The sequence below is a fragment of the Sphingopyxis sp. Geo48 genome (genome assembly GCF_949769155.1).
Taxonomy (GTDB): domain Bacteria; phylum Pseudomonadota; class Alphaproteobacteria; order Sphingomonadales; family Sphingomonadaceae; genus Sphingopyxis.
The window spans coordinates 1-56753 of the sequence record NZ_CATKPA010000002.1; the positions used below are offsets into that span (position 1 = coordinate 1).

General features: G+C 64.3%; 51 protein-coding genes and 1 pseudogene (1 of these 52 running past the window's edge). 28 read left to right on the top strand and 24 right to left on the bottom strand.

Translation table 11 applies throughout. The features are described from left to right. Positions 1-67 precede the first annotated feature (67 nt). On the bottom strand, positions 68-2653 hold the full coding sequence (locus QOL79_RS06605) for an AAA family ATPase (protein WP_283419043.1): 2586 nt from the start codon (positions 2651-2653) through the stop codon (positions 68-70). A gap of 133 nt (positions 2654-2786) precedes the next feature. Here QOL79_RS06605 and QOL79_RS06610 point away from each other — a divergent pair, with 133 nt between their 5' ends. The 4 genes from QOL79_RS06610 (at position 2787) to QOL79_RS06625 (ending at position 5953) form a co-directional block, all read left to right on the top strand. Beyond that, positions 2787-3059: a DUF4242 domain-containing protein gene (locus QOL79_RS06610; RefSeq protein WP_283419044.1), complete on the top strand. Its 273-nt coding sequence runs from the start codon at positions 2787-2789 to the stop codon at positions 3057-3059. A 220-nt stretch (positions 3060-3279) separates the two neighbouring features. Beyond that, a complete protein-coding gene (mddA, locus tag QOL79_RS06615; protein ID WP_283419045.1) occupies positions 3280-4023 on the top strand; it encodes a methanethiol S-methyltransferase in 744 nt (247 codons plus the stop codon). Between the two features lie 221 nt (positions 4024-4244). Then, a complete protein-coding gene (locus tag QOL79_RS06620; RefSeq protein WP_058454856.1) occupies positions 4245-4682 on the top strand; it encodes a YciI family protein in 438 nt (145 codons plus the stop codon). Between the two features lie 38 nt (positions 4683-4720). After that, the gene (locus QOL79_RS06625) at positions 4721-5953 is read left to right on the top strand and encodes an RNA polymerase sigma factor (RefSeq protein ID WP_283419046.1); all 1233 of its coding nucleotides are present in this window, start codon (positions 4721-4723) and stop codon (positions 5951-5953) included. A 309-nt stretch (positions 5954-6262) separates the two neighbouring features. Here the strand turns inward: QOL79_RS06625 and QOL79_RS06630 are convergent, their stop codons facing one another. Next, complete coding sequence (locus QOL79_RS06630; protein ID WP_283419047.1) at positions 6263-6709, bottom strand: carboxymuconolactone decarboxylase family protein; 447 nt, start codon at positions 6707-6709, stop codon at positions 6263-6265. A gap of 301 nt (positions 6710-7010) precedes the next feature. Then, on the bottom strand, positions 7011-7274 hold the full coding sequence (locus QOL79_RS06635) for a hypothetical protein (RefSeq protein ID WP_283419048.1): 264 nt from the start codon (positions 7272-7274) through the stop codon (positions 7011-7013). Here QOL79_RS06635 and QOL79_RS06640 point away from each other — a divergent pair. Continuing rightward, complete coding sequence (locus QOL79_RS06640) at positions 7164-7418, top strand: hypothetical protein (RefSeq protein WP_283419687.1); 255 nt, start codon at positions 7164-7166, stop codon at positions 7416-7418. The two genes, QOL79_RS06635 and QOL79_RS06640, sit on opposite strands and share 111 nt — an antisense overlap. A gap of 384 nt (positions 7419-7802) precedes the next feature. Here QOL79_RS06640 and QOL79_RS06645 read toward each other — a convergent pair whose 3' ends face one another. Both QOL79_RS06645 and QOL79_RS06650 read right to left on the bottom strand, forming a co-directional pair. After that, the gene (locus QOL79_RS06645) at positions 7803-8357 is read right to left on the bottom strand and encodes a type 1 glutamine amidotransferase domain-containing protein (RefSeq protein ID WP_283419049.1); all 555 of its coding nucleotides are present in this window, start codon (positions 8355-8357) and stop codon (positions 7803-7805) included. Positions 8358-8826: 469 nt separating this feature from the next. Then, a pseudogene (locus QOL79_RS06650) lies at positions 8827-9037 on the bottom strand (IS5/IS1182 family transposase); the annotation flags it as partial. A gap of 95 nt (positions 9038-9132) precedes the next feature. On the opposite strand from QOL79_RS06650, the gene QOL79_RS06655 reads away from it, so the two are divergent. Genes QOL79_RS06655 through QOL79_RS06690 form a run of 8 tightly spaced genes read left to right on the top strand, consistent with a single transcriptional unit; the run spans position 9133 to position 15694 of the window. Continuing rightward, complete coding sequence (locus tag QOL79_RS06655) at positions 9133-9897, top strand: SDR family NAD(P)-dependent oxidoreductase (RefSeq protein ID WP_283419050.1); 765 nt, start codon at positions 9133-9135, stop codon at positions 9895-9897. A gap of 10 nt (positions 9898-9907) precedes the next feature. After that, positions 9908-10555, top strand: coding sequence for a glutathione S-transferase family protein (locus QOL79_RS06660; protein ID WP_283419051.1), 648 nt, complete (start codon positions 9908-9910; stop codon positions 10553-10555). Further along, positions 10552-11532 carry a thiamine pyrophosphate-dependent dehydrogenase E1 component subunit alpha gene (locus tag QOL79_RS06665; protein ID WP_058454850.1) on the top strand — a complete coding sequence of 327 codons (981 nt, stop codon included), beginning with the start codon at positions 10552-10554 and terminating at the stop codon, positions 11530-11532. The genes QOL79_RS06660 and QOL79_RS06665 overlap by 4 nt, the downstream gene beginning before the upstream one ends. Then, the gene (locus QOL79_RS06670) at positions 11529-12518 is read left to right on the top strand and encodes an alpha-ketoacid dehydrogenase subunit beta (RefSeq protein WP_058454849.1); all 990 of its coding nucleotides are present in this window, start codon (positions 11529-11531) and stop codon (positions 12516-12518) included. The genes QOL79_RS06665 and QOL79_RS06670 overlap by 4 nt, the downstream gene beginning before the upstream one ends. A gap of 4 nt (positions 12519-12522) precedes the next feature. After that, positions 12523-12753 carry a biotin/lipoyl-containing protein gene (locus QOL79_RS06675; protein WP_283419052.1) on the top strand — a complete coding sequence of 77 codons (231 nt, stop codon included), beginning with the start codon at positions 12523-12525 and terminating at the stop codon, positions 12751-12753. Further along, positions 12750-13142, top strand: coding sequence for a nuclear transport factor 2 family protein (locus QOL79_RS06680; protein ID WP_058454847.1), 393 nt, complete (start codon positions 12750-12752; stop codon positions 13140-13142). The genes QOL79_RS06675 and QOL79_RS06680 overlap by 4 nt, the downstream gene beginning before the upstream one ends. Positions 13143-13145: 3 nt before the next feature. After that, positions 13146-14795, top strand: coding sequence for an FAD-dependent oxidoreductase (locus QOL79_RS06685; protein WP_283419053.1), 1650 nt, complete (start codon positions 13146-13148; stop codon positions 14793-14795). Beyond that, the gene (locus tag QOL79_RS06690; protein ID WP_282950063.1) at positions 14792-15694 is read left to right on the top strand and encodes an SDR family oxidoreductase; all 903 of its coding nucleotides are present in this window, start codon (positions 14792-14794) and stop codon (positions 15692-15694) included. The genes QOL79_RS06685 and QOL79_RS06690 overlap by 4 nt, the downstream gene beginning before the upstream one ends. On the opposite strand, the gene QOL79_RS06695 is transcribed toward QOL79_RS06690, so the two are convergent. Genes QOL79_RS06695 through QOL79_RS06705 form a run of 3 tightly spaced genes read right to left on the bottom strand, consistent with a single transcriptional unit; the run spans position 15691 to position 19158 of the window. After that, positions 15691-16488 (bottom strand): sugar phosphate isomerase/epimerase family protein, encoded by a 798-nt coding sequence (locus QOL79_RS06695; RefSeq protein ID WP_282950064.1) that lies wholly within the window; start codon positions 16486-16488, stop codon positions 15691-15693. The two genes, QOL79_RS06690 and QOL79_RS06695, sit on opposite strands and share 4 nt — an antisense overlap. After that, entirely contained in the window at positions 16488-17915 is a 1428-nt protein-coding gene (locus QOL79_RS06700) for an aromatic ring-hydroxylating oxygenase subunit alpha (protein WP_283419054.1), read from the bottom strand. The genes QOL79_RS06695 and QOL79_RS06700 overlap by 1 nt, the downstream gene beginning before the upstream one ends. Positions 17916-17928: 13 nt before the next feature. After that, a complete protein-coding gene (locus QOL79_RS06705) occupies positions 17929-19158 on the bottom strand; it encodes an aromatic ring-hydroxylating oxygenase subunit alpha (RefSeq protein WP_283419055.1) in 1230 nt (409 codons plus the stop codon). Between the two features lie 98 nt (positions 19159-19256). Between QOL79_RS06705 and QOL79_RS06710 the strand changes: the two genes are divergently transcribed. Continuing rightward, complete coding sequence (locus QOL79_RS06710) at positions 19257-19793, top strand: VOC family protein (protein WP_204994011.1); 537 nt, start codon at positions 19257-19259, stop codon at positions 19791-19793. Between the two features lie 32 nt (positions 19794-19825). On the opposite strand, the gene QOL79_RS06715 is transcribed toward QOL79_RS06710, so the two are convergent. From QOL79_RS06715 to QOL79_RS06755, 9 genes are all read right to left on the bottom strand, one after another. Beyond that, positions 19826-20644, bottom strand: coding sequence for a helix-turn-helix transcriptional regulator (locus tag QOL79_RS06715; protein ID WP_082657681.1), 819 nt, complete (start codon positions 20642-20644; stop codon positions 19826-19828). Between the two features lie 44 nt (positions 20645-20688). Further along, a complete protein-coding gene (locus QOL79_RS06720; protein WP_283419056.1) occupies positions 20689-21897 on the bottom strand; it encodes an acyl-CoA dehydrogenase family protein in 1209 nt (402 codons plus the stop codon). Positions 21898-21904: 7 nt separating this feature from the next. Next, the gene (locus QOL79_RS06725) at positions 21905-23053 is read right to left on the bottom strand and encodes a thiolase family protein (protein WP_283419057.1); all 1149 of its coding nucleotides are present in this window, start codon (positions 23051-23053) and stop codon (positions 21905-21907) included. Beyond that, the gene (locus QOL79_RS06730; RefSeq protein WP_058454837.1) at positions 23050-23442 is read right to left on the bottom strand and encodes a Zn-ribbon domain-containing OB-fold protein; all 393 of its coding nucleotides are present in this window, start codon (positions 23440-23442) and stop codon (positions 23050-23052) included. Before QOL79_RS06730 ends, QOL79_RS06725 begins: the two co-directional genes overlap by 4 nt. Next, positions 23439-24500, bottom strand: a complete 1062-nt coding sequence (locus QOL79_RS06735; protein WP_283419058.1) for an acyl-CoA dehydrogenase family protein — start codon at positions 24498-24500, stop codon at positions 23439-23441. The genes QOL79_RS06730 and QOL79_RS06735 overlap by 4 nt, the downstream gene beginning before the upstream one ends. Next, positions 24497-25744 (bottom strand): cytochrome P450, encoded by a 1248-nt coding sequence (locus QOL79_RS06740; RefSeq protein WP_283419059.1) that lies wholly within the window; start codon positions 25742-25744, stop codon positions 24497-24499. Before QOL79_RS06740 ends, QOL79_RS06735 begins: the two co-directional genes overlap by 4 nt. A 73-nt stretch (positions 25745-25817) precedes the next feature. Further along, positions 25818-26594 carry a ThuA domain-containing protein gene (locus tag QOL79_RS06745; protein ID WP_283419060.1) on the bottom strand — a complete coding sequence of 259 codons (777 nt, stop codon included), beginning with the start codon at positions 26592-26594 and terminating at the stop codon, positions 25818-25820. Continuing rightward, a complete protein-coding gene (locus QOL79_RS06750) occupies positions 26591-27607 on the bottom strand; it encodes an NADP-dependent oxidoreductase (RefSeq protein ID WP_283419061.1) in 1017 nt (338 codons plus the stop codon). Before QOL79_RS06750 ends, QOL79_RS06745 begins: the two co-directional genes overlap by 4 nt. Before the next feature lie 9 nt (positions 27608-27616). Continuing rightward, the gene (locus QOL79_RS06755; RefSeq protein WP_283419062.1) at positions 27617-29743 is read right to left on the bottom strand and encodes a molybdopterin-containing oxidoreductase family protein; all 2127 of its coding nucleotides are present in this window, start codon (positions 29741-29743) and stop codon (positions 27617-27619) included. A 115-nt stretch (positions 29744-29858) separates the two neighbouring features. On the opposite strand from QOL79_RS06755, the gene QOL79_RS06760 reads away from it, so the two are divergent. Further along, the gene (locus QOL79_RS06760; protein ID WP_058454833.1) at positions 29859-30857 is read left to right on the top strand and encodes an NADP-dependent oxidoreductase; all 999 of its coding nucleotides are present in this window, start codon (positions 29859-29861) and stop codon (positions 30855-30857) included. Between the two features lie 10 nt (positions 30858-30867). Then, positions 30868-31680: an SDR family NAD(P)-dependent oxidoreductase gene (locus tag QOL79_RS06765; protein ID WP_283419063.1), complete on the top strand. Its 813-nt coding sequence runs from the start codon at positions 30868-30870 to the stop codon at positions 31678-31680. Between the two features lie 109 nt (positions 31681-31789). Here QOL79_RS06765 and QOL79_RS06770 read toward each other — a convergent pair whose 3' ends face one another. The 5 genes from QOL79_RS06770 to QOL79_RS06790 all read right to left on the bottom strand — a co-directional run bounded on the left by QOL79_RS06770 (position 31790) and on the right by QOL79_RS06790 (position 38927). Further along, entirely contained in the window at positions 31790-33370 is a 1581-nt protein-coding gene (locus QOL79_RS06770; RefSeq protein ID WP_283419064.1) for a fatty acid--CoA ligase, read from the bottom strand. 19 nt (positions 33371-33389) lie between these two features. Further along, positions 33390-34847, bottom strand: coding sequence for a carotenoid oxygenase family protein (locus QOL79_RS06775; RefSeq protein ID WP_283419065.1), 1458 nt, complete (start codon positions 34845-34847; stop codon positions 33390-33392). A gap of 108 nt (positions 34848-34955) precedes the next feature. Further along, positions 34956-37328 carry a TonB-dependent receptor gene (locus QOL79_RS06780; RefSeq protein WP_283419066.1) on the bottom strand — a complete coding sequence of 791 codons (2373 nt, stop codon included), beginning with the start codon at positions 37326-37328 and terminating at the stop codon, positions 34956-34958. Between the two features lie 139 nt (positions 37329-37467). Beyond that, positions 37468-38181: an SDR family NAD(P)-dependent oxidoreductase gene (locus QOL79_RS06785; protein WP_283419067.1), complete on the bottom strand. Its 714-nt coding sequence runs from the start codon at positions 38179-38181 to the stop codon at positions 37468-37470. Beyond that, positions 38181-38927 (bottom strand): glucose 1-dehydrogenase, encoded by a 747-nt coding sequence (locus tag QOL79_RS06790; protein WP_204994024.1) that lies wholly within the window; start codon positions 38925-38927, stop codon positions 38181-38183. The genes QOL79_RS06785 and QOL79_RS06790 overlap by 1 nt, the downstream gene beginning before the upstream one ends. Before the next feature lie 122 nt (positions 38928-39049). Between QOL79_RS06790 and QOL79_RS06795 the strand changes: the two genes are divergently transcribed. Then, positions 39050-40687 carry a GMC family oxidoreductase gene (locus tag QOL79_RS06795; protein ID WP_283419068.1) on the top strand — a complete coding sequence of 546 codons (1638 nt, stop codon included), beginning with the start codon at positions 39050-39052 and terminating at the stop codon, positions 40685-40687. On the opposite strand, the gene QOL79_RS06800 is transcribed toward QOL79_RS06795, so the two are convergent. Next, positions 40684-41445: a ThuA domain-containing protein gene (locus tag QOL79_RS06800; RefSeq protein WP_058454826.1), complete on the bottom strand. Its 762-nt coding sequence runs from the start codon at positions 41443-41445 to the stop codon at positions 40684-40686. The two genes, QOL79_RS06795 and QOL79_RS06800, sit on opposite strands and share 4 nt — an antisense overlap. Positions 41446-41570: 125 nt before the next feature. On the opposite strand from QOL79_RS06800, the gene QOL79_RS06805 reads away from it, so the two are divergent. The 6 genes from QOL79_RS06805 to QOL79_RS06830 all read left to right on the top strand — a co-directional run bounded on the left by QOL79_RS06805 (position 41571) and on the right by QOL79_RS06830 (position 48283). Continuing rightward, positions 41571-42353 carry an SDR family NAD(P)-dependent oxidoreductase gene (locus tag QOL79_RS06805; RefSeq protein ID WP_283419069.1) on the top strand — a complete coding sequence of 261 codons (783 nt, stop codon included), beginning with the start codon at positions 41571-41573 and terminating at the stop codon, positions 42351-42353. 107 nt (positions 42354-42460) lie between these two features. Next, complete coding sequence (locus QOL79_RS06810; protein ID WP_058454824.1) at positions 42461-42874, top strand: nuclear transport factor 2 family protein; 414 nt, start codon at positions 42461-42463, stop codon at positions 42872-42874. A gap of 46 nt (positions 42875-42920) precedes the next feature. After that, positions 42921-43268, top strand: coding sequence for a putative quinol monooxygenase (locus QOL79_RS06815; protein ID WP_058454823.1), 348 nt, complete (start codon positions 42921-42923; stop codon positions 43266-43268). Positions 43269-43875: 607 nt separating this feature from the next. Next, positions 43876-46179, top strand: coding sequence for a TonB-dependent receptor (locus QOL79_RS06820; protein ID WP_283419070.1), 2304 nt, complete (start codon positions 43876-43878; stop codon positions 46177-46179). 23 nt (positions 46180-46202) lie between these two features. After that, entirely contained in the window at positions 46203-46829 is a 627-nt protein-coding gene (locus QOL79_RS06825; protein WP_283419071.1) for an aspartate dehydrogenase domain-containing protein, read from the top strand. A 137-nt stretch (positions 46830-46966) separates the two neighbouring features. Next, positions 46967-48283, top strand: coding sequence for an MFS transporter (locus QOL79_RS06830; protein WP_283419072.1), 1317 nt, complete (start codon positions 46967-46969; stop codon positions 48281-48283). A 10-nt stretch (positions 48284-48293) separates the two neighbouring features. Here QOL79_RS06830 and QOL79_RS06835 read toward each other — a convergent pair whose 3' ends face one another. Beyond that, positions 48294-50075 (bottom strand): LVIVD repeat-containing protein, encoded by a 1782-nt coding sequence (locus QOL79_RS06835; protein ID WP_283419073.1) that lies wholly within the window; start codon positions 50073-50075, stop codon positions 48294-48296. A 284-nt stretch (positions 50076-50359) separates the two neighbouring features. Here QOL79_RS06835 and QOL79_RS06840 point away from each other — a divergent pair, with 284 nt between their 5' ends. The 5 genes from QOL79_RS06840 to QOL79_RS06860 all read left to right on the top strand — a co-directional run. Beyond that, positions 50360-52741 carry a TonB-dependent receptor gene (locus tag QOL79_RS06840; RefSeq protein ID WP_283419074.1) on the top strand — a complete coding sequence of 794 codons (2382 nt, stop codon included), beginning with the start codon at positions 50360-50362 and terminating at the stop codon, positions 52739-52741. A gap of 16 nt (positions 52742-52757) precedes the next feature. Beyond that, positions 52758-54509, top strand: coding sequence for an LVIVD repeat-containing protein (locus QOL79_RS06845; protein WP_283419075.1), 1752 nt, complete (start codon positions 52758-52760; stop codon positions 54507-54509). Between the two features lie 94 nt (positions 54510-54603). Then, a complete protein-coding gene (locus QOL79_RS06850) occupies positions 54604-55449 on the top strand; it encodes a hypothetical protein (RefSeq protein ID WP_283419076.1) in 846 nt (281 codons plus the stop codon). A 16-nt stretch (positions 55450-55465) separates the two neighbouring features. After that, positions 55466-56149: a fumarylacetoacetate hydrolase family protein gene (locus tag QOL79_RS06855; protein WP_283419077.1), complete on the top strand. Its 684-nt coding sequence runs from the start codon at positions 55466-55468 to the stop codon at positions 56147-56149. 96 nt (positions 56150-56245) lie between these two features. After that, positions 56246-56753, top strand: partial view of a thiamine pyrophosphate-binding protein gene (locus QOL79_RS06860; protein WP_283419078.1) — the start only. Its footprint extends 1121 nt past the window's final position; only the first 508 of its 1629 coding nucleotides appear in the window; its start codon is at positions 56246-56248; the stop codon falls past the right edge of the window.

The following is a 56753-nucleotide window of genomic DNA, read 5'->3' on the forward strand; positions in this document are numbered from 1 at the left end:
CCGGCCAGAAACGAACCGACCGCGACGCTGTCGCTATTCTGCCCGCGCAAGACAACGGCTAAGTCGTTTAGGGCTTGCCATCCGCCTCGGGAATCAACCTCTCGCGCCGGGCCTTTGCCGCAGCCTCGCCCCTGTTTCTTGCGTCGAGCTTGCCTAGAATTGACGTTACGTGGTGATCGACGGTCTTGGCCGAAACGAACAGCGTGTCTCCGATTTGCTTGTTGGTCAGTCCCCGGTCGAGGTGCTGCAAGATTTCCATTTCGCGCCGCGTTAGTTGATAGGGATTGCTGCGTGTCGAAGCGCGCGGCCCCCGAGACCCGGTCGTGAGACCCCGCGCCGCGAGTTCGGAGCGGACCCTCGCTTCAGTGGCGGTCGCGCCCAGTTTGGCGAGTATCTCGAGGGACATCCGCGCCTGCAAATCGTCCCCTTGCGAGAGGGCCAATGCTGTTTCGAACGGCATTGCCTTGCAGTCCCAATGGTCGGCCGCGGCCTGGACCAAGGAATGCAGATCATCCGATTTTGCGATGGCAGCCGGCCTGAGAGGTCTCGGTGGTTCCGCTCGAAGCTTGCTCCGCCAATATTCGAGTTCCTGCCGCATATGGGCATTGTGGTCGGGCCCCAGCATATCGACGGCTTCGTCGATGAGCGACAAAGCGGCTTCAGATTGCCTTGCGGAAGTCCAAGCCAATTCCGCCGACAACGATGCATAGGGCGCAAAGCGCGGAACCTCCCTCCCTTGATCCATATGGCGCCGCAGTTCGTCAATGAGCACGTCTGCCCCGGGATCTCCGCGCCTGACGAGTATCTGGGCGAGGGCGCGAACCGCAGGATTGCGCATGAGGAGCGTATTGTCGTCGCGCGCCACTATTTCCCGGGAGATTTGTTCCGCCTCTTCCCAGCGACCCAATTGGACGAGTGCGAGCGCACGAGTTCCAGCCATATAGTCGCGCCACACACTGAGTTCATTGTCGATGCAGTAGGATTCACCTTGCACGAGCGTCTTTTCGGCAGCTTCCAGGTCGAGTCCTTGGAGCTTGAGCCAGCCCAGATTGGTATAGGCTCTTGCGACATGCTCCTGAGTGCCCGCCGCAAGTCCAAGTTCGATGCTGCGCTCCACCATCTCCGCCGCTCGCACCGGGTCCGCAAACTGGATTGCCGTGCCCCAATTGTTATAGATGGTCGCCAGAATGTCGGTACGGTCGAACCGCAGGGCAATCTTCTCCGCCCGCTCGCTCCATTGAACGGACTGCTGCATGTCTTCGCCAAGCATCGCGAGATGGGCCAGATTTGCATAGGCCAGCGCGAGCTCCGCGCTCTCACCGAAAGGCTCAAGACACGCGACGGCTGCACTGCCTATCGCTTCGGCGGCAGCCCGCTGGCCGTTCAGATAGTGAAGGCGCGACAGAAAGCGCTGACAATTGCCCACCTTGAGCATTGCGCCCTGGCTTGCATGGATCGAGATGGCAGACGCCTGTTGGTCGATAGCTTCGGATAGAGCGCCGAACATGTGAAGTTCGAACGCGTATCGTTCGCGCGCCTGCGCTTCTGCTTCGCCGTCGAGGCCGTCGAGGTCCAGAAGCGAACGCCATGCTTGTGCGGCCCCCCGGTGCGAACCCATCGCGGAAGCTTTTTCGGCGGCCGCAGGGGCGAGCACCCGGATCTTGGCGCTGTCCTTCGCGCCTAACGCATGGTGCAGACACCGCGCAGCACTTCCCCGGTTGACCTCCAGCTGGGCGAGCGCCGCAGCATGCAAACGCTGCCGCCGGAACGGGGGCAGCGAATGTTCTACGGCCTGACGGATCAACTCATGCCGAAAACCAAGCCCTTCGCCGGCCGGTACCAGCATGCCCGAGGCAAGGCATTCGTCGATCGCGGCTTCGACGATGTTGGCGGCAGCGATCGCTTGATAGGGTGTCCGTCGCGGGTAGATCGAGCACAGCTCCATCAGCGCGCGCGCCGCGTTCGAAAGTGCGCCCGCCTTTGAAACGACGAGATCGTCGATCATTGCCGGGCGCTCGCCCTTCGCGGAGAGCATTTCGCTGACGAACAGCGGATTGCCTGCCGTGGCGTCATGGATGGCATGCCCGATCAGGCCGCGTGCTGCAGCGAGCTTGCCGACTGCCACGGACGATAATCGCGGCAGTTCGATCAATGTCCTCGCAGCAGCCGGGACATCGGCAGCTGCGCGGTGCAATCGCTGCTTCGCATCGCTCCCGTCGTTCCTCGACGAAGCTAATAGCAGGAGTTGAGTACTCGTCAGCCGCCGTCCGATGAAGCGAATGAAATCGAGGCTCGCGTCGTCAGCCCAGTGAATGTCCTCGAGGATCAGCACCGTCGGCTCGCTGGCGAGGTTTGCAAGGACTTCGGCGAACAGCGCAAGACGCGACTGCCCGCGCTCGGCATTCTCAAGGCCTCGCTGATCGACGATAGTCAGATCGCGAAGAAGACTTAGCGTCTCGGGAGCGGAGAGATCCTCGCACGCCGCATGCAAGACCCGCACGCTTGACCCTGTGCGCTCGGAGAAGGCGGCCAATAGGCTGGTCTTGCCGATGCCGGCTTCGCCGGCGACGAACGCAGCGCGGCCGGCACCTTTCATGGCTTCGCCAAGAAGAGCCTCAAGCTGATCGAGGTAAACGTCGCGTTCCAGCAGCATGACAGCAGGTTTCTAAGAGAAATCGGGGCTCAAAAATAGGGAATTCAGAATCCCAAAATAGGGAGTTCCGCCGATGTGCTCGCTCCGCAGTTCGTCCAGATAAAGCCTGCATTTAGCAACAAGGAGAATGAAAATGCCTCGCTATCTCGTCGAACGCTCGTTTCCCGCCGGCCTCAATATCCCCACCGACTGTAATGGCGCATCCGCCTGTGTGGGTGTCGTGAACAATAATGCCGCGCGCGGTGTGACGTGGATCCACAGCTATGTGTCCGCCGACAAGCGCAAGACATATTGCATCTATGACGCGCCCGATGCGGAAGCGATCGGCGAAACCGCCGCCGCCAACATGCTACCCGTGGATGCCGTAAGCGAAGTCCGCGTGCTCGACCCCTATTTCTATTATTGATCGGACCCACAATGACTCAGGAAAAATACATCGAAATCGCCTTTGCAGCCGTCGTCACGCTGACGTCGCTGCTCGAATTCATGCTGCTTGGAATGGTGATCGACATCTCGCCGATCATTTGATGCCTGCGGCATCGGTGCGAAGGTCGGGCCGATAACCGGCGCGACCTTTGCCCTCCGGTTTGTCCATATTCCACACGATGACCTTTGGGAGACAGGATATGAAGAAGCTCTTCTCCATGCTGTTTTCGGGCACTGCCTACACGCTCTTTCTGGGCGTCTTTCTGTATTTGATAGCCTTTCTCGCCGACTTGCCCCAGATCCCGCGCCGCGTCGATGCGGGCGGGCAGGAGGCACCGGTCGTAATCGCCTTCCTTGTCGACGTTGGCCTGATCGCGCTTTTCGGGCTGCAACACAGCATCATGGCCCGGCCCTGGTTCAAGAAAGCCTGGAAGCGTCTTGTGCCGGCGCAGAGCGAGCGGAGCGTTTATGTACTGCTCGCAAGCGGTGCATTGGCGTTGCTTTTCGTGCTGTGGCGTCCGATCGAGGGAGATGTCTGGCACGCGCACAGCGCATTGCTTCAGACGATCCTTTGGTTGCTGTTTGCGGCCGGCTGGCTGATTGTCCTCGCAAGCACCTTCCTCATCAATCATTTCGAGCTGTTCGGGCTCCAGCAGGCGTGGCTTTACGTCCGGGGCAGAGCCGCTGCCGCTCCACAATTCCGGACGCCGCTCTTGTACCGGATTGTCCGGCACCCTTTGTACCTTGGCTTCCTGATTGCATTCTGGGCAACCCCCGTGATGACCGCTGGTCATCTGCTCTTCGCTTTCGGTATGTCCTCCTACATCTTCATCGCGCTCATCTATGAAGAACGAGATCTGCTCGATCAGTTTGGAGATGAATATCGGCGTTACCAGCAGCGTGTCGGAAAAATGCTGCCGGCGATCGGGAGAAGGGCTGTCTAACGCCTCGCGGGTTCAATGCGATGCCGTCGATCAAACCTATCGACGGCATTTCGCGCCCCGGACCTCCGAGCCGATCGTGCGCTATCCGCCAAAGTCAGCATGTAGATTTGGCGGAATATCGTGGCCGGTTGAGAGGAACTTGAAAAATCTTCCTCGGCGGTGTCGGAATCGCTGATGCTCGTCCGTCCTTGGGCCGCAACCCCTGGAGAAGGAGATGAACAATGCGCGTGATGGTACTGGTCAAGGCCGACAAGAATAGCGAAGCGGGAGCGATGCCGCAGCCCGAACTGCTCGCCGCAATGATGAACTATAACGAGGAGTTGGTGAAGGCTGGCGTGATGATCGCAGGCGAAGGCCTCAAGCCCTCTTCGCAGGGTGTCCGGGTCCGCTTCTCGGGCGAAACCCGCACGGTCACCGACGGGCCCTTTGCCGAAACGAGCGAATTGGTCGCGGGCTTCTGGATCTGGGAAGTGGCCTCGATGGAGGAGGCGATCGCATGGGCCAAGCGCTGCCCTAACCCCCAGATGTCGGATTCGGATCTAGAGATCCGGCCGCTCTTCGGTATGGAAGACTTCGCCGAGGTCTCGACGCCGGAGATCGATGCCCAATCGGAACAGTTGGCCAAGGATATCGAGCAGCAGCACGGTCGCTATATGTAAGTGCCCGCACCCGCGGATCGGTCGCCGATGAGACGAAGATGACCCAGGACCCGAACTGGATCGACACCGTGCTGCGGACGGCGCGGCCGCGGGCCATGGCAGCGCTCCTCCGCCGCCTCGGCAGCGTCGAGGCGGCGGAGGAGGCCTTCCAGGAGGCTTGCCTCCGCGCGCTCCGCCACTGGGCCGAGCAAGGAACGCCCCGCGATCCGCTGGCCTGGCTCGTTCGCGTTGGCGCAAATGCAGGAATCGACACCGTCCGGCGGGCGCTTCGCGAGACTTCGCTGCCCGAGGAGATCGCCGCGCCGCCGGGCGATGCCGAAGAGGAGATCGCCGACACCCTCGACGAACGTGCCTATGGCGACGACATGCTGCGCCTGCTGTTCATATGCTGCCACAAGGAGCTCGCCGCGACCCAGCAGATCGCGCTGGCGCTTCGTATTGTCTGTGGCCTCTCCGTGGCCGATATCGCGAGCGCCTTCCTCGTCAGCGAGGCGGCGATGGAACAGCGGATCACGCGGGCGAAGCGAGCGGTCGCCCAGGCCGACATCCGGTTCGAACCGCCGTCGCCCGCACTTCGCGCCGAGCGGCAGGGGGCGGTCTCGTCGATGATCTATCTCCTGTTCACCAAGGGATATGCCGCCGCGTCGCACGAGGCGGTGCGCGCCCGCCCGCTCTGCGATGAGGCGATCCGGCTCGCGCGGGTCCTCCTCGACCTCTTTCCCGACGAGCCAGAGGTCTTGGGCCTCGTCGCATTGCTTCTGCTGCAGGACTCGCGGCGCGATGCCCGTTTCGACGCCGCCGGCGCGATTATCCTCCTCGAGGAACAGGACCGCGACCGGTGGGACAGATCGGCTATTGCCGAAGGCATCGCGCTTACCGACCGCGCCTTTCGGATGGGCAAGCCCGGCCCCTATCAGCTGCAGGCGGCGATCGCGGCGATGCACGCGCGGGCTACGACCTTCGCCGACACACGCTGGGACCAGATCGAAGGCCTGTACCGGGTGCTGGAGGACATGTGGCCAACCCCCGTCGTCGCCCTCAATCACGCCGTGGCGATCTGGCGGTCGCGGGGACCGGGCGAAGCGCTCGCCCATGCCGAGCCCCTCGCCACCGCCCTTGAAGGCTATTTTCATTATCATGCCGCCATCGGCCAGTTTCTGGCGGAGCTTGGGCGCGGCGATGAAGCGGCTACCGCCTATGGGCGTGCAATCGCACTTGCACAAAGCGCGGCCGAAGCCGCGCAGATTCGCTCCTATCTTAACCAGCTGTAGTGGCTCTTGGCGCTCGTGTTCCGGAAGCGTCGAATGCGGCCAAGCGATCGAAGGGAGGGGATGAGCCAGCATGATCCAGGCTGCTTCCGTTTTCGATGCTTGGCGCCCTCGAAGCGGACTGACTGGAATCGGCAAACACCAGCGATTTGCGCTTCCCAAAAGAACGCCCGCCTGATCGAAACCGTGCGGGCGTAAGATGAAGAGCCGTGTTTCCTGAAAGGAAGAGCCCTCCTGGGTCGCATCGCGCGGATAGCTTCGCTGGCGCGAGGGATATTGTACCGCAACGCCAAAAAGCGCAGCGCTCACACTTCAGGGCTTGGCCGCGACCGGAAGCCGGAATGGTGCGCCCAGCCGGTTGAAGGCGTTCATCGCCGCAATCGCGATCGTCAGGTCCACGAGGTCTTTCGGCTCGAATGCCTCGGCGGCGGCTGCATAGGCCTCGTCCGAAGCATGCGTCTCGCTGACGCGCGTAACTTCCTCCGCCCACGCCAGTGCTGCGCGGTACCGGTCAGGGAACAGATGCGGGACTTCGTCCCACACCGGAAGCAGTGCGACCTTGCCCACCGGCATGGTCTTGAGAAGATCTCGGGTGTGAAGATCGATGCAGTGAGCGCATCCGTTGATCTGTGAAACCCGGAGGAAGACAAGGTGAATCAGCTCTGTCGGGAGGGCAGTGTTATTGGTGATATAATGGTGGACACCGTACAGCGCCTTCGCTCCGGCGGGGGCTACTTCGGACCAATTCAACCGATTCATCTGATCTTCCTTTCTTCCTCAGCCGATATCGGCGTCATCAATCCTGACGAGCGGGATTTCGGCGCTGTGACATCGCGCCCGAAAAAATGTCGGTGCGACCGGATGTGGGCGAAAGGGGCCGGAAGAACGGCCCGAGATTCGTCTGCTGCCGCGTACCAATCAGGTCGCGCTGCGAAACGAGGGGCCACGTCATCGTCATACGGCCCCAGAGTGTCCGCTTATTTCAAATCGGTGTTGAAAGCCGCCAGTCCAAAATCGGCCAAGACACGATTCCGAGAAATCGACGAAGCACTGAGCCTGCTTAACTAAAGCGGTTGAAACACGGCCAAAGATACGCGCCGTCACCGACAGCTCCCTTCGGAACTTTCCGCCCTCCCGGCTCCGCAAAAACCCCCTCGCTCTGTGGCAATTTATGCGCCGCGTTTGCGCCGAGCCTGAAACTCGACCGATACTGATGAGGCGCTACGCCAAGTCGTTGAACGAAAACCGCCCGCATCGGGTCGGCATTGCCAAAGCCGCAATCGAAGGCGACGACCTTGAGCCCCCGTTCACTTGCTTTGAGCATCCCGCGCGCGGCATCGACGCGCGCGCGTTCGACGAACTCGTGCGGCGTGATCCGGCCTCGATGTCCGCTTCCGACAGGGCTTGCTTGCGGCGCATATCGCCCTCTACAAGGAACGGCGGGACGTTATTCATCGAGGTTCGCTGACGCGGATAGCTGAAAACGTGCCAGATACGTTCGGGTATTTCGCGTTGTTGGAAGCACGCGGGCTGGCACTGGTGGCGCAAACAAGATTCGCGGATCATTATGCATGTCCGCCGGTCAAGATGCCTGGGGTAGATCCCGCGGGCAGCTATCGCATCCGTCTTCTGCTTGCCGGGACCCCACCGGACGATGGACAGTTCGCTCGGCGGAGCTCTTGCAGGCAGGTGTCATGCTCCCGTTGGCGGAGCCCGAGACTGCTTGGCTGATTTCGCTCGAGCGGGTCGCCTGATCGCCTGCAATCTTGTTCGGCTTCATGCGCACACTTGGATTAGCCTGGTCGGCCAACTCTATGGCCTTTGGTGGATCCCGATTCCCGCAATGCCACCGTCAGACATCGGCACTGGCGGGCGTGAGCGATGCGACGATCGCGTCGCAGAAGGCCGGAAGATCGTCGGGGCAGCGGCTCGTGATGATGTTGCCATCGACCACCACCTCTTCATCGACTACTTCGGCACCAGCATTGGCGACATCGGTGCGGATCGACTTGTAGCTCGTCATTCGCCTGCCATTTGCAAGACCCGCTTCGACGAGCAGCCAAGGCGCGTGGCATATCGCTGCCACAGGTTTGCCTGCGTCGGCGAAGGACTTGATCAACGCGATCGCCTTTGCATCGACACGCAGCAGGTCTGGATTGATCTGACCGCCGGGAAGCACCAGCGCGTCATAGTCGTCGGCGTTGGCATCGGCGATCAGCAGATCAACGTCGATTTCGTCGCCCCAATCATCTTCGTCCCAACCGGTGATGTCGCCAGTCTGGAGCGAGGCGATGTCGATCTCGGCGCCGGCATCCTGAAGTCGCTCGAGGGGAATTTCCAGTTCGGACTGTTCGAAGCCGTCGCTCGCCATGATGAGGATGCGGCGCCGGGTGAGGGGATTGTCCATGTCATTTCTCCTTGTGTTCTTCAACAATGCGCGGGCAGGGAAGATGTTGCCTGATCAAAAGATAGGCCGAAGGTCGCACCGACAGTTCGGCCTCGCCGCGCGTCAGGACAGAATATCTTGAGAAGATCGAAGCCCCCGCTTCGACATTGCTGCTGTGATCCGACCCCTCCCCAGAAGTTGGCGCGCTCAAAAGCTGCCAGTCCGAGATGGGCCAGCATAAGACTTAGTTGCGAGGAAACTCATATGAAAAGGTGGCAGCGCCTTCGGTGACGTAACGACCGCTACGGACCTCCGCTACCAGTTTTCAACCGTTTAGCGGCGCTCTCCGAAACTGGTTTACAGTCCGATTGTAAACCGTTCGCGTTTCTTTCCCCATTCTCTTGCGGCAGCGATCCTAGATGCGCCGGGACTCGGCCCTGTTCGCTGCCCGGTCTTGAGCCAGTTCGCCGATGCGCTCGCGTTCATTGTCGGCTTGCCTGTCATGGCTTTGTCTGGCGGTAAGGCTCAACCGGATTGGGAAGCCTTGCCCGTCCGCGAACGGGTAGATTTTTGGTCGTGAGCCCGCCCCGCGGAGCGACCGAGACAATGATCTCGAGCCCCCTCTCTGCCGTCACGGCCTGCTGGTCGGCGCGAAAGGAAGGACTGCCGATCATCTGTAAGTCGCCAGCGCCAGCGGCGGATGAAGGTGGGCTGATTGCCCCGCTCACATTTTTGCTGATGTCTCGCGATTGCCGTTCCAGCTAGGTTGGCGTCAAAATCACAAGAGGAGGATGCGATGGATCTGGGTCTTGCCGGAAAGAAGGTGATCATCAACGGTGGCGCGCACGGGCTAGGGCTCGCCGCGCTCAAGATTTTCGCCGCCGAGGGCGCCGACGTCGCCTTCTTCTCGCGTGATGCCGACAAGGTCGCTGCCGCGGTCGCGGCGATCGATGCCGCGGGTCCGGGCAAGGTGTTTGGCGAACAGTTCGACATGACGGGCAATCCCGACGGCTATCGCGCCTGGCTCGAAAAGGCGCGCGACACGCTCGGCGGCTGCGACATCTTCATCCACACCGCAAGCTCGTCGGGGCAGGGCGCGACCGGCGACTGGCAGCGCGGGCTCGACATGGATATCATGGGCGCCGTGCACGGCGTCGAGACGCTGACCGAGGCGCTCGCGGCGTCGGGGTCGGGATCGATCATCTTCATGTCGTCGACCGCCGCGGTCGAGACCTTCATCGTGCCGCAAGCGTTCAACGCGCTGAAGGCGGCGCTCATCACCTATGGCTCGCAATTGAGCCAGGCGCTCGCGGCGCAGAATATTCGCGTCAACATCGTTTCGCCGGGCGCCATCTATTATCCGGGCGGCAATTGGGAGGTCATCAAGTCGGCGGCGCCGCCGCTCTATGAAAGCACGCTCGCGCAGATGCCGATGGGGCGCTTCGGCGAACCCGAGGAAGTGGCGAAGGCGATCGTCTTCATGGCCTCGCCCGCCTGTCCCTACATGACCGGCGCGCATCTCGTCATCGACGGCGGCTTCACCAAGCGCGTCCAGTTTTAGGGCGCGCACGATGAAGCTCTATCAGTCGCTCGGCCCCAATCCGCGCGTGGTGCTGATGTACCTCGCCGAGACGGGCATCGCGGTCGATCGCCAGTTCGTCGACATCATGTCGGCCGAGAACCGTCAGCCCGATTTCTGCGCCAAAAGCCCGCTCGGTCACACACCGCTGCTCGAACTCGACGACGGGACTTGCCTCGCCGAGAGCGTCGCCATCTGCGAGTATCTAGACGAGACGGTTGGCGGGCATGCGATGCTTGGCGCGACCGCCGAGGAGCGGGCGCAAACGCGGATGCTGGTGCGGATCGTCGACCAGCTTGTCGTCGTGCCGATGACCGCAGGCTTCCGCGGCGCCGAGGGTTTGCCGATGTTCCAGAGCCGGATGCTGTGCCTGCCCGATGCGGCGGCGGACCTGAAGCGGCTCGCTGCCGACGGGCTGACGAAGGTCGACCGGATCGTCGGTGCGGGACCGTGGCTGGCGAGCGAGCGCTTCAGCCTTGCCGATGTCCTGCTTTATTCCTTCGTCGAGTTCGGCGCGATGGTCGGCCAGCCGCTCGATCCCGCGCTGACCAATCTTGCCGCCTGGCGCGACCGCGTCGCCGCGCGTCCCAGCGCCGCCGCCAGCGCCAACCCCAAACTGGGCATCGGAGAGCCTGCATGACCGACACGACGATCGACCGCGACAAGCTGCGCGACATTTACACCCGCACGATGCGCGTCGCTCGCGCCGACGAGAAATTCCGTTCGCTGCTGATGACCGGCAAGCTCGCGGTCATCTATTACACCGTGCGCGGGCAGGAGCTTGTCTCGGCGGCGGCGATGGCGGCGCTCGAACCCAGCGACTATCTCGTTACCACCTATCGCGGCCAACATGACCAGATCGCGAAGGGCGTGCCGCTCAACCCCTTGTTTGCCGAAATCGCCGGCAAGGTCGGGGGCACGTGCCGCGGCAAGGGCGGGTCGATGCACATCACCCATCCCGAAACCGGGGTGATGGTGACCACCGGCGTCGTGGGGTCGGGGCTGCCGATCGCCAACGGCCTCGCGCTCGCGTCGCAGAACCGCGGCGACGGCAAGGTGACGATGGTCTGCTTCGGCGACGGCGCGACCAATATCGGCGCCTTCCACGAGGCGATGAACATGGCCCAGCTCTGGAAGCTGCCGGTGATCTTCCTCTGCCAGAACAACCGTTATGGCGAGCACACGGCCTTCGCCGATCACACCAAGGTCGATTCGATCGTCACCCGCGCCAAGGCCTATGGGATGAACGGAGTGAAGGTGGACGGCAACGACGCCATCGCTATGTACAATACGACCAAGGCCGCGGTGGATCGCGCCCGCGCGGGGGAGGGGCCGACGCTGATCGAGGCGATGTGCTACCGGATGATGGGCCATTTCTTCGGCGCGGACTTTTCCTACATGCCGCCTGAGCATCTCGCCGAAATGGCCGCCGAGGATCCATTGCCGCGGCTGCGCCAGCTGATGCTCGACCATCAGTTTACCGAGGCCGAGCTCGACGCAATCGTCGCCGATCTCGATGCCCAGATGGACGCCGCCGCCGAATTCGCCGCGAACAGCCCGCTGCCGGGCCCTGAGGAAATCCGCAAGGATGTCTTCGAAGAGGAGATTGCGGCATGAGCCAGATCACGATGACGCAGGCGATCAACCGCGCGATCGACGAGGCGATGGCCGAGGATGAAGGCGTGATCCTGCTCGGCGAGGATGTCGCCGCCAAGCAAGGGGGCGGGGTGTTCAAAATCTCCGCGGGCCTGACTGAAAAATATGGCGAGAACCGCGTCCGCGCGACGCCGATTTCGGAGCAGGCGATCGTCGGCGCGTGCGTCGGCGCGGCGCTCGCGGGCTTCCGCCCGATCGCCGAGATCATGCTGATGAACTTCGTGACCGTCGCGATGGACCAGATCGTCAACCATGCCGCAAAGCTGCGCTTCATGTCGGGGGGGCAGACCCATGTGCCGATGGTGATCCGCACCACGACCGGCGTCGGCGTCGGGTTCGGCGGCCAGCATTCGGACATGCTCGAGGCGTGGTTCGCGCATGTCGCGGGGCTGAAGATCGTCACCCCGTCGAACGCGGCGGACGCGCAGGGACTGATGCGCGCGGCGATTGCGTGCAACGACCCGGTGATCTTCATCGAGAATATCCTTTGCTACGGCCTCAAATCCGACGATCCGGGACCGAACCATTTCGTGCCGCTCGGCAAGGCCGCGGTCGCGCGCGAGGGGAGCGATTGCACGATCGTCACCTATGGCCGCACCGTGCTCGACGCGCTCGAAATTGCGGGCAAGCTTGCCGACGAGGGGATTTCGGTCGAGGTCATCGATCTCAGGACCATCGCACCCTATGACGAGGCGACGGTCACCGCATCGGTCGAAAAGACGGGTCGCGCGGTGGTGCTGCACGAAGCGGTGAAGCAGTACGGCACCGGGGCCGAGATCGCCTCGCGCCTCAACGAGAAATTGTTCGGCAAGCTCAAAGCTCCGGTTACACGGATCGGGGGCGCCTTCTCGGCGGTGCCGATGGCCAATGCGCTGGAGCAGGCGTGGATCCCGAACAAGGAAAAGATCGCCGATGCGGTGCGCGCCGCCGTGAACTGGAAAGGCTGAGGCGATGGCGGAGGAATTGCGCATCCCGAAGATCGGCATGTCGGCGACCGAAATGACGCTCAATGAATGGATGTTCGGCGACGGAGAACGCGTCGAGGTCGGCGACATCATCTATACGGTGGAGACCGACAAGACGACGGTTGAGGTCGAGGCGCAGGTCGCCGGGATCATCCGTCCGATCGGGGTCGAGGGCGAGGTCTATCCGGTTGGCGCGCTCGTCGGCACGATCGAATGACCCCGCTCGAAGCCAGCAAGGCGATGTACGCCGCGGTCGCGCGCGGCGAGTGGGACGCGGTTGCCGATTTCATGGCCGACGACCTCGTCATCCATGAACCGGCCTCGCTTCCCTATGGCGGAGAATGGCGCGGGCGCGATGCGCTGCAGCGGCTTTACGCGCACGTCATGGGCTATTGGGAAGAACCGGTCGTCAAATGGATGGAACTGGTCGGCGGCGAGAAATATGCCGTCGCTTTGCTTCATTTCACCGTGACCGCGAAGTCCAGCGGCAAGCGCTTCGAGACGCATATCGCCGAGGTCACCGAATTCGACGACGCCGGCAAGATGGCGTCGATGCGCATCCATTATTTCGACACCGCGCATATGGTCGAGCAATTGAAGGCATAGCGGATGAGCAAAGCGCCGCACGTCATCGTCCTCGGTACCGGCGGCGCAGGACTCACCGCCGCGATCTCGGCGCATGAGGCCGGCGCGCACGTCTCGCTGTTCGAAAAGGGCGAGCAGGTCGGCGGAACAACCGCCTGGTCGGGCGGGATGATCTGGATCCCGAACAATCATCATGAGGCGACGCTCGGCGTCGAGGACAGTCGTGCCAAGGCGCTGACTTACCTTATGTCGATGTCGCACGGGCTGATGCAGCAGCATCTCGTTGAGGCCTTCCTCGATCATGGGCCTGAAATGGTGGCGTTCCTTGAGGCGAACACCCCGGTACAGTTCCGGCCGATCCCCGAATTTCCGGACTATCATGCCGAATTTCCGGGCGGGATGCCGAACGGCGGGCGTTCGCTCGACTGCCCACTCTACTCGTTCCACGAGCTGGGGGAGTGGGCCGACAGAGTGACCAAATCGCCCTATTATCCCTCGCCGCATTTCTCGATCTACGACACGCCGCTTGGACAGGCGAAGCCGCGGCCGCTGGCGCCCGAAGAGTTGCAGCGCAGGATCGACGGCGACCTGCGCGGGAGCGGACAGGCGCTGGTCGGGCGCTTGCTGCGCGCGTGTCTCGACCGCGGGATCGAACCGCAGACCGGGCATCGCGCGGTCCGGTTGCTGATGGACGGGGACCGCGTCACAGGCGTTGTATTTGAGACCGCCGGTGGTGAGATCGAGGTTGCGGCCGACGCGGTAGTGCTCGCGACCGGCGGGTTCGAATGGGATGCCGACCTGCTCCGCGCCTTCATCCGCGGACCGCTGACGCATCCGCTCAGCCCGAAGACCAACACCGGCGACGGGCTCAAGATGGCGATGCGCGTCGGGGCGATGCTCGGCAATATGCGCGAGGCGTGGTGGATGCCGGTCGCCGAGGTGCCCGAGAGCGATTGCTCGATGGGCAAGACGCTCGTGGCGGGGCAGCGCAGCCTCCCGCATTCGATCATGGTCAATCGCGCAGGCCAGCGTTTCACCAACGAGGCGGCGAATTACAATGCGATCGGTGCGGCGTTCCACGATCAGGATGTCAGCGCGTTCGACTATGCGAACCTGCCGTGCTGGCTGATCTTCGACCAGCAATATATCGACCGCTTCGGCTTCGGGATGATCAGCGGCGAGCGCGGGGTGGCGCCGCCGCAATGGGCGATGCGCGCGGAAAGCCTGTCCGAATTGGCGGGGCGGCTGGGGATCGATCCCGACGAGCTGGATGCAACGGTCGAGCGCTTCAACGCGCATTGCGCGACCGGGCGCGATCCCGATTTCGGGCGCGGCGATGCTGCGCATGACCAATGGTGGGGCGATCCCGCCGCGCGCGGTTCGACCGCCGCGACGCTCGGCCCCATCGGGCAGGGGCCCTTCTTCGCGATCGAGATCAAGAGCGGTGCGCTCGGTACCAAGGGCGGCCCGCAGACCGATGCCAATGCGCAGGTGCTCAGCGTCGATGGCGGGGCGATCCCGGGGCTTTATGCGGCGGGCAATGTCATGGCCTCGGCGATGGGCATGACCTACGGCGGGCCGGGCGGCACGATCGCGCCGGGGATGGTGTTCGGCTTCCTCGCGGGACGCCACGCCGCGCGCGTATCGGCGAAGCAGTTGGAAGGTGCGGCATGAAGAAGGTCATCGTCCTCGGCGCGCCCGCCGACCAGGGGATTCCGTTGCTGGCGGCACTGAAGGCGCGCGGTCTCGAACCGACCGCCGGCGTGCGGCGGCCGGGCGCGATGGCGGCGACTGTGCATCCTGATGTGCCCGAGGTCGCCGCCGACCTCCACGACGTCGCGAGCCTGACCGCGGCCTTTGAAGGGCAGGACGCGCTCGCGATGCACCTGCCGTTCGAATTCGACCGCGAACGCGCCGCAACGATGGGCTGCAACATTGCGGCCGCTGCGAGTGCAGCTGGGCTGCGGAAGATCGTCTTCAACACGAGCTGCTTCGTCGCCGACCGCGACTTGGGCCTGTCGGCGCACGACGGGCGGCGCGATATCGAGCGCGCGATCCATGACAGCGGCGTGCCGTATGTCATTATCGAGCCGATGGTGTTCATGGACAATATTACGCGCATCTGGTCGCGCCCGGCGATCGTGAACAGCGGGGTTTTTGCTTACCCGGCCGCCGAGACGCTCAAGATCAGTTGGATCTGCCTGGAGGATGTGGCGGCCTATATGGTCTCGGCGCTGCTGCACGAGGACCTGATCGCTGACCGGATCGCGGTGGGCGGGCCCGAGGCGCTGGTCGGGGCCGAGGTCGCCGAGCTATTAGGCTTCGCGACCGGACGGCCCGTGCGTTTTCAGAGCCTGAGCCCCGACGAATTTGCCGCGCGGATGAGCGAACTCGTCACCGGCTCGCGCGCGGTGCAGCCGGCGAGCATCTATGACGGGATGGCGAAATTCTATCGCTGGTACAACGACCAGCCGGTGTCGCCGGTGGCACTCGATACCGTGCCGGCAGCGCGGCTGCTGGGGGTGACGCCGACCTCCTTCGCCGACTGGGCGGCGCGGCAGGACTGGAGCTAGGCTGCGAACCAGCGCTGCGTCGCGGCGAGCAGCACTCGTGCGCGCTCGGCAGGATCGGGGTGTTTTTCGCGAAGTTTTGCGCTGCGCAGTTCGATGCTCAGCGAGGTAGTCGGAGGTAGCGCGGCAATCAGATCGTCAAGCGGCAGTCCGCCGTCACCGGGCATCAGGCGCAGATCGAGCGCTTCGCGGATGATTTCCGGCACGTCGCTTGGCGGCGGGCCGAGCGCCGGTGCGTCGCAGAATTGCGCATAGGGAAAGCGCTTTGGGTCGACCGAGCCGATGTCGGCAGGCGATCCGCCCGTGCGAGCAAGATGCAGCGGGTCGATCATTAGGCCGAGATTCGCGCAATCGGCGGCGTCGATTAGCGCGATCGCGCTTTCAATGCTGCCCACTGTGGTGAACGCCGCGAACTCCAGGCAGGCTCGCAGGCCTGCAGCCGCTGCGTGATTGCCGATCCGGTTCAGTTTGGCGGCGGCGCTTGCCGGATCATCGTCCGAACTGACGATCAGCACATTGCGCGCGCCGATTGCGGCGCCGGCGTCGATCGCCGCGAAATGCGCCGGATCGTCGGCGCCGGGCTTCAGCCAGATCACTTCGATATCGAGGATCGCCAGACCGGCGTCGGCGGCGCGATCGCGAACCTCGGCCGTCGTCGCGGTTGTCCAGGTTTCGGGATCGTACCAGATGCCGGCCGCCGGCCAGCCCGCGTCGATGGCGGCTGCGATCGTCTGCTCGGGCGAAAATTCGGGCAGTACCCCCGCCGCCAGCGACAGCAGGGGAAGTGCGCGCGCCATCAGCCCGGCAACTCGCCGTCGATATATTTGCTCAGCGTCCGGTGGAAATGCCGGATGCGGCTTTCCTGATAATGGCCCAGTTCGATCACGCCGTTGGGCGACGATTTCATCCCTTCCTGCACATAGGGCAGGTTTTCCATGTCCTGGTCGAACACGCCGGCGAGCGCGGCGCCGATCAGGTGGCTGGCGCTGGCGAAGGGCTGGTCATCCGGGATCAGGTGCATCGGCGCCGACTTCGGTGCCTTTTCGCCCTTGGGCGTGCGCATAAGGATGCGGACTTCCATCAGGCTGTGGTCGGTGTCGCCCCACGGCCGCCAGCGATAGACGATGTTGGGCGTCAGGCCGCCCCAAGGAGCCCAGTTCGGAAAGACATTGTATGTGAAATTGTCGAGCATCTCGCTGTCGGTGGCGTCCGAATAATCATGCCCGTTCATCGCCGAAAAAGCATCGCGGTTCGCCTGCGCCAGCACCTTGCGCGCCAGCATCGGATCGTTGGCGTCAAAGCCTTTGAGGTCGTCGGCCGAAGCGGTGCTGCGCCGCGCGCGGCTGTCGCCGCCGCCGATGAACTCCTCGAGCGATTTCAGGACATAGAATTGGTCCTTGCCCTTGATGTGTGGCGACATCGCGCCGGCGGGGGTGATCGCGCGATTGAGAAAGTCGCCGTAGAGGTCGTAGCGCGTGTTGGCGTCGGCGGTGAAACCCAGGATCTGCGGGTGGGTGACGATGCTGTGCCACGCTTCCATGAACGCTTCGGCAACCGCCTTCCAGTTCGCCGGAATGACGCGGCCGACCCACGCGCCGGTGTAACATTCGTCGAGCCGCCAATTGTCATAATGCTCGACCCCGGGGCCGACCCAGTCGCGGAAGTTCGGCAGGTCGTGATTCTCGGTGACGAGCAGGAATCCCTGCCAGCTTTCGACCCTCAGCTCGGGCAGGCTCATGTCCTTGCTCTCGAGATGCTTGAAGTCCCAGGCGCAGGGTGCTTCCTTGAAGCGGCCGTCGTGGTGCCAGGAAAAGCCGTGGAAGGGGCAGCGCAGGTTGACCGCTGGGCCGCTTTCGGTGCGCAGCTTGCGGCCGCGGTGGAGACAGACGTTGTAGAACGCCTTGACCGACCCGTCCTTCTGGCGGACGAGCAATATGCTCTTTTCGTTGATGTCATAGACGACGGTGTCGCCGGGGTTCGGCATATCCTCTTCGCGCGCCGCGAATTGCCATATTTTCGGCCACATCTTCTCGCGCTCGAGCCTTGCCCAGTCCTCGCTGACGTAACGTTCGATCGCGATCGGTTCGTCGCCAAGCTCCTGATTGGATTCGGCGAAGAGATAGTCGGGCACGCGCCGCGTGTCGGCGTGCAGCATGTCGGTGTAGCTGGTGCCGGGGCAACGGTCGTCGCGGTTCTGGTCCTGGGGAGGCGAAAGGTCGTTCATTGTTGGGCTCCGGTCAGGCGATCTGCTCGAGCGGCATCTTGCACGCCGCGGCAATCGAACGGTGGACGCCGTGCAGCGCCGGCTCGTTCGCGCCGAGCACGACGTGGAAGTCGTCCGGCGCGGTCATCAGGTTCGCATAGCCGCTGCTCGCGACGCGATAATCCTCGGTCTGGACGACGGTCGCGGTCGCGTCATAGGCCATCTCGCACATCGCGCGATGCTCCTCGCTCTCGACGCCGAAGGGCGCATAGACGGCGAACTGGCAGAACATCTTGCCGGCGCCATCGGGAAAGAGGCGGAAGACCTGGGTGAAATAAACGCCCGGCGTTACCGCGCCGAAAAAGACGACGGTGTTGGGGAACAGGAAATGCACCCCGCCATAGTCGGTCTCGGGCCATTCGCTTTCGTCCTTGCCGACGAGGTCGCCGATCGACAGGTCGGGAAAGCTGACGCGGTGATGGCGTCCGATCGGTTCATAGACGTTGCGGTCGCTGTAGTGCGTCACGCCGATCGTCGAAGCGTGAAGCATCTTGAAATGATAGCCCTCTCCATAGGTATCGAGCGCGAATTTCCAGTTGGAATCGGCGGTCAGGATGCCCTTCTTCACCGGCTCTGCGCGGTGCAATTCCAGCTGCGCGAGCACCGGCCCGAAATCGCCAAGATGCGCGGCGGCATCGATCGGCGCGCCGTCGGGATTGGCGCGCACGAAGATCAGGCCGAGATGCTCGGCGCAGGGCAGTTCGATCAAGTTGCGCGCCCCGATCTCGCAGTTCGCGAAGCCCTCCTTGCCAGGCTGGCCGACGAGCTGGCCCGCGGGGTCGAAGGTCCAGGCGTGGAAGGGGCAAACCAGACGCGGCCGCGATCCCTGCCAGGGCTCTTTCTCTTCGACCAGCTTCGCGCCGCGATGGGTGCACATGTTGAGGAAGGCGCGCGCGACGCCGTCTTTGCCGCGCGTGACGAGGATCGACGGGCCGACCGAGTCGAAGACCAGCGTGTCGCCGGGCTTCGGAATGTCGCCCGACAGGCCGGCGACGATCGGCTCGTTCCGGAAGATATGCTTCATCTCGGCGGCGTTGCGCGCTTCGCTCGTATAGACGGATTTGTGCAGCGCCAGCGGCGCCTCGGCGCGGTCGGTGCGGTTCTCGGCGATGATCGCCACCAGTTTGCGCAATCCCGCGCGCGCATTGCGTTTGCGGACGGCGAACCAGTCCTGCGCTGCGATCTTAGGATCGGACTCGGCCATGGCTATCCCTCACATTTTGCCCAGTATGACTCCAGGTCTTGAAGAGCTTATCGCACAAAGGCAGGCGCTTGTGCGCTATCGCTTTTGAGGGGAGAGACATGGCCGCACCCGCAACGCTGGCATCGCTCGGGGACGTCATGCAGCTGGCGTTCGTACCGTCGGACTTCGACGCCGCGGTGAAGCACTGGACCGAGGTGATGGGCGCGGGGCCGTTCTTCCTGCTGCCGAACGTGTCGCTCCCGGGCGGACGCTATCGCGGCGAGGCGAGCGATCCCGTCTTCACGATGGCGCTCGGTTATTGGGGCGAGATGCAGATCGAGCTGATCCGGCCCGAGAATGACGCAAAATCGCTCTATCGGGGCGAATATGCGGTGGGCGAGGGACTGCACCATGTGTGCGTGCTGGTGGACTCGATTGCGGAGGCGCGGATCCGCTGCGCCGAGGTCGGCGCCGAAATCGTCTTCGAGGCGCCGGTCGGCGACACGGGCGGGGTGATCTACGCGGATCCCGGCACCGGGCCGGGGACGCTGGTAGAATTGCTGGAACCGCAGGCAGGCACGCGCGAGCTGTTCGCGATGATGCGCGATGCGGCGATGGGGTGGGACGGGAGCGAGCCGCTAAGGTCGTTGGGGTGAAGCGGACCGGCCGGTAGGTTTGGGAACGCGATTCAGCTATTCGCACCCAGATACCCCAGCTGCCCGGCCTTGAAGATCGTCTGCGCGCGGTTGACCGAGTTCAGCTTCTCGCCCGCACGGTGGACATGGTAGCGCACCGTCGCGTGGCTCAACGAGATGATCATGCCGATCTCGCGGTCGGTCTTGCCGATCGCGGCCCAGCGCAGGCATTCGACCTCGCGCTTCGACAGCTCGCAATCCGAGGGAATGCGGCGCTTGGTGCGCATCGCCGAGGCATAGCCCGCGATGAAGCGCCGCGTCGCGGCGCCGAGAATATGTCCGATCTGGGCGAACTGGTCGCTGAGATCGGTGATCTCGGGATCCATAGGGTGATAGCTGTTCGCCGAAATCTGCCCGAACGGGAGGTGGACCGGAACGACGATCGCCGCCTGGTAGCGCTGGTTTGCGGCGAAATAGCGCGAGAGGTCGATGTCATCGAGATACGGGTTGGGCACCGCGGTGCGGAACCCCTGGCCATTGCACCAGAAGGCCTCGCTCTCATAACGGCACGAGCGGGGCAGCGGCGAGTGAAGCGCGAGTCTGTGATCCTCCCACCAGCGTTCGCCGTCGCCCAGCCAGCCGAACAGGTCGGCGGCGAGCACCGCTCCGTCGGCATCGACCATGGTCTCCTTGGAGGCGATATCGTCGCATAGCGCGGCGCGAAGGCCATGCGCGGCGGCGAAATCGCGCAGCGCAACCGCCGCGTCGTGGATATCCTCCACGCCGCGGACCGTGACCGCGTCGACGAGCGCCCTGGTATTCATCGGCGGTGCAAGCCCGTCGTCCGGCAGCCTGGCTGCGCTCTCTCCCATCGGCGGGACTATTTCACACTGGTTCGCAACTCGCAATGCATGTGTCATAGGCGTAGCACCGTCTTTGCTATGATGTTCTTCTGGACTTCGCTCGAACCGCCGAAGACGGTCCATGCACGACTGTTGAGATAGCGCGCAGCGGCGACCTGCGCGTCCTCGTCACCGATCGCCGACGGGGCTTCGTTGCCGTAGAGCGGACGGATGGTCGGCAATTGCAGGCCGTCATAGCCGTGCAGATCCATTGCGACGCCGTCGATCCGCTGGTGAATCTCGGAGGAGAGCAGTTTGACGAGCGATGTCTGCGGCCCGGCTGGGCGGCCTTTGGCGATGTCGGCAAGGATGCGCAGTTCGGTGGTCTCAAGGGCTTCGGCTTCGAGCCGCAACCGCGCGATCCGCGTCGCGATCTGGATATCACTGCCTAAAGCCCCATTATGTCCGCTCGGCGCGGCGGCCGCGAGTTGTTCCAGATGGTCGATCGCGCGGATCAGGCGCGGCGCATGGAACGATCCGCCGCGCTCGTTCTCGAGCAGGAATTTGGCGATCGTCCAGCCCTGCCCCTCTTCGCCGATGCGGTTGTCGACCGACGTGCGCGCGCCGTCGAGAAAGACCTGATTGACCTCGTGATCGCCCGCCATGGTGATGATCGGTGTGACGGTGACGCCAGGCTGGTCCATCGGGATCAGCAAGAAACTGATCCCAGCCTGCTTCTTCACCTCGCCGTCGGTGCGGACAAGACAGAATATCCAGTTCGCGTGATGCGCATGCGTCGTCCAGATCTTCGATCCATCGACGACATATTCGTCGCCCTCGCGCCGCGCGCGGGTGCGCAGCGAGGCGAGGTCGGAGCCGCTTTGCGGTTCGGAATAGCCCTGGCACCAATAGTCGGTGCCGGCGCGGATCGCGGGCAGGAAGCGGTCCTTCTGCTCCTGCGTACCAAAGGCGCAGATGACGGGGCCGACGAGGCGCAGGCCCAGCACCGACAGCGCCGGGGCGCCCGCGATCGCGCATTCCTTTTCAAAGATATATCGCTGCATCGGCGTCCAGCCCGTGCCGCCGCAATCCTCGGGCCAATGATAGGCGACCCAGCCCTTGTCGTTGAGGATGCGGTGCCAGACGAGGCCAATGTCGGGTTCGACGAAGACCCCGGGGGTCCGCCGCGCGCCATCGCGCACATAGTCCGGCAGCGACGTGCGCAGGAAGTCGCGGACCTCCTCGCGAAATTCCAGTTCGTCCTTGGTAAGATCCAGATCCATATCTCTTCTAGCGCTCGAGGATCGCCACCGCCGACAGGCCGGGCGCTCCATAGACATGAGAATAGCCCACCTTCGGGCTGTTCGGCACCTGCCGCTCGCCGCCGCGACCGCGCAGTTGCACCGTGTTTTCGTAAACCTGCCGCAGGCCCGAGGCGCCGATCGGCTCGCCGCACGCGAGGCAACCGCCGTCGGTGTTGACCGGCAGCTTGCCGCCGATTTCGCTCCAGCCCTCGGCAAGCCACCGTTCCTGCTCGCCGTCGGCGCAGAAGCCGTTTTCGGCCATATGCATGATCTCGGCGCCGCTTTCGGTGTCCTGCAATTGCGCGACCGAGACATCTTCGGGGCCGATCCCGGCCATTTCGAATGCGGCCTTGCTGGCAATCTCGGTCGGCTTGCCGCCGCCATTGACGCTGATCGACGGCGCGAAGACCTCGAACGAGCCTTCGGGGCGGGTGCGAAAGGCGACGCTGGCGATGCGCACCGCGTCGGCGCCGAGCTCGCGGACCTTCTTGGCCGAAGCCAGCACCAGCGCGACCGCGCCCTCGGCAGGCGAGCAGAACATATATTTGGTCAGCGGATCGTTGACCATCGGCGCGTTCAGGATCGTGTCGAGATCGACCGGCGAGCGCCGCCAAGCATGGTCGCAGAGGGTGCCGTTGCGGAAGGCCTTTTCGGCGACGAGGCCGAGCGTGCGCCGGCTGATCCCGTGCAGCGCCATGTATCGCTGGATCTTGAGCGCGAAGAATTGCGTCGTCAGCATCATCCCCGTCTCGCCATACCATTCTGGTAGGCCGTAATCCGAGGGCTTGGCGTTGAACGCGCCGCGCGGATGCTTGTCGAAGCCGACCGCGAGCGCGATGTCGCACGCGCCCGCCGCGATCGCGTTTTGCGCCGCCGTCAGCGCACTGCCACCCGTGGCGCAGCCGTTGGCGACGTTGATGAAGGGCACGCTGGTCAGGCCGAGTTCATTGACCATGATGTCGGCCGAGCCGGCCGCCGCCGACCCGCCATAGGCGAATTCGACGTCTCCCCATTCGACCCCGGCGTCTGCCAGCGCCTGTCGCACGGCATAAACGCCCTGGTCGCGCCCCGATCGGCTGTCAGTGCGGCCGAAGGGGTGGATTCCGGCGCCGATGATATAGACGTTGTCGCTCATGGCTGGCGCTCCGGGCGAAAGGCGTAGGTTGACCTCGCATCGTCGAACGGAACGACGGCGAATTCCATCGGCATGCCGATCACAAGGTCTGCGGGGGCGGCATCGACGATCCGTGTCTCGACGATCACCTCGCCGGGCAGCTCGACATAACCGATCAGGAAGGGCTCGAACGGCTGCGGGCCGCTATAGGGTTCTTTTGGTTCGAAGGCCTGCGTCGTCCACGACCATAGCTTGCCCCTGCGTGACAGCGCAACGGGTTCGACCAGCGCCGCGGCATCGCCATCGGGAACCGGGAAGACGATCTCGCCATCGGCACGGCGGCCGCCGATCAGCCGCGGTTCGGCCTCGTCGGTCCATAGGCCTGGCGCGATGGGGGCGAGCGCGCTCATGCCGCCCTCGCAAAGCTGCGCAGGCAATGGTCCTGGTCGCCGAACAATTTGTCGAGCAGCATAACCCGCTTCAGCGCGTGGCCGATCGCCAGTTCGTCGGTCTGCCCCATGCCGCCGTGCATCTGCACCGCCTCGAGCCCGATCTTCGTCGCCGCTTCGCCGACGAAGGCCTTTGCGCCCGCGGCGATGCGCGGCCAGTTGGCGTCGTCGGTGGTGGGATCGAGCATCGCTGTGCGCAGCACCATCGACCGGGCCTGTTCAAGCGCCGCATAGCATTCGACGAGCCGGTGCTGGAGCGCCTGAAAGCTGCCGATTGCGGCGCCGAACTGCCGGCGCTCGCCGACATAGGCAAGCGTGTCGTCGAACATCCGTTGCGCCAGGCCCAGCATTTCGGCGGCGGCGAGCGTCTGGACATCGCCGATGACGCGCCGGAATTTGGTTTCCGGCAGCTCGAAGATGTCGGCGCCCACCCGGTGCAGGTCGAGCGTCGCGGCGTTCGATCCGTCGATCACCGGATAATCCTGCCGCACGACCCCGGCGGCGTCGGGCGCGACTTTTGCCAGCCGATCGCCCGCGATCGTGACGAGCAGAATATCGGCGAGCGGCGCGCCGAGGACGAAAATTTTGGCGCCGACGATCTGGCCGCCCACGGCCCGCGTCCCGACCGCCGTGGTTTCATAGCGGCGACCCGGTTCGGCAAAGGCGACGGCCGCGAGGCGCTGTCCGGCAATCAGGTCGCCGACGAGCGCCGCATCGCCGGCGACCGCGGCGAGCCGGATCGGCAGTACGCCATTTTCGAGCCAAGGATCGATCGCGATCCCCGCGCCGAGCGCCTCGGCAGCGAGCGCCAAGTCGACCATCGTCCCGCCGATGCCGCCCAGCGCCTCGGGCGCCGCGAGCGCAAGCAGGCCAAGGTCGGCGATCTCCTGCCAGCGTGCGCGCGTATAGCCGCCGGCGCCGCGCCGCATCGCGTGCCGCGCCGCGACATCGATCGGACCCAGAAATCGCCCGATCGTGTCGCGCGTCAGCTGCTGGTCTTCGTCCAGGTCGAAGTTCATGCGCGCCGCCGAAAGGTGATCGGCAGCGTGGTCAGCCCGCGCAGCAGCATATTCGGCGGCCAGCTCGGCACATGGCCGTCGGCGACGCGGAAGTCGGCCAGGCGCGTCAGAAGTTCGGTATAGGCGACCGCCATTTCCTTGCGACTCAGCATATTGCCCACGCACATATGGATGCCCTTGCCGAAGGCGAGATGGCTGCGCGCGTTGGCGCGCTCGATGTCGAAACGGTCGGGATCGGGGTATTTCGCCGGGTCGCGGTTCGCTGCAGCATAGCGCAGCTGGACCATCGCGCCCTTGGGGATTTTGACCCCGCCAAGTTCGGTGTCCTTCAGCACCATCCGCCACATGCCCGCGGTCGGGCTCTCGGTTCGCAGCACTTCTTCGACGAGATTGATGATCGCCCGCTCGTTTCCTTCGTCCGCGGCGGCGACGGCTTTCGCCATCTGGTTGGGATTCTCGATCAGTTGGAGGAGCCCGCCGGCGAGCGCCGACGTCGTCGTCTCGTTCCCCGCGACCATCAACTGCTGCATGATCGACAGGATTTCGGCGTCTTCGAGCGGGCGCTCGCCGTCGACCTCGGCATAGACGAGGTCGGAGAGCAGATCGTCGGTGCGGTTGGCGCGGCGCTCGTCGATCTTGGCTTTTACGAAATGCTGGAATTCGACGACCTCGCGCGCACATTCGAGTTCGCGCTCCTTGGGGATCATGCGGCCGAGGCGGTCGACGAAGGCATCCGACCAGCGCTTCACCTTGTCGAGGTCGTCGCCGGTCATGCCGATCTGGCTGGCGATCATCGCGACGGGCAGGGGAATGCCGAAATCGCGGACGAAGTCGGCCTCACCTTTTGCCGCCATCTTCTCGATCAGCTCGATCACGACGCCGCGCATATCCTCTTCGATTGCGGCGACGCGCTTCATCGAGAAGGCGAGGTTGACCAGCTTGCGAAAGCGGGTGTGCACCGGCGGATCGGCGGTGAGAAGCGTGTCGACCTGCGGCCAACCCTCGGCAAGGATTGCGGCGACATCGCTATCCTCCGCCATCGCGCCCGACAAAGTACCCTGAAAATTGTTCGAGAAGGTTTCCACGTCCCCCGTCGCCTGCGCGCACAGATCATAGGAGAGGACGAGGAACATGGCTTCCGACAATTGCACGACGGGGCTTTTGGGCAGCCAGGCGCGATAATAATCGAACGGGTCGGCGATGACCTGCGGCTCGAAAAAGCTGCTTGCGGCGATAGTGTTCACGCCTCGTCCCTCAATCTTCTAGTTATCGGCGCAACTATATGCAGCCGCACCCGCCGCGCGATGCACATTTTCGTTAGGCGCGCTCGACATGGGCGAGCGCGTTGGCGAGGAACCGGCGGAGGTTCGGATCGGCATAAGCGGCGGGGCCGTCGCCGGGCTGCAGATAGATCAGGCGGCCCGTGCCGACCGGCCTTTCCCACGCGATCAGGTCGCTTTCGGGACGGTGATCCCAACCGTCATTGCTGAACATGCGCCCCGTCACGGCCTGTGATGCCGAATAGAAATTTTCGTGAACGAAGGCGTGATCGGCGCGGAGCAGCGGTTTCGTCGCACCCCAGATCGGCGCGAGATAGAGTTCGTCGCAGAGCGGGAAGCGTGGCGGCAGTCCGGCGGTCGCCGGATGCGCGGGATCGAGGACGAGGGCGTCGTAACGGACCTCATGACGATAGCCCGAGTCGAGATGCTGCTCGCCGTGGGCTTCGCCGGGATCGTAGAGAAAGCGTCCGCCAAGCATCTCGGCCCATTCGGGCCATTCGGCCCAGCCCGCGATCGCATGATGCATTGCAACCGCGCCGCCGCCCCGCGCGAAATAGTCGGTGATGGCACGGCGATAGGTGAAGGACGGTGGCCGCGTCGCCGCCCTGCCGTCGCCGAAGCTATATCCCGGCATGTCGTAAAAGAGGATCGCGTCGGCCGCATCTGCTGCGCCCTCTGCGACCGCGATCTCGGCTTCGGGATGGATCAGGTGCGTGACGGTCCAGCCTTCGAAGCTCGCGAGCAGATCGGCGAAGGGTTCCGCTTCATAGGGATGGCCGCCCGACAGCACGAGAAGGCGGCGCGCCCCCGTCATGCGATCTTCAGGATCATCTTGCCCTGATTGCTCCCGGCGAAGAGCCGCATGAAGGCATCGAAGCTGTTCTCGATGCCTTCGTCGACATGCTCGTCGGCGATCAGCTTGCCCTGCTGCAGCCACGCGGCCATCGCGGCGCCGCCCTCGGCGAAGCGCGCGATGTAGTCGGCGACGAGCAGCCCGCGGATCGAGGCGCGGTGGACGATGAGCTGCCAGATGTTGCGCGCGCCGATCTTTTCGACCGAATTGTATTCGCTGATCAGGCCGCAGAGGCCGATGCGGGCACCGTGGCGCAGATTGTTGAGGCCGGCGTCGAGGATGTCGCCGCCGACATTTTCGAAGATGATGTCGACGCCGTCGGGCGCCTCGGCGCGAATCGCGTCGGTCAGCGCCTGCACATCCTTGCCGCGATAGTCGATCGCGGCGTCGAAGCCGTAGCGATTGATCAGTTTCGCGCACTTTTCGGGTCCGCCGGCGATGCCGATGACCTTGCTCGCGCCCTTGATTTTCGCGATCTGGCCAACGAGCGACCCGACCGCGCCCGCCGCGCCAGTGACGAGTACGACGTCGCCGGGCTTGGGTTCGCAGACATCGATATAGCCGAAATAGGCGGTCATCCCGACCGCGCCGAGCACCGAGAGGTAATTGGTCACAGAGGGGACGAGGCTGGCGTCGATCGGCTGGGTGAAGCCGCCGACGGTGCCAACCGAATAATCCTCGATCGCGTTGAGGCCCATCACCCACTGGCCGGGCGCGAAGCCCTCGGCGTTGCTCGCCTCGACGATGCCGACGGTCGACGCTCGCACCGGCGTGCCGAGCGGGATCGGCGGCATATAGCTCGGCGCATCGTCCATCCAACCGCGGATCGCGGGATCGAGCGAGGCATAATGGTTGCGGATCAGGAATTGCCCGGCGGCGAGCTCGGGCGTCGGTTCGGTCACGAGCGAGAAGTCCGCCCGCACGGGTTCGCCATTGGGGCGGCGGACGAGCAGGAAGCGGCGGTTGTCAGGCATGAAAGCTCCTCAGGCGGGGACGATGGAAACCGGGATCGCGCTTTGCAGCGACTGGCCGGTGATGGGGTCATAGGCGACGCTCTCGCTGACGAGGCGGTTGGTCGAGGCGCCATGCTCGTGGACGCCGTCGGGGCCGATGTCGGGGCCGCCGAAGGCATGCGCCATCGACACGACGCCGGGGCGCATATTCTCCGCCGCGCGCGCGACCGCGACGACTTCGCCGACGGCCGAGCGGATGCGGACGGTGTCGCCGTCATTGCAGGGAATGCGCGCGAGATCGTCGGGATGCAGGAAAGCGGGGTTGGTGGTGCGCTTGGCGCGCAGCGCGGGCAGATTCTGACCGGTCGAGTTGAAGCGATGGCGGCTGCGGCGCGAGACCATCCGCCAGGGGAAATCGGGCGTCGGTTGGTCGGCTTCGCCATAGGCGATGAGTTGGTCGGGCATTGCACCTGCGGTGAGGTCGAAGTGGCCGGATGCATCGGGATCGCCGGGTTCGACGATCGGATGCAGATCGTCATAGATGACGGCCTTGCCATCGACGGTATCGGCGCGCACCACACTCGGCGCGACCGAGCAGCCGGCGACCATAAGGTCGAGGAACGCTTCCTTCGTGGGCCGTTTGTCCATCGGGCAGGCGCCGCCTGCGAGCGGCATGCCGGTGCCGAGACGGTGCGCGAGTTCCCAGAGCATTTCCCACTCCTCGAGCAGCCCTTCGGGTGCGTCGATCATCGCCTCGGTATAGCGGGCGTAGGGGATTTCGTACCACCATTCGGAAAGGTTGCTGATGTCCTCGCGTTCGAGGCACATTTTGGGGGCGAGGATATAGTCGGCGCGCGTCGCCGTCGCGGACCCGGCGTTAACGTCGATGCAGACAAGCAGCTCCAGCCCGTCGATCGCGCGCGTCATCTTGTCCTGATCGGGGAAGGCGACCACCGGATTGCCGCCGATCACGATCAGCGCGCGCACCTGCCCCTCGCCCGGGGTCAGCATTTCGTCGGCGAGCACATTGCACGGCATCTCCATGCCGAGATGCGTCAGGCCGCGGATGCGCGAGGCGGGGAAGCCCTCGCCAAAAAGCGCCATCGGCGGCGCGACCTCTGCGCGGCGCGGGGTGACAGGGGTGAAGACGCGCGGGATCGAGCTTTTCTCGCCCTCGCGACAGAAACGCCCGCAGATTATGTTGAGCGACGAGACGAGATATTGGGTGAGCGTGCCATTGCCCGCCATCTCCGGCCCGGTGCCCGTCGAGACGACGCCCTTGGTGCCGCCTGCGAACATCCGCGCCGCGGCGACAAGCTGGCTTTCCTCGACCCCGGCGCGTGCTGCAGCGATGTCGGGGGTGAAGCCCGCTACCGCGCGCTGCAACTCGTCGAGGCCGTCGACATAGCGCTGGACGAACGCCTTGTCGTAGAGGCCTTCGGACAGGATGACATGGATGATCCCGGCGAGCAGCGCGGGGTCTTCGCCCGGGCGGACGGGCAGGTGGATATGCGCGAGCGCCGCGACGTCGCTCTCGCGCGGGTCGGCGACGATCAGTTTGAGGCCGCCGTCGAGCGCATCGCGCAGGCGGCGCGACGGCGAAAAGGGTGGCAACCCGCCCGGCGGGCCGTAGTGCGAGACGATCGGATTGTTGCCGATGAAGAAGGCGACATCGGCCTCGGCGAAGGTGTGCATGCCGCCCATCCAGTTGCCGTAGCGCGCCGTCGTATAGAATTTGGCGGGCTGGTCGAGCGTCACCGACGTATAGATGTTGCGGGTGCCGAGCCCCTGCGCGAAGGCCATGGCGCTGCCGACTCCGGCGCTGTTCTGGAAGGCATAGGTACCTGCATAAATGGCGACGGCATGCGGTCCATGCTCGGCGATGATGGCCGAGAGTTGCGCGCCGATCTCGTCGAGCGCGCTGTCCGTCGCTATATCCTCGAAGGCGTCGCCGACGCGCTTCTGCGAGACGATCAGCCGCTGCGGCCCATGGTGCGCCTCGGCGAGTTGGCGGCCCTTGATGCAGGTGTAGCCGCCGAAGACCGGATCGTCGGGATCGCCCTGCACCTTGGTCACGCGGCCCTCGTCGATCGTGACCAGCATCGCGCAATTGGCATGGCAGAAGCGGCAGAAACTGCGGCGAACCTCAGGCATCATATCTCTCCCTGATCGCACCCTACGCCTCGGCGCCCCGCAATCGACTGGCACTTTTGGCGGTGGTTGCGGCGGCCGGGTGGGCGCAATTTCGCGGCAGGGAACAGGGAGAGTATCGATGCCCACATCGCGCCAATGGCTGCTGAACGGACATCCGCGCGGACGCGGGATCGAGGAGGGCGATTTCCGGCTCGTCGAGACCGAGATCGGCACGCCGGGCGACGGCGAAATGCTGCTCAAGACGCTCTATCTGGGGTTCGATCCGGCGCAAAAGGGATGGATGGAAAATATCGCCGACTATGTCGCGCCGATGGCGATCGGCGACGTCATGCGGGGCAGCGCGATCAGCGAAGTGGTCGAGAGCAACCATCCGGGCCTTGCAGTCGGCGACCTGGTGATGGGGTCGACCGGCTGGACCGAATGGCACCGGTCGGACGGCGCAGGGCTGGTCAAGATCGACACCGCGCTGCCGCCGACCGCGATGCTGTCGGTGCTCGGGACGACGGGGGTCACTGCTTACTGCGGATTGTTCAAGGTCGGGCGGCCGGTGGCGGGCGATACGGTGCTCGTCTCGGGTGCGGCGGGGGCCACGGGGTCGGTCGTGGGTCAGCTGGCGAAGATCGCCGGGTGCCGCGCGGTCGGCATTGCGGGCGGTGAGGACAAGTGTCGCTGGTTGGTTGAGGAGGCGGGCTACGACGCGGCGATCGACTATAAGGCGGGCGACGTGCGGGCCCAGATCCGCGACCATTGTCCACGCGGAGTCGACGTCATTTTCGACAATGTCGGCGGCACGATCCTCAACGACATGCTCGGCGAGATCGCGACCGGCGCGCGGGTTGTGATCTGCGGCGGGATCAGCCGGTACGAGACCGGATCGCTGCCCGCGGGGCCGCAGAATTACTTCAATCTGGTCTTCCGCCGCGGCACGATGGCGGGCTTCATCGTGATCGACTGGGCGAGCGAATTTCCGGCGATCCGTAAACGGCTGGAGGGCTTCGTCCAGGATGGGCGGCTCACCTATCGCGAGGATGTGCAGCAGGGGTTCGAAAATGCCCCGGCAACCCTCAAGCGCCTGTTCGGCGGCCAGAACCGCGGCAAGCAATTGTTGAAGCTGTAGGGAGATCGACATGGGCAGGCTGGCAGGCAAGCGCGCCGTCATCATAGGCGCAGCATCGGCGGGCAATATGGCGCAGGTGACCGCGCGGTTGTTCGCGCGCGAGGGCGCGACGGTGATGGTCGCGGGGCGCAAGGCCGAACCGCTCGAAGCACTGGCGGCCGAGATCGGCGGCCATGCCGCGCTCTGCGACATCACCGACAAGGCTTCGGTCTTCGCGCTCGCCGATGCGGCGAAGGCGAAGATGGGCGGGGTCGACATTGCGATGAATGCCAGCGGGTGGGGGCTGCTCAAGCCCTTGCTCGATGTCACCGAAGAAGAACTGGCCGCCATCGTCGCGTTGCAGTTCACCGGCGTGCATCATTTCCTGCAGGCGTTTGTCAGCGCGATGCTCGCCAACGATCCGAGCGGCGGCTCGATCATCCAGATATCGTCGGCGACCACGCGCGCGCCGATCGGCAACCATGCCGCCTATATCGGTACCAAGGCAGGGTCGGAGGCGCTGATCCGTTGCGTCGCCAATGATTTCGGCGCCGCGGGGATTCGGGCGAATGTCGTGTCGCCGGCGTTCACCGAGTCGCCGATGACCGAGGGAGCGTTCGCGACGCCGGGATTGGTCGATGCCTTCCTGCCGCGTTATCCGCTGGGACGGCTCAACACGTCGCAGGATGTGGCGAACGCATGCCTCTGGCTGGCCAGCGACGAGGCTTTCGTTACGGGTGAGAATTTGCAGCCGAACGGCGGGCTGGCGCTGCGGGGCAATCCGCAGGAGGCTGACATTGCGGCCGCGGTCGGTGCGGCGATGGCGAAGTTGCAGGTGCAATAAACACGCCGCCATTGCGAGCGCAGCGAAGCGATCTAGGGCGGATTACGCCACGCTGGATCGCCGCGTCGCTTCGCTCCTCGCACTGACGAGATGATGGGGGGGGCAGTCGCTAGCCAATCTGTCGCTCGCGGCCTTCCCAATAGGGCGCGCGCAGTTCGCGGCGTAAAATCTTCCCCGACGGGTTGCGCGGCAGCGCCGGGATGAAGTCGACCGATTTGGGGCATTTATAGCCGGCGATCCGCTCGCGCGCCCAGCCGATGATCGCGGCCGCGTCCGCGCTCGCGCCGTCGCGCAGCACGACGCATGCCTTCACCGCCTCGCCCCATTTGTCGTCGGGCACGCCGACCACCGCGATGTCGGCGACCGCGGGGTGGCCATAGATCGCATTCTCGACCTCGGCCGGATAGACATTCTCGCCTCCCGAGATGATCATGTCCTTCACCCGGTCGTGGAGGTAGAAATAGCCTTCCTCGTCGGTGTAGCCGGCGTCGCCGGTGCGCAGCCAGCCGTCCGCGTCGATCGTCTCCGCCGTCGCTTCGGGCCGTCCCCAATATTCGCGCATATTCGCTTGCGCGCGGATCGCGATCTCGCCGATTTCGCGCGGCGGGAGCGCGTTGCCGCCGGCGTCGATCACCCGCATCTCGACCCCGCGCAGCGGTTTGCCGACCGAGCGCATCCGCTCGTTGCCCGCCGGGTCATGATCTTCGGGCGGCAGCGCGGCGATCGTGCCCGACGTCTCGGTCATGCCGTACATCTGGACGAAGCCGCACTGGAAAACGTCGATGCACTGGCGGAGCAGGTCGAGCGGGATCGGCGAGGCGCCATAGGCGATGTGGCGCAGCCGCGAGAAATCGACATCGCGCGCCCGCGGCTGATTGACGATGATCTGCATCGCCGCGGGCACCATGAAGATTTTGGAAATGCCATAGGCCTCGATCAGGTCGAGCACCCCGCCGGGATCGAACTCGCGCGTGATCACGCCCGTGGCGCCATTGGTCATTACGGTGATGCCGTATCCGGTGCCGCCGATATGGAAGCAGGGCATGGCGACGAGCCCGACGTCATCCTCTTCCCACCGCTCCCAATCGGCCTGCAGCGCCGGGTCGCGGTCGAGTTGCGAGCGCAGCACCGAGCCGTTGGTGAGTACCGCGCCCTTGGGCTTGCCGGTGGTGCCCGAGGTGTACATCTGGATCACCGCGTCGGTCTCGCCGCGCGGGATGTCTGGGTCGGTGGCTGAGAAGGCGTCGCGCCAGCTAAGATAGTCTGGAAAGCCGCTCGCCGCGCCCTCGGTTGCGACGACATGCTCGACGCCGGGAAAAGCCTTGCGGTTCGCGGCGACCAGTTCGGCAAATTCCGGCCCGACAAACAGGATACGCGCAGCGCAATTGTCGATGATCCATGCGATCTCGGGCACGGCGAGGCGCCAATTGACCGGCGTCATGACACCGCCGGCCTTGGCGACCGCCATCACGAGCTCGAAATAGATGTCGCTGTTCTTGCCGAGATAGGCAACGCGGTCGTCGGGTCTCAGACCGAGGGCGATCAGTCCGTTCGCGGCGCGGCTGCTGTTCGCATCGAAATCGGCGTAGCTCGTTGCGCGGCCCTCGAAGTGGAAGAGGATGCGATCGGGACGCTCACGGGCGTTGGTCCGCGCGACGTCGGCGATCCGCTGAAAGGCTGGAACCTTCACTTAACTTCCTCTCCCATGGTCAGGCGTGACCGAACGCCTGCCGGTAGAGACGGGAGTCGGCGGCGTAGAAATTGCAATGAAAACCCGACGGAACGCGGAACGGGACATGGATCGTCGCGACCGGCCCCGCCGCGATGTCGAGCGCGTCGAAGATCGCGAGTTCGCTGGTTGCGGCGCCTGCGCGGTGGACCAGCGTCATCGCATAGCCGTCGCCTTCTCCCGCGGCGCCGATCTTCGGCGCGAAAACCAGCTCGCCACACGAGGCGCCATTGCCGAAGTGATAGACGTCCTCCTGGCCGCTGATCGCGTCGAAGCGCAGCACCGCGTCCATCCCTTCCGCACGTCCGTCGCGGCTGTTCAAATTTATATTGGCAAAACTGTGGCGCGAGGCGCGCGTCATGAATCGGTCGTCGGGGCGCGGGAACTGGATGTCGCGGTCGTTGAGCGTCTCTTCCCTGATCCACGTCCCGTTGCCGTTCGTGCCCGGATCGATCGTCCAGCGGCGCAGGCTCTGCTGTGTGTCGCCATGCGTCCTTTTCGCGCCCGTCTCGTCAGGAAACAGCGCGGTGCCGTTCGCAGCGGCGACATCGGCGATGATCTTGCCGTCCTGTTCCCATACGTTGAGTTCGTGGAACATGTGGCGCGGCTCGTAGTCGAACCAACGAATGTCGCTCGCGGAACCCTCGCGCGGCATGATCGCGAATTTGGTCGGGCGGCCGTTGACCCACGCGGTCATCGGCCCGCCCTTCATGAAGCGGCCGAGGTCGGCGTCGATGGGGATGACCGGGAAAACCACCCAGTTCTCGGTCAGGAAGAACGTGTGCATCAACGCGTTGTGCGGCATGTCGATGACCTCCGCCTTGCGCACGCTGCCGTCGACCGCGATCACGTCGTACCGCAATTGCGGCGGCCCCATCGGGCCATTGATCGCCATGCCGATGTTGACCAGCTCGCCGCTGTGATGATCGACCTTGGGGTGCGCGGAAAAAGTCGTGGTGATCGTCCCGCCATAATGTTCCTCGCCCAGCGTTTCGAGCGTGCGCGGGTCGAGCTCGACCGCCGGCGCGCCCTCCATCAGCGCCAGCAGCTTGCCGCCATGGACGATGATGTTGGTATTTGCGGTGTTGTAACGCTTGCCCGCGACCGACGGGTCGGCGGTCATCGGATTTCCGAACAGCCCGAACAGGCGCTTGCCTGCCGCCTTTTCCAGCTCGAACTTCTCGGTTCTGACCCAGCGGTTGAGCATCGACGCGCGGCCATCGGCGATATGAAAGGCATAGACCATGCCGTCGCCGTCGAACCAGTGATACTCGCCCTCGCGCGTCGGATAGAGCGGTTCGGGGCCGTTGCGATAGAAGACGCCGACCAGATCGGCAGGGATCTCGCCCTCGACGATCAGGTCGGGCGCGGTCGCCTCGAAGCGCACCGGCTGATGATGTCCCGACAGATAGGGATGGTCGAAAAAGGCCTGCGTCATCCTGGTTCCTCTGGTCTGTCCACCAAACAAGGGGCGGTGCAATGCGCCGCCCCTTGTTCCTGGTCCCCCTTTACGACCCCGCCGTGCCCTGGCGGGAACGTCCCATCGTCAGAACTTGAAGCCGAGTTCGACACCGTAAGTGCGCGGCTCGATGGAGCCGGAGAAGGTGAAGAGGCCGGCGACCGGCAGGGTGCTGCCGATGTCGCGCACATTGGTCAAATTGCGGCCAAAGACTGCGACGCTGATTTCTCCGCTGCCCGTCAGGAAGGTGTAGGACACCTGTCCCGACAGATTTTCGCGATCCTTGGTAAAGCAGCGGAAATCGTTGGTAACCGCGCCGAGGACGATCGGCCGGTTGGCGACGATGCAGGTGGCCACCTTGCTCTGGAAGCGGAGCAGCAGATTGGCGTCGAGACGTCCGGAGCCGATTTCCTTCGAATAATTGACGCCGGTCGAGAACTGATACTTCGGTGCGCGGCGCAGGGTCAGCGTCGACACGTCGTCGCCGACGTTATCGCCGTTCAGATCTTTCAGGAATGTTCCGTACCTGGCGTCGATGTAGCTGGCCGATGCCGTGAAGTTCAGCGATTCGGACGGCTGCATGATCAGTTCCAGCTCGGCGCCGGTGATCTTTGCCGATGCCGCATTTCCGACGACCGTCTCCTGCGGCTGGGCCGACCCCGGCGGCGAGGGCTGAACGACCTCTTCCTGCTTGTTGTCATATTTGGTGTGGAACAGTGCGATGTTGGTGCGCAGGGTGCGATCCAGCCAGTCGGCCTTCAAACCGACCTCGAACGCATCGACGGTCTCCGGGAAATAGGGGCCGAGCGAGGTCGGCGATGCGGCGCGTCCGTTGAAGCCGCCCGACCGGAAGCCGGTCGAGTAGGACCCATATATGATCTTGTTTTCGCCGACTTCGTAGGTCGCGTTGGCGCGCCAGGTGAATTTGCCGAACGATGCCTTGCCCGAACAATTGGTGGCAGGGCCGTAAGTGGGCAGCCCTGCCAGGGGCCCCGGTCCAAAGACGCCGGTCACGCTGACGCAGGACCGTCCGTCGAAATTCGGCTGGCTCAATTCGACCAGTCCCACGACCTGGCCGTAGTTGTTGAAGGTTTGCTTTCTGTCGCGGGTATAGCGACCGCCAACCGACAATTTGAAGCGGTCGGTCAGCTTGAACTGGGCGTCGGCAAACCCAGCATAGGACCTCGCCTTATTGTCGGTGTAGGCGCGAAGTGTTGCGCCAGCGGCGCTTTGCGAGGGCACGGGTCCCAGACGCGTGAACTGGTCCAGCTGGTAGTTGCTGTTGTAATAATAGCCGCCGACCAGCAGGTTGATTGCGTCGCCGAGCTCGGCCAGCACCCGCAGCTCCTGGCTAAACTGTTCGAATTGCTGAATGCGCCGGGTGGCGAAGAAATCCGCCGAACTGCCGTCGAAGTCCTGCGCGACATTCTCGTCATTGGTGCGATAGCCGGTCACCGAAAAGAGCGTGATATTGTCGCTTAGCGACCAGGTGATGTTGCCGGTCACCGCGTCGGTGTCGTTGGAGACGTCATGCGGCGCCAATTGATAGGTCGAATTGACGCCGCGATCGGGCAGCGCGAACCGGTTGCACTCGGCGACGGGCGAAAACCCGGGTGCGCCCGCGGCCAGGCAGATCAGGTCGAGGCTCGACGATGTCGGGATCGAAACCGTCTCGCCGCGCTCGCGCATATGTTCATAGGTTATCTCGGCCGAAAAGTCGCTGCTGGGTTCGATCAAAAGGGTCGCCCCGCCGGTCAGCGTTTCATATTTGCCATCGCGGCCGCCGGTGCTGAGGTTGCGGACAAAGCCGTCGGTCTTGTCATAAAAGCCGAACGCCTTGATCGCGATGAAATCTCCCAGCTTGCCGCTGTTGGCGACCAGCCGGGCACTTTTGGTGTCGAACCTGGCATAGGACAGGCGGCCCTTGACGCCGAAATCGTCGGTGGGCTTGGTGCGCTTCACCTCGATCACGCCGCCGATCGTGTTGCGGCCGAACAAGGTTCCTTGCGGACCGCGCAGGACCTGCAAGCTTTCGAGATCGAAACTGTCGAGCAGCTGGCCGGTGTTCGTGCCGATGAACACGCCATCGACGACGACGCCGACGGTCGGGTCGAAGCTTTTTTCGATGTCCTCGAACGAAATGCCGCGAATGGAGATCGCCGCCGCGCTCGGACCGGCCGACACGCTGTCGATCACCAGGCTCGGAACGCGTCCCGCGACATCGCGAATATCCTGCACCATGCCGGTATCCAGCGCCTTTTCGTCCAAGGCGGTAATCGCGACCGGGACGGACTGGGCGCTTTCTTGGCGCTTCTGTGCGGTGACGACGATTTCGCGGATCGCGCCGCCGCCATCGTCCTGAACCGGTGCCTCCTGGGCAAAGGCCGGCGTGGCGATGGCAAGTGCAGCGAGCGACACAGTGGCATGGATGGCAGGCAGCGTTCGGGCATGCGTGGTCATCGTCGTTCCTCCCTCTCGCGCCGGCACATAGGCTCGCCGGTCACGTTGAGGGCAAGGTCCGCTTTATGCCTCGATTCAACAATCATCAAAAATATCAGGCATGCCGTAGCGGCACGAAATGCGCTGATTTCCTTGCTTTCTATTGCCGCTGTGTCGCGCCGCCATCGACGAAGACGCCGTGACCCGACATGAAACGCGCCTCGTCGCTGACCAGAAAGGCGGCGACGTCGGCGATGTCTTCCGGCTGTCCGAGCCGACCGAGCGCCGCCTTGTCGACCCACTTCTGCCGGAACTCGGGCATCGTGGCGAAGGCCGGGGCGGTCATCGGGGTCTCGATCGCGCCGGGCTGGATGCAATTGACCGTGATGCCATATGCGCCAACCTCGGCCGCGACCGACTTGGTCATGCCCAGCACGGCATGTTTCGATGCGCTATAGGCGGTCATGCCCGCTTCGCCGAAGCTCGACATCACCGATCCGATCAGGATGATCCGTCCGTGCGGCGATCGTTTGAGAAGGGGCAGCGCATCGCGCATCAGGCGAAACACCGCAGTGACATTGACCGCCATCATCTCGTCAAAATAGTCGTCGCTCGCGCCGTCGAGCATCTGCATGCCCGTAATCCCCGCACAGGCGACAACGATGTCGAGCCGCCCGAACCGCGCTTCGGTTTCGGCAACCAGCTTTGCGTTGATGCCGGGCGCCGTCACGTCGGCAAGGATGTCGACCTCGCCAGATCGGTCGGTGGTCAGGACGCGCGAGCCGTCGGCAGCGAGGCGGCGGGCGGTCGCGAGACCGATCCCCGATCCGGCGCCTGTGACGAGCGCAGCACGGCCATCGAGGCGCCCAGCCATCAGAGCGAGCTGCCGCCGTCGACGCGGAACTCGGCGCCGGTCGCGAACGCCGATTCGTCGGAGGCAAGATAGAGCACGATCGCCGAAATCTCTTCGGGCCTGCCGAGGCGGCCCACCGGGTGCGTCGCGACCCAGCTGTCGTAGAGCGCCTGGCCGTCCTCGACCTGCGCCATCACCTTTTCGAGGATCGGCGTGTGGATTGCGCCCGGATGCACTGAATTGCAGCGAATGCCATAACCCTTGCGCGCATAATGCAGCGCGACCGACTTGGTGAGATGCGTCACCGCGGCCTTGGCGGCGTTGTAAGCGGCGAGGTCGGCCTGCGCACGGACACCGCACATCGACGACATGTTGATCACCGAGCCACCATTGGCCTTCATCTTCGGAATCACATGCTTGCAGCCGAGGAAAACGCCATCGACGTCGACCGAAAATTCGTGCCGGAAAGCCTCGAGCGTCAGATCCTCGATCGAGCCATGCGTCGTGATCCCGGCATTGTTGACCAGGATGTCGATCCGGTCGCAGGTGGCCAGTGCGGCGAGCCATTCGGCCTCCTTGGACACGTCGAGCCTGACGAAGCGCTGGCCGAGCTCTGCGGCAAGCGCTTCGCCTGCCTCGACGTCGATATCGGCAATGACGACGCTCGCGCCCTCGGCGACGAAGCGGCGGACGATGTCGAGGCCCAGCCCCGACGCGCCGCCGGTCACGAATGCGATCTTGCCCGAAATGCGGCCTTGCCCTTCCATCCTGTCCTCCCTCTTTTGCGACGGCACTATCATGGCGCGGGCGAGGCGATGGGACTATTTATTGCGCTAGGTGCGGCGGACGGCCGGTCGGGATCACATCGTGGTGGGACAGGAGAGGCGCCATGGAGGACAGCTGGGACTATATCATCGTCGGCGCGGGGTCCGCGGGCTGCGTGCTCGCCGAGCAATTGAGCGCCGACCCGGACATCCGCGTGCTGCTCCTCGAAGCGGGCGGCTCCAATGACAGCCGCTGGGTTACAATCCCGAAGGGCGTCGCGAAGCTCGTCACCAATCCCGACCACATCTGGGCCTATGGTGTGTCACAGCCGCGTGGCGACGGCAGCGCACCCGGCGAGGTGTGGATTCGCGGCAAGGGGCTTGGCGGATCGTCGGCGATCAACGGCATGATCTGGAGCCGCGGCGAACCGGCCGACTATGACGAATGGGAAAAGCTCGGCTGCACCGGCTGGAACGGCGATGCGATGACTGATGCTTTCCGCAAGCTGGAAGATCATGGTCTCGGCGCCAGCGCGATGCGCGGCGCGGGAGGGCCGGTCAGGGTGGCGCCGAAAATCCACAGCTATCCGCTGGCCGAGACGATGGTGCAGGCGGGGGTCGAATTGGGGCTAAAGCCCGTCGACGATCTCAACGCATCGACCTCGGATCGCGTCGGCTTTTACGCGCATAACGTCCGGAGTGGGCGGCGCGAAAGCGCGGCGACGACCTTTCTCGTGCGGACGAAGAAGCGGCCGAACCTGCGCGTCGTGACGCATGCGATGGCCGAGCGTCTGGTCATCGAGAGCGGCAGGGTCGTCGGGGTCGAGGCGAAGGTCGCGGGCCAGCCGCTGCGTTTCGACTGCGCCGGCGAAGTTATCGTCTCGGGGGGCGCCTTGGAAAGTCCGCTGCTGCTCCAGCGCTCGGGGATCGGGCCGGCCGAAGTGCTGCGGGCGGCAGGGGTCGATCCGGTCGTCGATGCTCCGGATGTCGGCGGGCGGATGCGCGAGCATCTGGGCTTTTCGATGCCGCATCGCCTGTCGCGCGATGTCGGCAGCAACCGCAGCTTCTTCGGCATCGGGCTGATGCGCGCGATGGCCCAATATATGCTGACGCGCGGCGGGATCATGGCGACGGGGCCGTTCGAGGTCGGTGCCTTTCTGAACCTGACCAGCCGCGACGCGCGGCCCGACCTGCAACTCTATCTTGGCGGCTACACCTTCGCGCTCGGCGACGACAAGCATCCGGTGCCGCTCAGCAGCATCGACCGCAAGCCAGGCATGACCATCTATGGCCAGCTCCTTCGCCTGACGAGCGAGGGCAGTATCATGATCACCGGGCCGGGCAGCGACGCGCCTGCCGACATCAAGCCCAATTGGCTTTCGACGCGCGAGGACGAGCGCACTGCGATCGCCGCGGTGCATGCGATGCGCCGCTATATGGCGCAACCTGCGCTCGTCGGCCTCGTCGAGCGCGAACTGCTTCCCGGCGCGGCGGTGCAGAGCGATGCCCAAATCCTCGCCGCCTTCCGCCGCCTGTCGACCTGCGGCCTCCACGGGGTCGGGACGTGCCGGATGGGCGGCGACAATCGGGCCGTCACTGACGCGCGGTTGCGCGTCAATGGCGTGCGTGGGCTTCGCGTCGTAGATTGTTCGGTGATGCCGTCGCCGGTGACAGGCAACACCAATGCCCCGGCCATGGCCTTGGCCTTGCGCGCCAGCGGGCTAATCCGCGAGGATCGGTGTAAATTGCGCGCGGTCGCCTAGGCGCTCTCGCGTTCCTTCAGCCAGCCGATCCCCCGGCGCAGCAGGTCGTAGAAGACCGGCAGATCCCACGCGCAGCGGTCGACCGTCGGCCACCAGTCCATCATTGGCTGCAGGTCGTAATGGCCGCGGCAATGACCGAGCGTGAGGTAGAGCACCGCTCCCGCGCCATGCCGCTTGATGTAGAAGACAGGGTAGGTGCCCGGCGCATCTTCGGCCTCGACGAAACCCGTGCCCGGCCCGGTGCACTCGGTATCCATCAGCACGTGCAGGTCGCCGTGGGTTTCGAGGTGATAGAGCTCGTCGGTCGTCTCGAACGGCTCGATGCCCTTGGTGAGCTGGTGATCGGGATCGACGACGCGGACGGTATAGGGTTCGATCGCCGGGTGGCTGATGAACTGCGACCCCAGGAGGTCCATCATAAGCGGGGCCCAGCGCGGCGCATCCCACACGCCCGTGTCGAGCAGGCGGAGGATCGAGTTGGTGCCGTGGAGCGCATACCAGCGCCCGCCTTTCGCGAGCCAGCGCTTCAGCGCCTCCTGCGCGGGCAGCGACGGGGTAACATCGCAGGTGTAGGTGATGAGGATGTCGGCGCCCTCGATCGCCTCGATATTGTCGTAATTCTCGAACACGCGCGTGCGGACGCGTTGGTCCTCGGCGAGCAATTTGAGCAGCTCGAGCCGCGCGAAATCCATGTCGTGCCAGACGCCGCCGCAGATCAGCACGCAGTTGATGCGGGGTGGATGTTCGCTGTCGCTCATCGCCGATCCTCTCCTCCTGTTATGGCGCCATCATGCGAATGCGGTGCGCCGCCGTCACCTTGCTGTATTGATAGGTTCCCGAAGACCATGAAACTGGCAAGAGGGCAGGCGAGAGGAGAGGCGCGATGCATCAGAGGCTGGGCGGCAAGGTCGCTTTGGTCACCGGCGGGACGAGCGGGATCGGCGCGGCAACGGTCGAGCGGTTGGTCAAGGAGGGCGCGCAGGTCGTCTTCACCGGCTCGAATGTCGAAGCGGCAGCGCGCGTCGAAGGCCGGACCGGCGCCATCTTCCGGGCCCACCGCGTCGAGGATGCCTCGGCCTGGGATGCCCTGATGACCGAGATCGAGGCCGAATATGGCCGGCTCGACATCGCCTTCGCCAATGCCGGGACCGAGGCGGGCGATGCCAGCGTCGAGGACATCGGCATCGACGCCTGGAGTCATATCATCGCGGTCAACCAGACCGGGGCGATGCTGACCGTCCAGCATGCGATCCGCGCGATGGCCAAGAACCCGCAAGGACCGACCGGATCGATCATCGTCAACTCATCCATGAACGCACACCGCGCGATGGGCAATTATGTCGCCTATTCGGTGACCAAGGCGGCGGTCGTCGCGCTCGTCAAATCGGCGGCGATCCACTGCGCGGGCAAGGGCTATAGAATCCGCGCCAATGCGATCCTTCCCGGCGTGGTCGAAACCGACATGATCCGCGGCGTCATAGATCGCTCGCCCGATCCCGCGGCAGCGCGTGAAGCGTTCGAGGGTATGGCGCCGATGAAGCGCATGGCGCAACTCGACGAAATCAGCGCGCTGGTCGCGTTCCTCGCGTCCGACGAGGCCGGGTTCATCTCGGGCGCCGATTATGTGATCGACGGCGCGACGACTGCGGGGATGATGGGGGTCTAAAGTCAAATCGCGCCGATTAACGCATTTAACAGTGCCGCTGTGGCGCATCGCCCTCCATATTTCCTCGTCCATCCGCACAACGCGGGCGACGGTACAAGGAGGGCGGGATGGCCTTTTCAGGTTCGCTGGAAGATCGGATTGCCCTTCGCGAGTTGCTCGACAGCTATGCCGACGCGGTTTGTCGTCACAACGCGGATGCTTGGGCAGCAACCTGGGCCGAAGGTTGCGAATGGGAACTCGAAGGCTTCGGGACTTTTCGCGGCAAGGCTCTGGTCGTCGAAACCTGGCGCGCGGCGATGAAGGGGTTTCCCGGTATCATATTCCAGGCCTGGCCTGGCGAGATGATCGTTGAAGGCGATCGCGCCACGATGCGGTCCTACACCGCCGAAACCTACTCCCGCGACGGACATACCCAGAACGATCTTGGCGAATATACGGATACTTGCTCAAAGATCGAAGGACGCTGGTATTTTGTCTGCCGCCGCTTTCGCGCGCTGCATCGGCGGCGGGTCGCGCAATGAGCCGTCCGTTCCGGCGCATATTTCGGAAATCCTGAAAGGGTCTGCCATGAAGATCATCGTCGAAGCAAAGGTCGATATCGACGCGGCGCGCCGAGCCGAGGCATTGGACGGGGCTCTGCCATGGATCGAAGGGGCTCAGGCTCAGGCCGGTTGCCTGGGCTATTTCTGGACCGCCGACCCGCACCATCCCTCGCGCGTTCATGTGTTTGAAGAATGGGAAAGCGCCGATGCGTTGGCCATGCACCTTGCCGGCCCGCAATATCGCGGCATGCTCGACCATATCTCGCAATTCGGCATCACCAACGCGGTTAGCCGCAAATTTGCGGTTGAGCGGGAGGGTGCTGTCTATAACGCCGCAGGCGTTGCCAGCGCTGAGTTCGAGTCTTCACCCTGAGCATGATTGCCGGAATTTCCGCCAGACTGGTTTTGCTTTTCGGTTCCGGAGGATATTCATCGTCCTCTAGCCTTTAGATCGCGAGATCCGCCGGGCGCTGTCGGCCATTGCCACTAGCAGATCGCGTCGCTGAGCGAATTGCCGATCGGGTCACCGCCCGCAACCGCGTTGCGAGCATCCATCGGCAGCGCGGTCGCAGCGAAAGGCACCGACCATCGGTCGCGTCCGGCAAGCAGCTTGAATGATATGCGTCCGCTTATCTTGGCGCAGATACAAAAGCAGCCCTTGAGTGAGAATCTCCACCCGCGATTTTCCGCATTTTGTCGCCTGAGCGCGCGGACCGTTGATCGGAGCGGTGTCAGGATCAGCCCGCACCGCCGGCTGTCATCCGACGCGGCGGCCTTGCACATTGGCGATTATCCCGACTTTTGGCCCGGTATCTGCTCGTCGCCGACCTGGAGGCCGCGAGCCCATTTCGGTCCATATATAAGGGAAATCATATAGAGCAGACATGCATTATTATTATTCAGATAGGTGATGGCGCGTCATTTTCTGTCTCTGGGGTAGCTGCGGGGCGATTGTCCGGCAAAAACGAGGGGGCTGAGAAATGAAGGGAATTTCGCGCAAGAGCCGGATGGCGGTGTTGATGGGGGCGGTGTCCGCGTTGATCGTGCCCGAACTCGCATTCGCGCAGGATGCGTCGGCTTCGGACAGCGGCGGGCTTGATGAAATCATCGTCACGGCCCGTAAGCGTGAAGAGAATTTGCAGACCGCGCCGCTTTCGGTTGCGGCGTTCAGCGGCGAGGCGCTCGAAAAATCGGGGATCGACGAGTTTTCGGAGATCGCCAGCCGCGTCCCGGGCTTTACCTTCAACCCCGATAACGTGTCCGAACCGAATATCTTCCTGCGCGGGATCGGGACCGACATCGAAAGCGCCGCGTCGAACCCGGCGATCGGCTTCTTCCTCAACGACGTCTATCTGTCGCGCGCGCAGGGCACCGCGATCGAACTGTTCGACCTCGAACGCGTCGAGATCGTGCGCGGACCGCAAGGCACGCTCTATGGCAAGAATGTCGTCGGCGGCGCGATCAACTTCATCACGCGCAAGCCGACCGATGAATTCCGCGCCGGCGCCGAGGCCGGGATCGGCAATTACGGCAGCTTCGACGTCAAGGCGAATGTCGCCGGCGGTCTGGCGGAAGGCCTGTCGGGCAGCATCGCGGCGAGCGCGCGGCATCATGACGGCTATGCCCGCAACACGTTCACCGGCAACGATGTCGAGGATCTCGACGCCTATGGCGTGATGGCGCAGCTTCGCTACCAGCCGGGCGACCGGCTCGACATCCTGCTGACCGGCGACCTGACCCGGCGGCGCGGCGGCGGCAAGTGGGTCGATATCCAGATCCCGTCGGACCATAATATCCCGTTCGTGAATGCCGAGCGACGGCGCGGGCCGAACAATATCGATGGCAAGCAGGACGCCGATCTTGGCGGCGTACACCTCAGCGTCAATTACGATACGGGCGTCGGCACGCTGACCTCGGTGACGGCGTGGCGCGAGGGCCAGTTCGCGTCATTGAACAACGATGCAGGCAGCTTCATCGACTTCACTAAGATGATTTACGGACCCGACGGCCGCATCGATTTCGGCGCGATCGACCATTCGCTGTTCAATGATGATTACTATATCAACGACAAGGATGAGACCGCGAAGAGCTTCTCGCAGGACATCCGTTTCCGCTCGGACTTCGACGGGCCGTTCAACCTCCTCGCCGGCCTTTTCTACCAGCATGAGACGGTCGATCGCACCGAGATCGCCGATTATATTTTCGTCGAATTCTATGCGCAGGGGAAGGAGATCGCGGAGACGCGGCTCAAAAGCGACACCTGGGCGGCCTTCGTCGAGGGCACGTTCGACATTACCGACACGCTCGGCGTGACCGCGGGGATCCGCTACACCAAGGACAAGAAACGCTTTTCGGTTTATCGCGAGACGATCGGCGACTTTCTGGGCGCCGAATTCGAGGACGAAAACGGCAATTTCACCCGCGCCTTTTCCGCTTCCGACCAGCGGAGCTGGGACGCTTGGACACCGAGCCTCAACCTGCACTGGCAGCCCGCGAAGGACGTCTATCTCTATGGCCTCGTGTCGAAGGGCTACAAGTCGGGCGGCTGGAACGGCGAGAATGCGACCAACCCGGGCGAGGCGCGCGTCGCCTACAACCCCGAATATGCGTGGAACTATGAAATCGGCGCCAAGACGACCTGGCTCGATAACCGGCTGCGCTTCAACATCACCGGTTTCTGGACCGAATATGAGGATCTGCAGACGCAGCAGTTCGTGATCTTCGATCCGAACCTGCCTGCCGATAACGTCATCTCGAACGCCGGCAAGGCACGGGTGAAAGGCATCGAGATCGAAACCGCGCTCGCCCCTGTTCGCGGGCTGACCCTCTTCGCCAACTACACATACATGGACGCGAAGATCACCGGCGACCTGATCAGCACCGAACTTCAGTACGATCCGAGCTGCTTCTGCTCGGTCCCGGTGCCGACGAACCTCAAGGGGAATGTCCTGCGCCGATCGCCCGAAAATTCGTTCAGCATCGGCGGCGACGTCACCGTGCCGGTGAGCAGCCGGCTCAACGCCTTCGTCCGCGCCGACTACAACTGGACCGACGATTTCTTCTTCGACAACGAGAACAGCCCGCGCACGTTGCAGAAGTCGGTCGGGGTACTCAACGGATCGATCGGTGTCGCTACCGAGGACGACAAATGGGAATTCCGCGTCTGGGCAAAGAATCTGACCAACGAGCTGTATGAAGCGGGCAAGAGCGACGTGATCGGATCGGTGCTCGTCTCGTACAATCCGCCGCGCACCTATGGCGCGACGCTGCGCTGGAAATATTGACGCCGCAAGCGGGGCGAGCGGCGATGCGTATCGGGCTGATCGGCTTCGGGTTCATCGGGGCCGAACTCTACCGGCGCATCGCCGCTGAAGGCGGGCCGGGCGAGATCGTCTTTGTTCACAGCCGATCGCGCGAGCGGCTGGCGGGCTTGCCCCGCGAACTGATCCTCGACGATCTGTCGAAGGCGGCAGAGTCCGCACCCGATCTGATCGTCGAGATTGCAGGTCCGGAGATCAGCCACCGCCACGGCGAGATATTTCTGGGCTTCGCACATTATATGCCGCTGTCGCTGACCGCGCTTGCCGACGACGGGCTGCGTGAGCGGCTGACCGCGGCCGCCGCGGGGTCGGGGCGCTCGCTGCTGGTCGCGCATGGCGCGCTCGTCGGGCTCGACAGTCTCGTCGAATGGCGCGCGATGTGGGAGGAGGTCGCGATCAGCTTCCGGAAGCCGCCCGCAAGCCTTGGCCTGACCGGAAGCCCTACGACGCACGAAAGCCTGCTCTTCGACGGCAGCGTCCGCGACATCGCGGCGTGCTATCCGCATAATGTCAACGCAATGGTCGCCTGCGCGCTCGCGACGGTCGGGCTCGACTGCTGCCGCGCGCGGCTGATCGCCGATCCGGCGATCGACCATCTCGAACTTGCGGTCTAGGCGCGCGGGAGCGACGGGTCGAGCCTGTCGATCCGCCGCCGTCAGCCCGCGCGGGGGGTGTCGGGTAGCGAAATGGCGGCGGCAGTGCATGCTTCGGTGCGCCGCGTCGTCGGTGCTTCGGGTGCGATGGCGTTCGTATGAGACCGGGCGAAGCCGTTCCGATCCAGCCAGTCATCGACGGGTTGAACTTTACGGCTTTCCATGTGCGCGTTCTCGCGCTGGTTGCCGGGGTGATCCTGCTCGACGGCTTCGACATTCAACTCGCGGCTTTCGCTGCTCCGGCGATCCTCGCCGACTGGCAGATCGGATCGGCGGCGCTCGCGCCAGTGATGGCGGCGTCGCTGCTCGGCATGGCGGTCGGGACAAGCGTCGGCGGGCGGATCGGCGACCGCTACGGGCGCCGCGCGGCGCTCATCGGCGCCGCCTTCTGGTTCGGCGTTACCGCGATGCTGACCGCGCTCTGCCGCGATGTGACGAGCTTCTCCGTCTTGCGCTTCATCACCGGCCTCGGCCTCGGGGCGGCGGTACCGAACGCGACGGCGCTCGTGGCCGAATGGATGCCCGAAAGGTCGCGCAACTACGCGCTCACCGTGATCTCGGTCGGAGTGCCTTGCGGCGGGATCGTCGGCGCCGCGCTCGCTTCCTGGCTGATCCCCGCTTACGGCTGGCCGGCCGCCTTTCTGGTCGGGGGCGGCCTGCCGTTGCTGCTCGGTCTCGTCATGATCGGGGCGCTACCCGAATCGCCGATCCTGCTCGCGCGGCGCGGCGATGCCGACGACCGGATCGCACAGCTTGTCGCGCAGGCAGGCGGCACGGCGACCGGGCCCTTCGCACCGCCGCCGGTCGTCGCGCAGGGCGGACATGTCTTCGCGCCGTCGCTTCGGCGTTCGACGATCGGCATGAGTCTCGCCTTTTTCGCGGCGTTGATGGCGGTCTATGCGCTGCTGAGCTGGGTGCCGGTGCTGCTGACGGGCGCCGGCTTTGAAATGGCGAGCGCAATCCGCGGGGCTATGATCCTGAACCTGTCGGGGGTCGCGACGTCATTCGCACTGACCTCGCTGATGCTGCGGATCGGATCGCGGCGCACGATGATCGGGACGATTTGCGGCGGCCTGGTGGCGCTCGCGGTGTGGGCGGCTTTGCTCTCGATGCCCGGCGTTCCGCAGGCAGCGATCCTGATCGGCGTCGCGCTGGCGGGGGCTGGCGTCCTGTCGTTGCAGGTGCTGCTGCTCACTCTGTCGGCGCACGTGTTTCCGGTTGAGTGCCGATCGGCGGGGATCGGCTATTCGATCAGCGTCGGGCGGCTCGGCGCAATCGCGAGCGCATTCGGCGCCGGGCTGTTGCTCGCGCAGCCGAACGGATTGCTGCTCTTCTTCGCGCTGGTCGCCACGGCGCTGCTGGTGCTGGCGGTCGCGATGCTGCTCGTCGACCGCCACCTGCCGCCGCGCGGCTAGGGTCCTGACCTTAATCGCGCGGCGGCCAGGGTTTCGCGGGCGCCTTGAACGACGGCTTGCCGAGCAGCGGCGATGTCAGCGCATAGAAGCCGTGATTGGTGAACGCCCACAGTATGTTGCGGTCATATTCGGCGAAGATGCCATAGGTCAGATTGCCTTGCGACTGGCCGCCGGTTTCTGCCTCGGTCGGAAAGCGCGGGACGAAATAGCCCGCGATCGCCGGCTTGGTCGGATCCTTGACGTCGAAGATCTGCACTCCGCCATTGTAGAAGGCATAGGCGACGATGCCGTCGCGGAAGCGTCCTGGTTGGGTGAGGTAGCCCGAACGTTTCGGGCCGAAGCTGCCGCGCCGCTGGCAGAAGTCGGTAAAGGCGGCATCGGCGGGGGGTGTCGGGCGCGGGAATTTCGTCACGATCTTGAGGTCCGCCGGATTGCGCGCGTCGATGACGAGGATATCCTTGTACGGCTCATAGCATTCGTCGTTCATGGGATAGCCGTTGGTGAAGATATAGCCCGTGCGCTCATATTGGCTGAGGTCGACATTATCGAATTCGGTCCCGGCGAACTTCGGCACCTGATTCACATGGCCGACGATCCGGATGTTCGCCGGATCGCTGATGTCGAGCGAATAGAGGCCGAGGCCCGCCATCGCGCCGAAGGCGATCCGGCCGCCCTCGTCGGGCGCCTTGGTCATGAAGGGCGGCATTCGCGACCCGAACCACGAGGTGCGGTTGCCCGCGCGCGGGTTCATCAGATAGGCCGCCTCATGCTCTGCGTCGCCAAGGATCTGACCCGGTCCCGCGAACTGGCTGACGAATTTGGGATTCGCGGGGTCGCTCATATCCCACACCTGATAACCCGGCGTGTAGATATAGTCGGCGAACTCGGTCAGCATGAAGCGGTCGTCGGGGGCGGTCGACAGGAACATATATTTGCCGCCCGTCCATGCCGGAATGTCGAGCGCGCCCGATCCCTGCTGCTGTCCCGGCGGCGCGTCCGGATGACGATAATCGGTCGTCCGCTCGGCAACGAGCTTCCACTGGTCGGGAAGCGGGCCGTCCATTACATAGACGCGAAAGCCCTTGAGGCCTTTCCAGCGCTTCAGCGTCTCGACACCCTCGGGTTCGATATATTTCTCGTCCATGATGCCATAGCGCGGCACTTCGAACGCCTGCACCATCACATATTTGCCGAGCCCCTTGTGCCACGAAATGTTCGCGGCGCCGAAACCCTCGCCCTTGCCGTAGGGGTTGACGATGTCGGGCTTGCCATAGGCGCCGATACGCTGGCCGCGACGATAGACGAGCTTCGCCTTGCGCGGGTCGGTGATATCGAACACCCCCATGCCCGCGCGATAATAGGTGTACATGTAGCGCTTGCCGCCGAAGTCGGCGATCGACTGCCAGGTGTGGCCGGTCGACGGAATGAAGTTGTAGAACGCCAGTACCTCGACGTTCTTCGCATAGCTTTTCTGGTCCCAGTAACCGAGCTGGCCCGGGAAATTCGGCGCTTGCCGGACGAGCGGCGTCGCTTTGGGATGTGTGAAGCGACCCGTCGCGGGGTCCATGCCATAATCTCTGCCGGGCACCGGCGGCGCGGGCTTGCGATTGTAGGTTAGGTTCCACCACGCGCGGATATCTGGATCAGGAATGTCGCTTTCTTGTGCCGTGAGCGGGGGCTCCTTGGCCGTGCTTTCCGGCGGTTCCCCGGCAAAAGCGGGCAGCGCCATGCTCGCCATCGCGAGCGCAAGGGCGCACGCGGCGCCAGCATAGTTGTTCACCCTGTCGCGCATGGAGACCTCCCGAGCTATAACCCCGCCAGACTTGTCAGCCTTGTGGGGGCGGCGATCCAATATCCTATGGCAGGGTCATTATAATCGCATGGGAATAGCGCACCTCGCGTGTGGCCCGCGTCGCGGCGTCATCGAGCGACGATATAGCGATTATGCAATATCATAAGATGCATAATCTATTATCTAGATATACAACGGTGACTAAGAACCGGCCTGCCATTCAATCAGGCCGGCGCAGATGCTTTCCCGTAGAGGACAAGGCGCGTCCGGCTGCAGGAGAGGACATGATGGAATCGACACGCGCCCTGCGTTGGGCACTTCTTGCCACCGTCGCCACCCTTGCGGCACCCGCCGCGGCGCAGGCCCAGGCTGCTCCCGATGACGGCGTTGAGGCGTCGGGCGACGAGATCGTCGTCACCGCGCGCAAGCGCGAGGAAAGCCTGCAGGACGTGCCGATTTCGGTGCAGGCGTTCAGCAGCGCCGCGCTCGAACGCTCGGGCATCAAGGATTTCTCCGAGATTGCGTATCGCGTTCCGGGTCTCAAGCTCAGCGCCGAGCGTGCGGTCGACACCGAACTTTTCATCCGCGGCATCGGTTCCGACATCCAGGGCGCCGGCGCCGACGGCGCGGTCGGCATCTTCCTCGACGGCGCGTATCTGTCGCGTGGGACCGGATCGCTGCTGGACCTCTATGACCTCGAACGGGTCGAGGTGCTGAAGGGGCCGCAGGCGCTGCGCTTCGGGAAAAGCGTCGTCGGCGGGCTGATCAACTATGTGACGAAAAGGCCGGGCAACGAGTTCGAGGGGCGCTTCGAGGCGACCTATGGCAATTACGACAAGCTCGACGTCGCCGCGTCGGTGCGCGGACCGGTGTCCGACACGCTCGGCCTCGGCCTGACGGTCAGTTCGCGCAAGCACGACGGTTATGCGACCAACACGCGCGGCGGCGACGAGGAGGACCAGAATGTCCAGTCGGTGCGTGGGCAGCTCCGCTGGCAGCCCGACGCGACGCTCGATATCAATCTTTCGGCCGATTATACGCGCCACCGCGACGGCGCGCGCTGGGTCGACATCATCGACCCCGCCGACAGCAACGAGGTCACCTACCTCGGTTTCTATGCGCCGCCGATCGCCGGCCTGCCCGGTTTCGTCCTGCCGAACCGCAACGCGCCGTTCCAGAGCGCCAAGCGCCGGTCGGGCGCGCATAATTTTACCGGCTTCCAGAATTCGGACATGTACGGTGTCAGCGGCAGCATCGACTGGCAGCCGAGTTCGGCGCTCAGCATCACCGCGCAGACCGCCTACCGCGATTCATCGCTGGCGGCGCGCGAGGATGGGTCGGGGATGTTTTTCGATTTCGCGATCGATCCGGCGACGAACGCGCCTGATATCACGCCCGCGATGCTGGCCGGGATCGACACCTATCTCGCGACCGTCCCTGACAGCTATTTCGACAGCGGCAAGGCCGAGGACGTCAAGCAATTCTCGCAGGAGCTGCGGTTGCGCTGGGACGATGGCGGACCGCTCCGTATCGAAGGCGGCGTCTATTATCTGCGCGAAAAAATTCGCCGCGCCGAGGACGTGAATTTCCTGTTCCCCGACTATCAGGCGATCGAGGAATTCGCCTTTGCGATGGCCTTCGGCGGCACGCCGGGGACGCCGTTTCCGGGCTCCAACCATACGGTGACGACGTCGAAAAACGACAATATCGGCGTCTTCGGCGAACTCAGCTACGATCTGACCGACCAGCTCACGCTCGAAGCGGGGCTGCGCTATGCCTATGACCGCAAGGTCTATTCGAACAACCGGTCGGGCGTGTCGTTCGAGGGGGCGCCGGTCAACTTCGTGGTCGGCGAAACGCGAAGCTGGGACGCCTGGCTACCCAGCGCGACGCTGCGGTTCGAGCCGAATGACGATGTCACGCTCTATGTACGCTACGCCAAGGGATACAAGCCGGGCGGCTGGACCGGTGAGGATGCGAATACCCCGGCAGAGGCGCTGGTGTCGTTCGACCCCGAAACGGCGGACAGTTTCGAGGCCGGCGCCAAGCTGGCGCTCGCCGACCGGCGTATCTTCCTGAACGCCGCCGCCTATTACACCACCTACGACAATCTCCAGACCAACCAGTTCCTGTCGCCGGGACCGGGGCTGCCGCCTGACAATTTCGTGTTCAACGCGAAGAATGGCACGCGCGCCTACGGTCTGGAACTCGATTTCCAGGCGCGGGTGACCGAACGCTTCACGCTGTCGGGGAATTACGCCTATTCGAAGTGCAACTTCACCGGCGAGCTGATCATCGACGACGACGGCACCGACCTCGACGGCAACAGCTGTCGCCGCACGCCCAAACATGCCTTCAGTGTGGCGGCGAACCTCGACCAGCCGATCAGCGACAGCCTGGTGCTCGTCGCGGGCAGCGACTTCCAGTACACCGGCGCCAATTTCTTCGACAATCCCAACACGCCGATCCTGAAGTTCGACAGCGAAATCCTGCTCAATGCCCGCATCGGTGTGCGGGACGCCGACGACAAATGGGAGCTGACGGCGTGGGCGAAGAATCTGACGAACGAGCTCAACTTCACGAGCAAGCTCGAGCTGTTCGGCACGATTTATGGGACCTATATCCCGCCGCGCACCTATGGCGTGACGGCGCGGTTCCGCTTCTAGGCAGAAAGGGTCGTCGATGACGGGCAGCAACAGATACTGGACGGGCGGCGCGGCGATGCTGGCGGCGCTGCTCGCTCCCGCGGCGCTTTCCGCCTCCGACTGGCAGGAGAAACCCGCCGGTCCCATCAATATCACCGATCCGTGGCTGAAGGCGTGGCAGGAGGCGACGCCCGAAAACCCGCCCGCCGACCCGGTGCCCGGCGTCGATTACGGGATGAATCCCGATGGCAGCTTCCGCCATCCCGCCTCGACGCGACTGACCACCGACGTTCCGGGCTTTCCCGGTCAGCTCGAACACTGGGACCAGAAGAGCTACGCCAAGAATGTCGAGGTCATCGCCTTCTATCCGGCGGTGACCTCGCCTTGGCACGCCTGGGCGAATGTCGTCGATTTCGGCGGGCGGCGGTATCTCTACACGCACGACCGCGACTATCTGCGCATCCTCGACGTCACCGATCCGCGCAAGGCGAAGATCGTCTGGTCGAAAGGGGGTGTCTGGGGTGCCGATGGATCGAGCGAGGACTGGGACGCGGCGGCTGTTACCGACTATTTCGGCGGGGTCACCGTCGCATGGAACAAGAAGCTCCAGCGAAATGTCCTTGTCGCATCCTATGAAATCGGTCGCTTCGGCCTGCTCGACGACAAAAGGCGCGAACCCGACAAGGTCGCGGCGCAGCGCCACTATAATTCGCTGAAGGGCTTCAAGGTCTTCGTGATGAACGGGCCGACGCCCGACAAATGGGATCTCATCGCGACGCGGACGACCGACTACCGGCATCCCGACGCGCCGATCGGCGAGCAACAGGGATCGGGCGCGCTCGACGCGGTGACCTGGTGGGGCGGCAAATATATGCTGCTGTCGGCCGCGCCCGACGACAGCTACGGCCTCACCGAATATCCCGACTATCTCTATTCGCCGGGCTATCAGGTCTGGGACATGGACGATCCGGCGAACCCGAAGTTCGTTTCGCAGATCACCGTGCCGGGCCAGGTGATCGGCGACAAGGCGAGCGAGGCGGCGTACCGCGCCAATCCGCGCGCGGGCAACCGGACGAGCTGGATGGGGTCGCGCAACCCGATCGTGCTTACTAAGCCGGTCGAGCAGGGCGGCAAGATCGGCTTCGGCGGGATGGGCGGGCTCGGCTTCTATACGTTCGATCTCAGCGATCCGGCGCAGCCGAAAGCGCTCGGCCATTTGACCGTCCCGCCGAGCTACGCCGGGACCGAGTTCGATAATGTCGATGTCAGCCAGTACGACCGCACCGGCTTCGTCTTCTCGAACGGCTATCCGATGAACGAGAGCTGCTTCGAGCCGTACAAGGATATTTTCTCGATCGACGTGCGCGATCCCGCGCATCCGAAGGTCGCGGCGAAATTCCCGCGGCCGGTGCCGCCGGCGGGCGCGGGCTTCACCGATTATTGCCAACGCCGGGGCAGCTTCGGGCCGAAGCGCTCGGGCGGGCTCGGCCAGCCCGAGCGCGGGCGGCAAGGGCTGGCGATCTATGCCTTCTACAATGCCGGCATCCAGATTTTCGATGTGAAAGATCCGGCGAAGCCGACGATCGCGGGCTATTTCGTCCCGCGCTTCCCGACCGAGAAGGAGTTGCCGAGCTATACGTTCGGCAATTCGACCTTTGCCGTGTACACCGAATATGACCGCAACATCATCTGGGCCTTTTCGGTGAACGGCGTTTACGCGCTGTCGAGCCCGCTGCTTGGCAAGCCGAACCTTGGTGCCCCCAAAAAAATCTGGCCCGAACGCCGCTGACCCCCTGACCGGAGAATAGATTATGCGCGCATGGACTATCGCGCTGGCGGGAGCATCGCTCCTTGCCGGATGCTCGAACGCACCCGCCAAAAATGTGGCGGATAAGCCTGCGGAACCTGCGGGCGACAATATCCTCCACATCAGCTGGGGCGGGATCGCGGAGGCCGATCCCGGCGAGGCGAAGCGGCACTGGTCGACCTGGACGATCAACCTCGTCGATGGCGGCGCGGCTTATGGCTGGCTGTCCGACAAGGGCACGACGCTGCCGCACGCGCTCAATTTCGAACTCGCGGGCAACGGCAAGATCGCTGCCGTCGCGCTCGACAACCGGTTCGAGCCCGTGGTGCGCGAGGACGGATCGATGTCGCAAACCGCCGAAGGCTCGCCGGTTCGCCGCTTCGCGCTCTTGGGCTCGACCAAGGGGCCGGAAGGGCCGTTCGAAACGCTCGTCGAAGGGGAGGCCAAGGCCGACGCCCAGACGGTCGTGAAACTTCCGAAGGAAAGCTCGGCGCGCTGGCTCCGTCTGCGGATCGACAGCAACTGGTCTGGCAAGGGGCCGACGCGGCTCTCAGACCTTGCCGTCATCGGCACGCTCGACCAGCGCGGCGCCGCCGCCGTCGCCGATGTCAGCGGCGTTTATGGCCATGAATATGGCCCGATCGCGCTGCGGCAAAAGGGCAATGAGATTTTCGGCTGCTACAATGACGGGCTGGGTACGCTGCGCGGCACGATCTTCGGCCGGATCATGCGGCTTGCCTGGTTCTCGAAGGAAGAGGGCAGCATCGGCGCGGCGACGCTGGTCGCGGCGAACGGCAAGCTCTATGGCTTCTGGTATCGCCCCGAAGACAGGATGGGGAGCCCGTGGAACGCGGTGCGGGAAGGCGGCCTAGAAGGCGCCGATTTCGGCAAGTGTCGCGCGGCGCTCTATCCGCCTGCCTGATGCCGAGGATCATGCCATGAGCCTGCCGTTTTCCGTTGCCGTGCCGACGGTGGAGATCGTGGGAAGCGACGACCGTTTCCCCGTTCGCCGCATCTTCTGCGTCGGCCGCAATTATGCCGAGCATGCGCGCGAGATGGGCGGTTCGCCCGAGCGCGAGCCGCCTTTCTTCTTTTCGAAGCCTGCCGACGCGCTGGTCGAAGCGAACGCGGATATCGCGATGCCGCCGCGCACCGCGAACCTGCATCACGAGATCGAACTGGTTGTGGCGCTTGGCAGTGGCGGCCGCGACATCGCGCAGGACAGGGCCATCGAAACGATCTTCGGCTACGCGGTCGGCAACGACCTGACGCGCCGCGATCTGCAGGCCGACGCGAAGGCAGCGGGGCGGCCGTGGGACATGGCGAAGGGCTTCGACGCCAGCGCCGTGATCTCGCCGATCCGCCGCGCCGACGAGATCGGCCATCCCGCCAAGGCGCGGATCTGGCTGACGGTGAACGGCGAGGCGCGGCAGGAGGGCGATATCGCCGACATGATCTGGCCGGTCGCCGATATCGTTGCCGAACTGTCGACCTATGTCGAACTCAAGGCGGGTGACCTTATCTACTCCGGCACGCCGGCGGGCGTCGGCCGTATCGTCGCCGGCGACCTGGTCGAGGGCGGGGTCGAGGGCGTCGGGACGATCGCGAACCGCTTTATATAACGCATAGGTATATCGCGGCGGTCATTCGGTATTATTTGTTTATGGCGGACGCGCCTAGGCCGATTGCCAGAACGGCTCTTGCATGAAGGATCGCGCATGAAATCGACCAATGTTGCCCGCAATGTCGTGGGCGCGCTCCGCGACATGGGCGTGCGCCATGTGTTCGGCGTGCCGAGCGGCGGCTGGGTCGACTATATGGAGGCGATCCGCACCACCGACGGCATCGACTTCGTGCTGACGAGCCACGAGGGCGGCGCGGGCTTCATGGCGGACGTCTGCGGCCGGCTGACCGGCGTGCCCGGCGTCTGCTTCGGCACCTTTGGGCCCGGTGCGACCAACCTCGCGACGGGGGTCGGCGGGGCAACGCTCGACCGCTCGCCGATGATCGCGCTGACCGACGAAATGCCCGCATCGCTGCGCGGCCGAACGGTACAGATGGCGATCGACCATCAGGCGCTGTTCGCGCCGCTCACCAAGACGACGATGCGGATCGAGGCCGACGGCGCGGTGGCGACGCTTGCCGATGCCGCGCGCATCGCGCTGTCGGGCCGTCCCGGCGCGGTCCACGTCGGGCTGCCGCAGGGCATGAGCGCGGATGCGGTCG

Excerpts from the sequence above, each read along its gene's own strand:
- QOL79_RS06630 (WP_283419047.1), bottom strand. The coding sequence starts at position 6,709 with ATGAATCGGTTGAATTGGTCCGAAGTAGCCCCCGCCGGAGCGAAGGCG.
- QOL79_RS06735 (WP_283419058.1), bottom strand. The coding sequence starts at position 24,500 with ATGAACTTCGACCTGGACGAAGACCAGCAGCTGACGCGCGACACGATC.
- QOL79_RS06645 (WP_283419049.1), bottom strand. The coding sequence starts at position 8,357 with ATGGACAATCCCCTCACCCGGCGCCGCATCCTCATCATGGCGAGCGAC.
- QOL79_RS06685 (WP_283419053.1), top strand. The coding sequence starts at position 13,146 with ATGAGCAAAGCGCCGCACGTCATCGTCCTCGGTACCGGCGGCGCAGGA.
- mddA (WP_283419045.1), top strand. The coding sequence starts at position 3,280 with ATGAAGAAGCTCTTCTCCATGCTGTTTTCGGGCACTGCCTACACGCTC.
- QOL79_RS06610 (WP_283419044.1), top strand. The coding sequence starts at position 2,787 with ATGCCTCGCTATCTCGTCGAACGCTCGTTTCCCGCCGGCCTCAATATC.
- QOL79_RS06635 (WP_283419048.1), bottom strand. The coding sequence starts at position 7,274 with ATGCTCAAAGCAAGTGAACGGGGGCTCAAGGTCGTCGCCTTCGATTGC.
- QOL79_RS06750 (WP_283419061.1), bottom strand. The coding sequence starts at position 27,607 with ATGCCTGACAACCGCCGCTTCCTGCTCGTCCGCCGCCCCAATGGCGAA.
- QOL79_RS06805 (WP_283419069.1), top strand. The coding sequence starts at position 41,571 with ATGCATCAGAGGCTGGGCGGCAAGGTCGCTTTGGTCACCGGCGGGACG.
- QOL79_RS06775 (WP_283419065.1), bottom strand. The coding sequence starts at position 34,847 with ATGACGCAGGCCTTTTTCGACCATCCCTATCTGTCGGGACATCATCAG.
- QOL79_RS06845 (WP_283419075.1), top strand. The coding sequence starts at position 52,758 with ATGACGGGCAGCAACAGATACTGGACGGGCGGCGCGGCGATGCTGGCG.
- QOL79_RS06765 (WP_283419063.1), top strand. The coding sequence starts at position 30,868 with ATGGGCAGGCTGGCAGGCAAGCGCGCCGTCATCATAGGCGCAGCATCG.
- QOL79_RS06605 (WP_283419043.1), bottom strand. The coding sequence starts at position 2,653 with ATGCTGCTGGAACGCGACGTTTACCTCGATCAGCTTGAGGCTCTTCTT.
- QOL79_RS06620 (WP_058454856.1), top strand. The coding sequence starts at position 4,245 with ATGCGCGTGATGGTACTGGTCAAGGCCGACAAGAATAGCGAAGCGGGA.
- QOL79_RS06830 (WP_283419072.1), top strand. The coding sequence starts at position 46,967 with ATGAGACCGGGCGAAGCCGTTCCGATCCAGCCAGTCATCGACGGGTTG.
- QOL79_RS06760 (WP_058454833.1), top strand. The coding sequence starts at position 29,859 with ATGCCCACATCGCGCCAATGGCTGCTGAACGGACATCCGCGCGGACGC.
- QOL79_RS06820 (WP_283419070.1), top strand. The coding sequence starts at position 43,876 with ATGAAGGGAATTTCGCGCAAGAGCCGGATGGCGGTGTTGATGGGGGCG.
- QOL79_RS06680 (WP_058454847.1), top strand. The coding sequence starts at position 12,750 with ATGACCCCGCTCGAAGCCAGCAAGGCGATGTACGCCGCGGTCGCGCGC.
- QOL79_RS06660 (WP_283419051.1), top strand. The coding sequence starts at position 9,908 with ATGAAGCTCTATCAGTCGCTCGGCCCCAATCCGCGCGTGGTGCTGATG.
- QOL79_RS06625 (WP_283419046.1), top strand. The coding sequence starts at position 4,721 with ATGACCCAGGACCCGAACTGGATCGACACCGTGCTGCGGACGGCGCGG.
- QOL79_RS06835 (WP_283419073.1), bottom strand. The coding sequence starts at position 50,075 with ATGCGCGACAGGGTGAACAACTATGCTGGCGCCGCGTGCGCCCTTGCG.
- QOL79_RS06855 (WP_283419077.1), top strand. The coding sequence starts at position 55,466 with ATGAGCCTGCCGTTTTCCGTTGCCGTGCCGACGGTGGAGATCGTGGGA.
- QOL79_RS06790 (WP_204994024.1), bottom strand. The coding sequence starts at position 38,927 with ATGGAAGGGCAAGGCCGCATTTCGGGCAAGATCGCATTCGTGACCGGC.
- QOL79_RS06690 (WP_282950063.1), top strand. The coding sequence starts at position 14,792 with ATGAAGAAGGTCATCGTCCTCGGCGCGCCCGCCGACCAGGGGATTCCG.
- QOL79_RS06795 (WP_283419068.1), top strand. The coding sequence starts at position 39,050 with ATGGAGGACAGCTGGGACTATATCATCGTCGGCGCGGGGTCCGCGGGC.
- QOL79_RS06695 (WP_282950064.1), bottom strand. The coding sequence starts at position 16,488 with ATGGCGCGCGCACTTCCCCTGCTGTCGCTGGCGGCGGGGGTACTGCCC.
- QOL79_RS06670 (WP_058454849.1), top strand. The coding sequence starts at position 11,529 with ATGAGCCAGATCACGATGACGCAGGCGATCAACCGCGCGATCGACGAG.
- QOL79_RS06785 (WP_283419067.1), bottom strand. The coding sequence starts at position 38,181 with ATGGCTGGGCGCCTCGATGGCCGTGCTGCGCTCGTCACAGGCGCCGGA.
- QOL79_RS06675 (WP_283419052.1), top strand. The coding sequence starts at position 12,523 with ATGGCGGAGGAATTGCGCATCCCGAAGATCGGCATGTCGGCGACCGAA.
- QOL79_RS06710 (WP_204994011.1), top strand. The coding sequence starts at position 19,257 with ATGGCCGCACCCGCAACGCTGGCATCGCTCGGGGACGTCATGCAGCTG.
- QOL79_RS06715 (WP_082657681.1), bottom strand. The coding sequence starts at position 20,644 with ATGGGAGAGAGCGCAGCCAGGCTGCCGGACGACGGGCTTGCACCGCCG.
- QOL79_RS06840 (WP_283419074.1), top strand. The coding sequence starts at position 50,360 with ATGATGGAATCGACACGCGCCCTGCGTTGGGCACTTCTTGCCACCGTC.
- QOL79_RS06725 (WP_283419057.1), bottom strand. The coding sequence starts at position 23,053 with ATGAGCGACAACGTCTATATCATCGGCGCCGGAATCCACCCCTTCGGC.
- QOL79_RS06705 (WP_283419055.1), bottom strand. The coding sequence starts at position 19,158 with ATGGCCGAGTCCGATCCTAAGATCGCAGCGCAGGACTGGTTCGCCGTC.
- QOL79_RS06640 (WP_283419687.1), top strand. The coding sequence starts at position 7,164 with ATGAGGCGCTACGCCAAGTCGTTGAACGAAAACCGCCCGCATCGGGTC.
- QOL79_RS06755 (WP_283419062.1), bottom strand. The coding sequence starts at position 29,743 with ATGATGCCTGAGGTTCGCCGCAGTTTCTGCCGCTTCTGCCATGCCAAT.
- QOL79_RS06720 (WP_283419056.1), bottom strand. The coding sequence starts at position 21,897 with ATGGATCTGGATCTTACCAAGGACGAACTGGAATTTCGCGAGGAGGTC.
- QOL79_RS06815 (WP_058454823.1), top strand. The coding sequence starts at position 42,921 with ATGAAGATCATCGTCGAAGCAAAGGTCGATATCGACGCGGCGCGCCGA.
- QOL79_RS06700 (WP_283419054.1), bottom strand. The coding sequence starts at position 17,915 with ATGAACGACCTTTCGCCTCCCCAGGACCAGAACCGCGACGACCGTTGC.
- QOL79_RS06780 (WP_283419066.1), bottom strand. The coding sequence starts at position 37,328 with ATGACCACGCATGCCCGAACGCTGCCTGCCATCCATGCCACTGTGTCG.
- QOL79_RS06655 (WP_283419050.1), top strand. The coding sequence starts at position 9,133 with ATGGATCTGGGTCTTGCCGGAAAGAAGGTGATCATCAACGGTGGCGCG.
- QOL79_RS06825 (WP_283419071.1), top strand. The coding sequence starts at position 46,203 with ATGCGTATCGGGCTGATCGGCTTCGGGTTCATCGGGGCCGAACTCTAC.
- QOL79_RS06665 (WP_058454850.1), top strand. The coding sequence starts at position 10,552 with ATGACCGACACGACGATCGACCGCGACAAGCTGCGCGACATTTACACC.
- QOL79_RS06810 (WP_058454824.1), top strand. The coding sequence starts at position 42,461 with ATGGCCTTTTCAGGTTCGCTGGAAGATCGGATTGCCCTTCGCGAGTTG.
- QOL79_RS06730 (WP_058454837.1), bottom strand. The coding sequence starts at position 23,442 with ATGAGCGCGCTCGCCCCCATCGCGCCAGGCCTATGGACCGACGAGGCC.
- QOL79_RS06745 (WP_283419060.1), bottom strand. The coding sequence starts at position 26,594 with ATGACGGGGGCGCGCCGCCTTCTCGTGCTGTCGGGCGGCCATCCCTAT.
- QOL79_RS06800 (WP_058454826.1), bottom strand. The coding sequence starts at position 41,445 with ATGAGCGACAGCGAACATCCACCCCGCATCAACTGCGTGCTGATCTGC.